Raw genomic sequence first — 57052 nt, 5'->3', positions numbered from 1 at the left:
CCCCGCGCCAGTTGTACCTGCAGGAACTGCTCGGTCTGCGGCAGCCTCGTTATCTGCACATTCCTCTGATCACCCAGCCTGACGGCAACAAGCTCGGCAAGTCCTACCGCTCGCCGCCACTGACCAAAGATCAGGCAACACCCTTATTGCTGCGGGCACTGCGGGCACTCGGGCAAAATCCCGGGACCGAACTGACCTACGGCACGCCCCGGGAAGTGTTGGACTGGGGCATCGCCCACTGGGATGCATCGAAGATCCCGCGCACACTCAACCTGCCCGAAGCGCAACTACAGTGATCAGGCTTGCAGTGGCTCACCCATCCGTTACCATCGCCGCACGTTTTCAGGCACGCGCATAAATAAAGAGAGGCCGGGATGTACATCTATCGCTTGGTCCTGCTCCTGGTAGTGGGGATCTATCTGTTCTCCCCAGCCATCATGGATTGGTGGATCGACGCCACAGGCGCCTGGTATCGCCCTTATCTGCTCTGGCTGATCCTGATCGTCGTGACCTTCATCCTGCAGAGCCAAAAAGATGCCGATGAGCTTTAGCCTGACCCAGATGATCCTGATCAGCGCCGCCTACCTGGCAGTGCTGTTCGGCGTGGCCTGGGTCAGCGAACGGGGCATGATCCCCCGGGCGATCATTCGCCACCCGCTGACGTACACCCTGTCGCTGGGGGTCTACGCCAGTGCATGGGCGTTTTACGGCACGGTTGGCCTGGCCTACCAGTATGGCTATGGCTTTCTGTCGAGTTACCTCGGGGTTTCCGGTGCATTCCTGCTGGCGCCGGTGTTGCTGTACCCAATCCTGAAAATCACCCGCACCTATCAGTTATCGTCACTCGCCGACCTGTTCGCGTTCCGCTTTCGCAGTACCTGGGCGGGCGCGCTGACCACCATCTTCATGTTGATCGGCGTGCTGCCGTTGCTGGCCCTGCAGATTCAAGCGGTGGCCGACTCCATCAGCATTCTCACCGGCGAACCGGTACAGCATCGCGTGGCGCTGAGCTTCTGCGCATTGATTACCCTGTTCACGATTTTCTTCGGCTCACGACACATCGCCACTCGCGAGAAGCATGAGGGCCTGGTGTTTGCGATTGCCTTTGAGTCGGTGATCAAGCTGATCGCCATTGGCGGTGTCGGCCTGTATGCCCTTTATGGTGTATTCGACGGACCCCAACAGCTTGAGCTTTGGTTGCTGCAAAACCAGACCGCCCTCGCCGCCCTGCACACGCCCTTGCAGGAAGGCCCGTGGCGCACGTTGTTGCTGGTGTTCTTCGCGTCGGCGATCGTGATGCCGCACATGTACCACATGACCTTTACCGAAAACCTCAACCCGCGCTCGCTGGTCAGCGCGAGCTGGGGCTTGCCGCTGTTCCTGCTGTTGATGAGTCTGGCGGTGCCGCTGATTCTCTGGGCCGGACTGAAACTGGGTGCCACCACCAATCCTGAATTCTTCACCTTGGGCATCGGCATCGCCGCCAACAGTCCGGCCCTGGCGCTGCTGGCCTATGTCGGAGGGTTGTCGGCCGCCAGCGGCCTGATCATCGTCACCACCCTGGCCCTGTCCGGGATGGCCCTGAACCACCTGGTGCTGCCGCTTTACCAGCCCCCTGCCGAAGGCAACATCTATCGCTGGCTGAAGTGGACCCGCCGCGCCTTGATCGTCGCGATCATCATGGCCGGCTACGGTTTCTACCTGCTGCTGGGGGCCGAGCAGGACCTTGCAAACCTGGGCATCGTCGCGTTCGTCGCCACCCTGCAGTTCCTGCCTGGCGTGTTGTCGGTCCTGTACTGGCCGACCGCCAACCGTCGCGGCTTCATCGCCGGCCTGCTGGCGGGGATATTGGTGTGGCTGATCACCATGCTGTTACCCCTGGTGGGCAACCTTCAGGGTTTCTACATTCCGCTGCTGAACATGATCTACGTGCTGGACGACACCAGTTGGCACATGGCGGCCATCGCATCGCTGGCCGCCAACGTGCTGATGTTCACCCTGATTTCACTGTTCACCAACGCCAGCACCGAAGAGGCCAGCGCCGCCGAAGCCTGCGCGGTCGACAACGTGCGTCGCCCGCAACGCCGGGAACTGCATGCCGCCTCGCCCCAGGAATTCGCCACGCAACTGGCCAAGCCCCTGGGTGCCAAGGCGGCACAGAAGGAAGTCGAACAGGCCCTGCGCGATCTCTATCTGCCGTTCGACGAACGCCGGCCGTATGCCCTGCGCCGCTTGCGGGACCGGATCGAAGCCAACCTCTCCGGCCTGATGGGGCCGAGCGTGGCACAAGACATGGTCGAAACCTTCCTGCCGTACAAGGCTGGCGGCGAAAACTACGTCACCGAAGACATTCATTTCATCGAAAGTCGCCTTGAGGATTATCACTCGCGCCTGACCGGCCTGGCCGCCGAACTCGACGCCCTGCGCCGCTACCACCGCCAGACCCTGCAGGAATTGCCCATGGGCGTTTGCTCCCTGGCCAAGGACCAGGAAATCCTCATGTGGAACAAGGCCATGGAGGAGCTCACCGGCATCGCCGCGCAACGCGTGGTCGGTTCGCGCCTGAGCACCATTACCGAACCGTGGAAGGGCCTGCTGCAAGGTTTCATCAACGTGCCGGACGAGCACTTGCACAAGCAGCACCTGGCTCTCGATGGCCAGACCCGCTGGCTCAACCTGCACAAGGCGGCCATCGATGAACCACTCGCGCCGGGCAACAGCGGGCTGGTACTGCTGGTCGAAGACCTGACCGAAACCCAGATGCTCGAAGACAAACTGGTGCACTCCGAGCGTCTGGCCAGCATCGGCCGTCTCGCAGCGGGCGTGGCCCATGAGATCGGCAACCCGATTACCGGCATTGCCTGCCTGGCTCAGAATCTGCGCGAAGAGCGTGAGGAAGATGGCGAGCTCAAGGAAATCAGCGGCCAGATCATCGAGCAGACCAAACGCGTGTCGCGCATCGTCCAGTCATTGATGAGCTTCGCCCATGCCGGGAGCCATCAGCACAACGATGAAGCCGTCTGTCTGGCCGAGGTGGCCCAGGATGCCATCGGCCTGCTGGCGCTGAACCGACGCAATTTCGAGGTACAGTTCTACAACCTGTGCGATCCCGAGCACTGGGTCGAAGGCGATCCGCAACGACTCGCCCAGGTCCTCATCAATTTGCTCTCAAACGCCCGTGACGCCTCGCCTCCGGGCAGCGCGGTGCGGGTCAAGAGCGAAGCCTACGAACACACGGTCGACCTGATCGTCGAAGACGAAGGCAGTGGCATACCCAAGAACATCATGGACCGACTGTTCGAGCCTTTCTTCACCACCAAGGACCCTGGCGAAGGCACCGGTCTGGGCCTTGCACTGGTCTATTCCATCGTTGAAGAGCATTATGGACAAATCACCATCGACAGCCCGGCTGATGTTCAAAGCCAACGCGGCACCCGTATCAGGGTCACTTTGCCGCGTCATGTCGAAGCGACGTCCGCTGTGAACTGAGACCGTCGAGAGTATCGAATCAATGCCGCACATTTTGATCGTCGAAGACGAAACCATTATCCGCTCCGCCTTGCGCCGCCTGCTGGAACGTAACCAGTACCAGGTCAGCGAAGCCGGTTCAGTGCAGGAAGCACAAGAACGCTTCACTATTCCCACGTTCGACCTGATCGTCAGTGACCTGCGCCTTCCGGGCGCGCCGGGGACTGAACTGATCAAGCTTGGCCAAGGCACTCCGGTGCTGATCATGACCAGCTACGCCAGCCTGCGCTCGGCGGTCGACTCGATGAAGATGGGCGCGGTGGACTACATCGCCAAACCCTTCGACCACGATGAAATGCTCCAGGCCGTTGCACGCATCCTGCGTGACCGGCAATCGGCACCGGCCGGCGGCGAAACGGTAGCGGGCAAAGCTGCCAATGGTGCGGCCAAACCGGGCACCGACAACAGCAATGGCGAAATCGGCATCATTGGCTCATGCCCACCGATGCAGGACCTCTACGGCAAGATTCGCAAAGTCGCACCGACCGACTCCAATGTGCTGATCCAGGGCGAGTCCGGCACCGGCAAGGAATTGGTGGCGCGTGCCCTGCACAACTTGTCCAGGCGCGCCAAGGCACCGATGATCTCGGTGAACTGTGCAGCCATTCCGGAAAGCCTGATCGAGTCCGAACTGTTCGGCCACGAGAAAGGTGCCTTTACCGGTGCAAGCGCCGGGCGTGCCGGCCTGGTGGAAGCTGCGGACGGCGGCACGCTGTTCCTTGACGAAATCGGTGAATTGCCACTCGAAGCCCAGGCTCGTCTGCTGCGCGTGTTGCAGGAAGGCGAGATACGCCGGGTCGGCTCCGTGCAGTCGCAGAAGGTCGACGTGCGCCTGATCGCCGCGACCCACCGCGACCTCAAGAGCCTGGCGAAAATCGGCCAGTTCCGTGAGGACCTGTACTACCGCCTGCACGTGATTGCGCTGAAACTGCCGGCATTGCGCGAACGCGGCGCCGACGTCAACGAAATCGCCAATGCGTTCCTGGCACGCCAAAGTGCGCGCATCAACCGCACCGACCTGAAGTTTGCCCCTGACGCGGAGCAGGCCATCCGTCACTATTCGTGGCCGGGTAACGTGCGCGAGCTGGAAAACGCAGTCGAACGCGCGGTCATCCTAAGCGAGAGCCCGGAGATTTCCGCCGAGCTGCTGGGCATCGACATCGAACTGGGCGATCTTGAAGACGACGAGTTCATCGGCCTGGCGCCGCAACAGGGCAATGGCGCTGCCAGCAGCAGCCATGAGCCGACCGAGGACCTGTCGCTGGAGGACTACTTCCAGCACTTCGTTCTTGAGCATCAGGACCACATGACCGAGACCGAGCTGGCGCGCAAACTGGGGGTCAGTCGCAAATGCCTGTGGGAGCGCCGTCAGCGCCTGGGCATTCCGCGGCGCAAGACCGGGGTGGCCAGCGAGAGCTGAACGTCACCTGAAGGGTGCGCCAGTAACACATGACTTTGTGAAAAAAACTGTTACCGCAGGCTTTTCGCGTAACAGAAGCCGGGGCTTACGGTAACGAAGCCCCGGTTTTTTTTGACCTCAAAAAACCGGCCGCGAGGGTGTAAGCCCTTGTTTTACTGGGGTTCGCAAAAGTTGGCACGCACCCTGCTATATGTTTGGTACAAGAACAATAACAAGCAATGCATAAGACAATAAAAATAAGACGAATCGACTCACGCACAATAAAAACAAGACGGCGAGAGGCGCAGCTAACTGATTCTTTTGGAGAGGCGTTGTATTTGGGGCGTGCCCCACGACCAGGCCGAGAACAACAAAAACTGTCCTAAGACAGAGCCTGAACTGGTTGGATCGCAAGATCACTGCAACACAGCGACCAAAGCAATCCGTTTGCTCTTGGCTCCCGATTGGGAGGGTCATGAAGGAAAAGCTTCATGACGAGGGCACTCAACAAAAACAAAAAGCCCGAAACCAATAACAAAAATAGAGCATGCAACTACTTCTTGGGGAGCTTCGGCTCCCCTTGTAGTTTCCGTCTTCCGGACCTCTTCCTACGGTGTCCTACACCATCCTCTGACTAAATGCTAGAATCCCCGCCCATCATGCGGTCATTCTTCGTTTTGGCCGAACATTCCTTCAAACAGTGCATCCCATGCTGAAGAAGCTGTTCCAGTCATTCCGTTCTCCCAAGCGTATTACGCAACACATCCGCAGCACGCCTGAAGTGCTTAACAGCGGCCAACATTCGCTGCAAAAGGCGCAATTCAGCCGCTACGCGGTGAACATTGTCGAACGCCTGCAGAGCGCCGGTTACCAGGCTTACCTGGTCGGTGGCTGCGTGCGCGACATGCTGCTGGGCATCACGCCCAAAGACTTCGACGTCGCCACCAGCGCCACGCCCGAGCAAGTTCGCGCCGAATTCCGGAATGCGCGCATCATCGGTCGTCGCTTCAAGCTGGTGCACATCCATTTCGGTCGTGAAATCATCGAAGTCGCGACCTTCCGCGCCAATCACCCGCAAAACGACGAGGAAGAAGACAGCAACCAGTCCTCGCGCAACGAGAGCGGACGCATCCTGCGCGATAACGTCTATGGCACCCTGGAGGAGGACGCACAACGTCGCGACTTCACCATCAACGCCCTCTATTACGACCCGGTCAGCGAGCGCATCCTTGATTACGCCAACGGCGTACACGATATCCGCAATCACCTGATCCGCCTGATCGGCGACCCGAAGCAGCGTTACCAGGAAGACCCGGTGCGGATGCTGCGGGCCGTGCGTTTTGCCGCCAAGCTCTATTTCGGCATTGAAAAGCACAGTGCCCAGCCGATCCGTGACCTGGCACCGATGCTGCGCGAGATCCCGTCGGCGCGTCTGTTCGAAGAAGTGCTGAAGTTGTTCCTCTCCGGCCATGCCGCCGACACATTCGAGATGCTGGTCGACCTGCAATTGTTCGATCCGCTGTTCCCGGCGAGCGCCGAGGCACTGGAATACAACCCGACGTACACACACACGCTGATCAGTGAAGCGTTGATCAACACCGATCTGCGCATCAAGCAGAACAAACCGGTGACCCCCGCGTTCCTTTTTGCCGCCTTGCTCTGGCCTGCCCTGCCTGCTCGCGTCTTGCGCCTGCAAGAGCGTGGCATGCCGCCAATCCCGGCGATGCAGGAAGCCGCTCACGAACTGATTGCCGAACAATGCCAGCGCATCGCGATTCCGAAGCGATTCACCCTGCCCATCCGTGAAATCTGGGACATGCAGGAACGCCTGCCGCGACGCAGCGGCAAACGCGCCGACCTGTTGCTGGACAACCCGCGATTCCGCGCCGGTTACGACTTCCTGCTGCTGCGTGAAAGCGCGGGCGAGCAGACCGACGGCCTGGGTGAATGGTGGACCGACTATCAGGATGCCAACGACAGCGAACGTCGCGACATGATCCGCGACCTCGGCGGCAAGGACGATGGCGCCCCCGGGGCTCCCCGCAAACGTCGTCGCAGCACCGGTGCCAAACGCAAACGAGCGGCTGGTGCACCGAGCGCATCGGGCGAGTAGCGCCATGGAACGCATCTACATTGGCATGGGCAGCAACCTGGCTGACCCTGCCGAACAACTGCGCAGCGCACTCGATGCGCTGGCGCGTTTGCCGCAGACCACCCTGGCCGGCGTCTCCGCGTTTTATCAGAGCGACTCACTGCTACCCGGCCAACCGCGCTACACCAATGCGGTGGCCGCCCTCGACAGCTCACTGGCGCCACTGGCGCTGCTGGACGCGTTGCAAACAATCGAAAACGGCCAGGGCCGCGAACGTCTCGAACGCTGGGGCCCGCGCACGCTGGACCTCGACATTCTGCTGTTCGGCGATCGCCTGATCGACGAACCACGCCTCAAGGTGCCCCACTACCACATGCAGGAGCGCGCCTTCGTCCTGTATCCGTTGGCCGAACTGGCGCCGGCAGACCTGCGCCTGCCGGATGGCCGCACATTGGCCGACATGCTCGCCGCCTGCCCGTTCGTCGGACTCGAACGCCTCCCGCACGCCGCCCTGTAGGAGCGAGTTTGCTTTCGATTGCGACAGGCCAGTTAGCTCAGCAGTGACTGACACTCCGAAATCGCGAGCAAGCTCGCTCCTACAGGGGGAGTCTTGTGTTGCCAGTGCTGAAACGCATCAGTCCCCTTCGGTAACACCCCTGTCGTAACAATGCGGTAACACACGTAATTGACTTCCCGAGTTCTCCTCACGACTATAGGCGTCCCGCTGCCGTCAACTCGGCAGTAAAGGGCGCAATCCAGGCCTTAAAAGCACGACAACAGAGCGTGCGCCTGTATTTAACGAAGAATCACGCGCGTTACTCGCAGTAGTTTCCACAGCGCCTGAATGAGGAACTTTTGATGCCAGCCATCACCCTGACCACGCTGCAAGGTCTCAAGCAAAAAGGTGAAAAAATCACCATGCTGACCTGCTATGACGCCACCTTCGCACACGCCTGCAACGAGGCTGGCGTCGAAGTGCTGTTGGTGGGCGACTCCCTCGGCATGGTTCTACAAGGTCATGACAGTACTTTGCCGGTGACCACTGCCGAAATGGCTTACCACGTCGCGGCCGTCAAACGTGGAAACACCGACGCTTTGATCCTCGCCGACCTGCCATTCATGGCTTACGCCACCCTCGAACAAACCATGATCAACAGCGCCACGCTGATGCAGGCGGGTGCGCACATGGTCAAGGTCGAAGGGGCACTGTGGCTGGCGGAATCGATCCGCCTGCTGGCCGAGCGAGGCATTCCGGTCTGTGCACACTTGGGGCTGACTCCGCAGGCGGTGAACCTCCTCGGCGGTTACAAAGTCCAGGGCCGCAGCGAGAATCAGGCGCGGCAGATGCGGGCCGATGCCATTGCCCTGGAGCAGGCCGGCGCCGCCATGCTGTTGCTGGAGTGCGTGCCAAGCGAATTGGCTCAGGAAATCACTCAGGCAGTGAGCATTCCGGTGATCGGCATCGGCGCGGGTAACGGCACCGATGGCCAGGTACTGGTGCTGCACGACATGCTGGGCCTGTCGATCACTGGCCGCGTGCCGAAGTTCGTGAAGAACTTCATGGCCGGCCAGACCAGCATTGCGGCGGCGCTCGACGCTTATGTATCCGAGGTCAAGGCAACGACTTTCCCCGGCACCGAACACGGATTCTCTGCATGAACACCGTAAAAACCCTACGTGAACTGCGGGCAGCCGTAGCTCGCGCCCGCAGTGAAGGCAAGCGCATTGCCCTGGTGCCGACCATGGGCAACCTGCACAGCGGTCACATGGCGCTGATTGCCAAGGCCTCGCAACGGGCAGATTTCGTGGTCGCGAGCATTTTCGTCAACCCACTGCAATTCGGCGCGGGCGAAGACCTCGACAAGTACCCGCGCACACTGGCGGCGGACCAGGAAAAACTCCTCGAAGCCGGTTGCCACCTGTTGTTCGCCCCCGCCGTTGAAGAGATGTACCCCGAGGGCATGGCCGGTCAAACCCGCGTCAGCGTCCCGCAACTGTCCGAAGGCCTGTGCGGTGCGAGTCGTCCTGGCCATTTCGAAGGCGTGGCAACGGTGGTCAGCAAGTTGTTCAACATGGTTCAGCCGGACCTGGCCGTGTTCGGCCAGAAAGACTTCCAGCAACTCGCTGTCATTCGCGCGCTGGTGCATGACTTGAACATGCCGATCCAGATCATCGGCGAGCCGACAGTCCGCGCCGACGATGGCTTGGCGCTGTCGTCGCGCAATGGTTTTCTCAATGAAGAACAGCGCGCGGTTGCCCCGATTGTGTACCGCACGCTGTCCTCGATTGCCGACGCCATCAAACAGGGCGATCGGGATTATCCGGCGTTGATCGCGGCGCAACAGCAGCAGCTCGAGTCCGCCGGCCTGCGCACCGATTACCTGGAAATCCGTCATGCACTGACCTTGCGCCCGGCAACGGCGCAGGACCGCGACCTGGTGATTCTGGTGGCGGCATTCCTGGGCACCACGCGCCTGATCGATAATCTGCACCTGGATCTCGACGCTTCCTGAAAAATGTGGGGCGGGCTTGCTCGCGAAAGCGGTGTGTCAGACACATAAATGCTGGCTGACACACCGCTTTCGCGAGCAAGCCCGCTCCCACACAGGAACCCATCGCCCCCTCGACCTGGGAAACACTCATGCACACCATCATGCTCAAGGCCAAGCTGCATCGCGCCGAAGTCACTCATGCTGTACTCGATTACGAAGGTTCCTGCGCCATTGACGGCGAGTGGCTGGACCTGTCCGGCATCCGAGAATACGAACAGATCCAGATCTACAACGTCGACAACGGCGAGCGCTTCACCACTTACGCGATCCGTGGCGAAGAAGGATCGCGCATCATTTCAGTCAACGGCGCCGCAGCCCACAAGGCCAAGGTCGGCGACCGCGTGATCATCTGCGCCTATGCGCAGTACAGCGAAGCCGAGCTCGCCCACTTCAAGCCGCGCATGCTCTATATGGCCCCAGGCAATGAACTGAGCCACACCAGCAACGCCATCCCCGTCCAGGTCGCCTGAGCCAATTCCCCCGTTTGTCGGACCGTTCCCTATCCCATGTACAAAAAAGTACCGGGAACGGGTCAGACAAAGTCAAGACAGATCGCAGCGCGAGGTTTACTGTAGTCGCCCTGTGCCATGAAATCGTGTCGACGCAGTTTGACCGGGCGCCCACCCATGGCGCTCCGGGACTTTTAGTGTTCAAAAGGCCGTTCAAGTAAAAAGGAAACCCGCAGCGATGGCGTATTACCGTACTCCTCAAGACGTGACCGCACTGCCCGCTTGGCAGGCGCTGAAAGAACACCGCCAAGCCATGCAGGATTTCAGCATGCGCGAGGCCTTTAATGCCGATCCGCAGCGCTTTACTCAATTCACCCTCAGCAGCTGCGGCCTGTTTCTCGACTACTCGAAGAACCTGATCAACGCCCAGACGCGTGACCTCCTGGTCGACCTGGCCAAGGAAGTCGACCTGCAAGGCGCGATCAAGGCGCTGTTCGAAGGCGAGATCGTCAACTCGTCCGAAGGCCGCCCGGCCCTGCACACCGCGCTGCGCCGCCCGGTCGGCGACAAGCTGTCGGTGAACGGCGTCAACGTCATGCCGGAAGTCCACAAGGTGCTGAACCAGATCACCGACCTCGTCGGCCGTATCCACGACGGGTTGTGGCGCGGTTACACGGAAAAGCCGATCACCGACGTGGTCAACATCGGCATCGGCGGGTCCTTCCTCGGCCCGGAGCTGGTATCCGAAGCGCTGCTTTCCTACGCGCAAAAAGGTGTACGCTGCCACTACCTGGCGAACATCGATGGCAGTGAGTTCCATGAGCTGACCATGAAGCTGCGCGCCGAAACCACGCTGTTCATCGTCTCGTCGAAATCCTTCAACACGCTCGAAACGCTGAAAAATGCCCAGGCCGCTCGTGCCTGGTACTTGGCGCAGGGTGGTTCGGAAGCCGAGCTGTACCGTCACTTCATCGCCGTTTCCAGCAACAACGCGGCGGCGGTCGCCTTTGGTATTCGTGAAGAAAACATCTTCCCGATGTGGGACTGGGTCGGCGGGCGTTACTCGCTGTGGTCGGCCATCGGCTTGCCGATCGCCCTGGCCATCGGCATGTCGAACTTCAAGGAGCTGCTGTCCGGTGCCTACACCATGGACCAGCATTTCCAAAGCGCCCCATTCGAACAGAACATGCCGGTGCTGCTGGCCCTGCTCGGCGTCTGGTACGGTAATTTCTGGGGTGCGCAAAGCCACGCGATCCTGCCGTACGATCACTACCTGCGTAACATCACCAAGCACTTGCAACAGCTGGACATGGAATCCAACGGCAAGAGCGTGCGCCAGGACGGGACCTCGGTGTCCACCGATACCGGTCCGGTGATCTGGGGCGGCGTCGGCTGCAACGGCCAGCACGCGTATCACCAGTTGCTGCACCAGGGCACTCAACTGATCCCGGCCGACTTCATTGTGCCGATCGTCAGCTTCAACCCAGTGTCCGATCACCACCAGTGGCTGTACGCCAACTGCCTGTCGCAAAGCCAGGCGTTGATGCTCGGCAAGACCCGCGCCGAGGCCGAGACCGAACTGCGCGACAAGGGCATGGCCGAAGCCGATGTACAGAGACTCGCGCCGCACAAGGTGATCCCGGGCAACCGTCCGAGCAACACTCTGGTGGTCGAACGCATCAGCCCGCGTCGTCTCGGCGCTCTGGTGGCGATGTACGAACACAAGGTCTTCGTGCAAAGCGTGGTCTGGGGCATCAATGCCTTCGATCAGTGGGGCGTGGAGCTGGGCAAGGAACTGGGCAAGGGCGTCTACAACCGCCTGGTCGGCAGCGAAGAAACCGCGGCCGAGGATGCGTCTACCCAGGGCCTGATCAACTACTTCCGCGGTCGTCACCGCGGCTGATCCTTAGCCCCACTGCTATGCCCCCTGTGGGAGTGGGCTTGCCCGCGATAGCGGTGTGTCATTCAGCGTCTATGTTGACTGACACACTGCAATCGCGAGCAAGCCCGCTCCCACAGTCGTTTTCCCTGGTTGTTTTGCTGTGAGTCCGGAATTCGGGCAACCCGGTTGAACCCTTCCCCATCTCGGTCCATCTTTACTCTTGTCGCAAAACAAGAATAAGGAACCGTCATGTTCGATATCAGCACGTTCCCCAAAGCCGATGCCGTCCGCCAGGCTGCACAGTTGAGTCAAGACGACTACAAGCGCCTTTACCGCCAATCGGTCGAACACCCCAGCGACTTCTGGGCCGAGCAAGCCCGGCACTTTCTGGACTGGAGCAAACCCTGGGACACCGTCCAGCGCTACAACCTGAAAACCGGTGAAGCCAGCTGGTTTGCCGGTGGCCAGTTGAACGTCAGCTACAACTGCATCGACCGCCACCTGGCAGAACGCGGCAATCAGGTCGCCATTGCCTGGGAAGGCGACGACCCGGCCGAATCCGCGCAAATCACCTACAAAAAACTCCACCATCACGTGTGCCGCCTCGCCAATGTGCTCAAAAGCCGAGGCGTCAAGAAAGGTGACCGCGTGTGCATCTACATGCCGATGATTCCCGAAGCGGCCTACGCGATGCTCGCCTGCACGCGCATTGGCGCGGTGCATTCGGTGGTGTTTGGCGGGTTTTCTCCCGACTCGGTGCGTGACCGGATTCTCGACGCCGACTGCCGCACCGTGATCACCGCCGATGAAGGCGTGCGCGGCGGCAAGTTCGTTTCACTCAAGGAAAAAGTCGACAAAGCCCTGCTCAGTTGCCCGAATGTCAGCACGGTGATCGTGGTGGAGCGCACCCAGGGCCAGGTGAACTGGGTAGAGGGCCGCGACCTGTGGTATCACCAGGCGCTGCGCGACGTCAGTGATGATTGCGCGCCGGAGCCGATGGATGCCGAAGATCCGCTGTTCATCCTCTACACCTCCGGCAGCACCGGCAAACCCAAAGGCGTGCTGCACACCACCGGCGGTTACCTGCTGCAAGCCGCCATGACCTTCAAGTACGTACTCGACTACCGCGACAAGGAAGTCTTCTGGTGCACCGCCGACGTTGGCTGGGTCACCGGTCACAGTTACATCGTCTACGGTCCACTGGCCAATGGCGCGACCACGCTGATCTTCGAAGGCGTCCCGAGCTACCCGACCAGCTCGCGCTTCTGGCAGGTCATCGACAAACACAAGGTGAACATTTTCTACACGGCTCCGACCGCCCTGCGCTCGCTGATGCGCGAAGGGGCCGAACCGTTGAAGGAAACTTCGCGGGCAAGCCTCAGACTGCTCGGCAGCGTCGGCGAGCCGATCAACCCGGAAGCGTGGGAGTGGTACTTCAATGCTGTCGGCGAACAGCGTTGCCCCATCGTCGATACCTGGTGGCAGACCGAAACCGGCGGCATCATGCTCAGCCCCCTGGTCAGCGCACAACGGATCAAACCCGGCTGCGCCACCCAACCGATGTTCGGCGTGCAACCGGTGTTGCTGGATGAAACCGGTAAGGAGATCAAAGGAGCCGGTAGCGGCGTGCTGGCGATCAAATCCAGTTGGCCGGCGCAGATCCGTAGCGTGTACGGCGACCCGCAGCGAATGGTCGACACCTACTTCAAGCCCTACCCCGGTTACTACTTCACCGGCGACGGTGCACGCCGCGATGAGGACGGCGACTACTGGATCACAGGACGTATCGACGACGTCATCAACGTGTCTGGCCACCGCATCGGCACCGCCGAAGTCGAAAGCGCCCTGGTGCTGCACGACAGCATTGCCGAGGCCGCCGTGGTCGGTTACCCCCACGATGTCAAAGGCCAGGGTATCTATGCGTTCGTTACCCCCATGAACGGTATCCAGCCCAGCGACGAGCTGAAAAGAGAGCTGCTGGCCCACGTCAGCGAGGAAATCGGCAGCTTCGCCAAGCCAGACCTGATCCAGTGGGCGCCGGCTTTGCCGAAAACCCGTTCGGGCAAGATCATGCGACGGATACTGCGCAAGATCGCCTGCAATGAACTGGACAGCCTGGGAGATACGTCGACGCTGGCGGACCCGAGCGTGGTGCAGGATCTGGTCGATAAGCGGCTAAACCAGTAAAAGCACCGCGAGCAAGCTCGCTCCTACAGGGAATCTGCGCACGCCCCCTGTAGGAGCGAGCTTGGCGAAACGTCGCACCGTCGCGATCGCTTCACCTCGGTCTGACGTCAAACTGCTAAACTTCCGCGCCCCATTCCTCCAGCAAGGCGCCCAGCATGTCTTCCTTGAACCAGGCGCTGCGCGCCGCCCTTGATCATCGCCAGGACCTGCTGGCCGAACTGCATCAGCAGGGCACCGACTGCTATCGCCTGTTCCACGGCAGCCAGGAAGGCGCCGGTGGCCTGACCATCGACCGCTACGGTCCGCAATTGCTGGTGCAGAGCTTTCACCAGACGCTGGAACGTGAAGACCTGCTGCACATCCACGCCGTCATCAATCAACATCTGGGGCTCGACACCTTGCTGGTCTACAACGACCGTTCGCGGGGCAATTCGCGGATTGATCGCGAGGACACGGTCTACAAGGCCGATGACGCCGCCCTGCAAGACCTGGTGGGTCATGAATGGGGTCTGAACTATCGGGTACGCGGCCGCCACGCCGGCCAGGACCCGCTGCTGTTTCTCGACCTGCGTAACGCCCGTGGCTGGGTCAAGGACCATAGTCGAAACAAAAGCGTGCTGAACCTGTTCGCCTACACCTGCGGCGTCGGCCTGAGCGCAGCGGCTGGCGGGGCGCGCGAGGTGTGCAACCTGGACTTCGCCGAGGGCAACCTGGCCGTCGGCCGGGAAAACGGCCTGCTCAACCCGGATCTGCCGACCATGCAATTTATCCAGTCCGATTATTTCCCGGCTATCCGCCAACTGGCCGGGCTGCCCGTCAGCCAGCGTCGCGGACAAAAGCTGCCGAGCTACCCACGCCTGGAACAACGCCAATACGACCTCGTATTGCTGGATCCACCGGCCTGGGCCAAGAGTGCATTCGGCACCGTCGACCTGCTGCGCGACTACCAGAGCCTGCTTAAACCTGCCCTGCTGACCACCGCAGAGGATGGCGTGCTGATCTGCTGCAACAACCTGGCAAAAGTCAGCATGGATGACTGGCGCGAACAGGTCTTGCGTTGTGCCGAGAAGGCCGGGCGTCCGGTACGCGAATGGACAGAGATGAAGCCGGCAAGGGATTTTCCGTCGATGGACCAACAGCCCCCTCTGAAAACCCTGATCCTGCAGCTCTGAAACACGTCAGACAAATCTGAAAGTGGTGTGCAGCTCATTTGCTTCGGAACCGCAAACGCGTGCCATACTCCAAGGCACTCCGATTCAGACAGATGAAGCTGCACATGCACAAAGGATTGATTCGCGCCGTCGGCGCCTTGTTGACTGCCCTGGCCCTCTACAGCCTGCTGGGGTTTCTGATTCTGCCGGGCATAGCCTTGCGTGTAGCCAATCAACAATTGGCCAATTATGCGACGACACCCGCCACGCTGCAGCGAATCGAACTCAATCCCTTCAGCCTTGAAGTGACGCTGTGGGGCCTGACCATTGGCGAGCCGGGCAAGGAACAGGTCGGCTTCGAGCGCTTGTACGCCAACCTGCAGCTCGACAGCCTGTGGACCAAGGCGCTACACCTGGCCGACATCGAACTGGACAAACCCAAGACGGAGATTCTTTTTGACAAGGACGGCAAGCTCAACTTGCTGGGCCTGTTCAAGTTGCCGGCGAGTGAGCCAACGCCAGCCAATCCCGACGCCAAGCCCTTTCCATTGCGCATCGAGCGCATCAACCTGGCCGGTGGCGCCGTGCACTTTCTGGACGAACGCCCCAGCGAGCCTATCGAATTCGTCTACGACAAACTGGACTTCGAGCTGAAAAACCTCAGCACCCTGCCCGAAGACAGCGCCGACATGACTCTGGTGGCTGTCGGGCCCAACGGCGGACAGATCGACTGGTCCGGTAACTTCAGCCTGATCCCGATTGCCTCCGAGGGCACGCTGAAAATTACTGACGGCAAGATGAAAGCCTTTTGGCCCTACGTGCGCGACGCCGTGCCGCTGGTGCTCGAAGACGGCGTTGTCAGCCTGAGCACCGACTACAAACTCAATCTGGCCAAGCAAACCGAACTGCTGCTCAGCAACGTCGCGGTCAGTGTGGCGCCGTTTGCCATCAAGGCCCCGGATGGCCGGCAACTGGCAAAACTCGAGCGACTGGATGTCACCGACACCACCGTGGACCTGGCCAGGCAACAAGTGGTGGTCGGCAAGATCCGCAGTCAGAAGCTCGAAACCTGGGCCGCCCTGGAAGCCGATGGCCAACTCGACTGGCAAAAACTGTTCGCCAGCCAACCGTCCAAAGCTGCCGTCAAGGCCAAGGCCGAACCCGCTGACACACCGGCGGCGGCCGACTCGCCGAAGGCGCCGCAAACGCCCGGCAAGCCGTGGCAAGTGTTGTTGAAGGACGTGCAGTTGCGCGACTACCAGGTGCATCTGGCTGATCGAAAGGCGCAACCCGCTGTCGAGCTGGATTTGAAACCGCTGAACCTGGACCTGCAGAACTTCGACAGCCTCAATGGTTCGCCCTTTACCCTCAAGCTCGACGCCGGCGTCGGCAAGCAAGGCAAAGTCAACGCTGAGGGCGAGGTCAACCTGGCGCCGGTGAGCGCCAGACTGAAGGTGCAAACCAAAGACATCGACCTGCGTGTTGCGCAGTCCTACATCAATCCGTTCATCCGCCTCGAACTGCGCAGCGGCATGCTCGGCAGCGATCTGGCGGTCGACCTGAAGAGCACCGAGCCGCTGGCACTCAGCGTCACCGGACGGGCGCAGATCGATCAGTTGCACACCCTCGATACCCTGAAAACCCGCGACTTCCTCAAGTGGCAGCAGGTGGTGGTCGAAGGCTTGAACTACCAGCATGGCGACAGCGTGTCGATCGACCGCATCAACCTGTTCCAGCCCTATGTGCGTTTCATGATCAACGACGACCGTACCACTAACGTCGATGACCTGCTGATTCCACAACCGGCCGATTCCGGCGGCAAAACCGCAGCGGCCAAACCGGCGAGCAAAGACAAACCGCTGGGCATCCACATCGGTGGCATTGCGATCAACGACGGCTCGGCCAACTTCGCCGACTTCAGCCTGACGCCGAATTTCGCCACTGCGGTTCAACAGCTCAACGGCCAGATCGGCACCATCGACAGCCGTCAGGCGAAACCGGCGACCGTAGACGTCAAGGGCAAGGTCGACCGCTACGCCCCGGTGACCATCAAGGGCGCGGTCAATCCGTTTGACCCGATGGCGAGCCTCGACATCGCCACCAGCTTCAAACGCGTAGAACTGACCACGCTGACGCCCTACTCCGGCAAGTTCGCCGGCTACCGCATCCGCAAGGGTCGGCTCAACCTCGACCTGCATTACCTGATCACCAAAGGCCAATTGAAGGCAGAAAACAAAGTGGTGGTCGAGCAGTTGCAGCTCGGTGAAAAGGTCGACAGCCCCGATGCGGTCAGCCTGCCATTGAAGCTGGCGATTGCCTTGCTCAAGGACGTCGACGGCAAGATTTCCATCGAACTGCCGGTGACCGGCGACCTGAACAATCCACAATTCAGCGTCATGCCAATTGTCTGGCAGACCCTGCGCAACCTGATCGTCAAGGCCGCCGCCGCACCGTTCAAGATGATCGGCGGGCTGATCAGTGGCGGTGGTTCCGAGGATCTGGGCACGGTGTCGTTCGCGCCGGGTTCCAGCGACCTGAGCAAGGATGCGGAGGGTTCACTGGTCAAACTGTCCCAGGCCCTGAAGGAACGTCCGGCGCTGCGCCTGGAGATCGAGGGCACGGCGGCCGCCAGCAGCGATGGCCCGCTGATTGCCGAGCAGCGCCTGGAACGCGAATACCAATACAACTACTACAAAATGCTCCAGCGTCGCGGCGACAAGGTGCCGGCGCAGGCGTCGCTGCTGCAAGTCCCGGAGGGCGAGAAAGGCCCGCTGCTCGAAGGCATCTACCGTACCCGCCTGAAAACCCAGCCACCGGCTGAATGGGCCGACCTTGGCAAGGAGGAGCGCACGGCGAAAATGCGCGCCGACGTCATCAAGTTCTGGAGCTCCAGCGACGTGCTGTTGCGCCAGTTGGGCCAGGACCGCGCCAGCAGCATCAAGGACTACCTGGTCGACAAGGGCCAACTGGCAGATGATCGTGTGTACTTCATCGACGCCAGCCTCGGCGAGGCTGAAAGTGACGGTCGGGTAGTGACACCGATGCACCTGGACGCCGAATGAGGGTCCGGGAGGTTCTGTTCGGCCTGACACTGGCATTGGGTACAACCCACGCCTGGGCTGCCGATACCCTGCGTTGCGGCAGCCAGTTGATCAGCGTCGGGGATCGGTCCAGCGAGGTGCTGCAAAAGTGCGGCGAGCCCGTCAGCCGCGATCTTTTGGGTTACAAGCGCAGCGCCAACCGGCGCGAAGAATTCCAGGTCGAGGAATGGACCTACGGGCCCAATGGCGGGATGTATCAGTACCTGCGGTTCGAGGGTAACCGGCTGAGGCAGATCACCAGCAAGCGTGGGAACTGATTGCGCTGAGTACTCGGCTTGACTCACTCATTTGTGGAGCTTGTCGAATCGTCGCACCGCCGCGATAGCGTCGTATCAGGCGCCATCCATGTGGCTGACACACCGTCATCGCGAGCAAGCCCACTCCCACAGTTTTGTTTTTGTGTAGCCAGACAGAACAAGCCCCCTACCCGCCTTTGTGCCCCCCAAAATAGAACAGGCCCCGAGCACGAATGCCCGAGGCCTGTAATGGCCACATCCTTATGGCCGTCGCATGAACTCCAAAGTGGCGGCAGACGTATGACTCGGCCCGTCTACCGCACCTTCTCCCGGTCCAGGCGAGAAGTCTTGCCTTACTCGGCTTTCAGGCCGTCAGCGGAGACCGCTTTGACGCCTTTGATTTTCTTGGCGATGGCCACGGCGGTGGCTTTCTGCGATTCAGTCACAGCAGTAGTGGACGACAGGGAAACCACGCCTTTGTTGGTTTCTACCTTGATGTCAGTACCAGGAATGCCTTTCTCGGTAACCAGGTCAGCTTTGACTTTGGTGGTGATCCAGGTATCGGAAGTGGCTTCCTTGGCTTCGGTAACTTCACCAGCGGCCAGCATCATTGGGGCCTGGGTAGCCTGAGCAGCGAAAGCGGCGTTGGCCATGGTCAGGGTCAGCGCGGTAGCAGCAGCGGAAGCGATTACGAACTTCTTCATACGAGTAACTCCTGTTTTTCTGGAAAATCTGCTGGATGTCTTGTCAGCAGGTTACCCAGTACATTGCGAACGCTGTGCCAGTTTTGAAACAAGAATAAAACCTATATATATCAATCACTTATAAATTTAGTAGATTTTCGAAATCATGCAATTTGCATGACTTGTCATTTATCGACTTGCAAGTTGCCGGTTTTCGCGTGGGCCTAAGGCCATGAATTTGCGAAGGTTTTGCAATTACGCAGGGGGCGCGGTGGAAACGAGCCTATACGGCAAAAAAAACCCGCCTCAGAAGGCGGGTTTCGGTCAGCAGACAGGGATCAATCATGTGCCTGTAGGGCAGCCCGCTGGAGCGTAATCGGCCGTTGCGCTGGTTTTGCACGACCATCCGCTGGTCGCATCACGAGTGAGCGTGATCGTCGCGTTGGCGACAACCGTCGGCGCCCCCTTGAGCGTGCAGACAATCCCGTTGCTTGGCGCTGCCAGGACACTGATAGTGCAGTGCTGCGACGTGGTACTGGCACCGATATCAGTGGTAGACGGCGCCGCCGTGCCCGAATTGAGCTTGTCTTCATAAGCCACTTTCAACGCCGAAATCTCCGCCAACCCCGCCGTCACCTTCGCCCGCGCCTGGTATTTGGAGTACGCCGGAATCGCGAACGTCGCCAGGATCCCGATGATCGCCACAACGATCAGCAGCTCGATAAGGGTAAAACCTTTTTGATTATTCATAGACAGGCTCCATGCATGAGTCGGAATCTCATGATCTGAATGGCCTTCAGCACAGCCCGTGCCAGATCTTTCAACCCCTGCAATGAAGGCCCCCCGCCCAAAACTCGCGATGGGCGCCCCCCGGAATCCGCACTAACTGACACTTTTTGTCACTTCAAAACCACTGGTTTGGCTCGACCGGTTGACTAGGCTATAAGTCATGAATTGTTCGCGTCCGGTACTCCCATGAATGACATCGCTCTAAGCGGCCTGGCCAAGCAATTGGTCCTCGCCGAACTGCTCACTGACAAAAGCGCGCAACAGGCCTATCAACAGGCGCAACGCCAAAAAATCTCGCTGGTCAGCTATCTGGTGCAGAACAAACTGGTCAAGAGCCGCCAGGTGGCCGAGATCGCTTCGGAGCACTTCGGGATGGCCCTGCTCGATCTTCATCGGCTCGACAAGGATTCCCAGCCCAAAGATCTGGTCAGCGAAAAACTGGTGCGCCTGCATCACGTGCTGCCTCTGTGGCGACGTGGCAACAAACTGTTCGTCGGGGTGTCCGACCCGACCAATCATCAGGCCATCAACGATATCCAGTTCAGCACCGGACTCACCACCGAAGCCATCCTGGTCGAGGAAGACAAACTCAGCGACGCCATCGACAAATTCTTCGACAACCACGCCACCGGTCTGGAGGAGATGGCTGACGTCGATCTTGATGGCGTGGACATCGAAGCAATCGACGAACGACAGGACGGCATCGCCGGTCAGGATGCCGACGACGCGCCGGTGGTGCGCTTCGTTCACAAGATGTTGCTCGACGCCATCCGCGGCGGCTCCTCCGACCTGCACTTCGAACCCTACGAAAAAACCTACCGCGTACGGGTGCGCACCGACGGCATGCTGCGCGAAGTGGCCAAGCCGCCGATCCAGTTGGCCAGCCGCATCGCTGCGCGCCTGAAGGTCATGGCCAGTCTCGACATCTCCGAACGGCGCAAGCCCCAGGATGGTCGCATCAAAATGCGCCTTTCCAAGAGCAAGTCCATCGATTTTCGGGTCAACACCCTGCCGACCCTGTGGGGTGAAAAGGTGGTGATCCGGATTCTCGATCCGTCCAGCGCGCAGATGGGCATCGACGCCCTGGGCTATGAGCAGGATCAGAAAGAACTGTACATGGAGGCCCTGAAACAACCGCAGGGGATGATTCTGGTAACCGGGCCCACCGGGTCGGGCAAGACCGTATCCCTTTACACCGGGCTGAACATTCTCAACACCGTGGACATCAACATCTCCACCGCCGAAGACCCGGTGGAAATCAACATGGAAGGGATCAACCAGGTCAACGTCAATGCCAAACAGGGGCTGGGGTTTCCCCAGGCCTTACGCTCTTTCCTGCGGCAGGACCCCGACGTGATCATGGTCGGCGAGATCCGCGACCTGGAAACCGCCGAAATCGCCATCAAGGCCGCCCAGACCGGTCACCTGGTGCTCTCGACCCTGCACACCAACAGCGCGGCCGAAACCCTGACCCGTCTGCACAACATGGGCATCCATGGGTTCAATATCGCCACCTCGGTGAGCCTGATCATCGCCCAGCGCCTGGCGCGCAAGTTGTGCAGCCACTGCAAGAAGCCCCTGGATGTTCCCCGCGAGGCGTTGCTCACGGAGGGCTTCCCCGAGGAACGCATCGGCCAGTTCACGATCTATGAACCGGTCGGTTGCGAGCATTGCAACGCAGGCTACAAGGGACGCGTGGGGATTTATGAGGTGGTGAAGAACACGCCAGCGCTGCAACGATTGATCATGGCCGACGGCAACGCGCTGGAAATTGATATCCAGATGCGCAAGGACGGGTTCAACGACCTGCGCACTTCGGGCCTGATCAAGGCCATGCAGGGCATTACCAGCCTTGAAGAAATCAATCGGGTGACCAAGGACTGATCATGGCGGCCAAGGCAGCAAAAATCAGCGTATATGCCTGGGAAGGCACCGATCGCAAAGGCACGAAAATGTCCGGCGAGCTCAGTGGCCAGAACCCGGCACTGGTCAAGGCTCAACTGCGCAAGCAAGGCATCAACCCCGGCAAGGTGCGCAAGAAGTCTGCCTCGATTCTCAGCTTCGGCAAGCGAATCAAGGCCCAGGACATCGCCCTGTTTACGCGGCAGATGGCGACCATGATGAAAGCCGGCGTGCCGCTGTTGCAGTCGTTCGACATCATCGGCGAAGGCTTCGATAACCCGGCCATGCGCAAGCTGGTGGACGAGGTGAAACAGGAGGTGGCAGCGGGTAACAGCTTCGCCGCCGCCCTGCGCAAGAAGCCGGAGTATTTCGACGAACTCTACTGCAACCTGGTAGACGCCGGTGAACAGGCTGGTGCGTTGGACACCCTGCTTGAGCGGGTCGCCACCTACAAGGAAAAGAGTGAAAGCCTCAAGGCCAAGATCAAGAAAGCCATGACCTACCCGACAGCGGTGGTGGTCGTCGCGATCATCGTCACCGGGATTCTGCTGGTCAAGGTGGTGCCGCAGTTCGAGTCGGTGTTCCAGAATTTTGGTGCTGAGCTGCCGGCGTTCACGGTCATGATCATCGGCCTTTCAAAGGTTTTGCAGGAATGGTGGTGGGTTGTCCTGGGCTTGATGATGGCGACCATCTTCGGCGTGCGTCGAGCGCTGAAAACATCCCAACGCTTTCGCGACACGATGGACACTTGGCTGCTGAAACTGCCATTGATTGGCACTTTGCTGTACAAATCCGCCGTGGCCCGTTTTGCCCGTACGCTGTCGACCACCTTCGCCGCCGGTGTGCCCCTGGTCGAAGCGCTGGATTCGGTGGCCGGCGCGACCGGCAATGTCGTATTCAAGCGTGCGGTGCAGCGGATCAAGCAGGATGTATCGACGGGAATGCAGCTGAATTTTTCCATGCGCACCTCCGGCATTTTTCCCAACATGGCCATTCAGATGACCGCCATTGGCGAAGAGTCCGGCGCCCTTGACGACATGCTCGACAAAGTCGCGAGTTTCTATGAGGCCGAAGTCGACAACATGGTCGATAACCTCACCAGCCTGATGGAACCGTTCATCATGGTGGTCCTGGGTGTTATCGTCGGCGGTTTGGTGGTGGCGATGTACCTGCCCATTTTCCAACTCGGCGCTGCGATCTGACATGCTCTGGAATGAAATTCTCACGATTTACCCGCTGGCATTCGTGGTCATGGCGCTGGTACTGGGCCTGCTGGTTGGCAGTTTTCTCAATGTGGTGGTCTGGCGCCTGCCGAAAATGCTCGCCCGTGAATGGCGATTGCAGGCCCAAGAGATCCTCGGTTTGCCGGATGAAACGCCCCTGCCCACCTACAACCTGCTGCTGCCCCACTCCCAGTGCCCGCGATGCGGGCACCGCATCCGGGCCTGGGAAAACATACCGCTGCTCAGTTATCTGCTCTTGCGCGGACGTTGCTCGCATTGTGCAACGCCGATCGGCAAGCGCTACCCCCTGACCGAACTGGCTTGTGGCCTGCTCTGGGCCTTCGTCGCCTGGCATTTCGGCTTCGGCTGGCAGGCGCTGCTGGTCATGGTGTTGAGCTGGGGTCTGCTGGCCATGAGCTTGATCGACGCCGAGCACCAACTGCTGCCGGACGCACTGGTGCTGCCGCTGCTGTGGCTGGGGCTGATCGTCAACAGCTTCGAGCTGTTCGTGCCGTTGCACGAGGCATTGTGGGGCGCGATCGCTGGCTACACGGCCCTGTGGACGGTGTTCTGGGTGTTCAAGCTGATCACCGGCAAGGACGGCATCGGTCACGGCGATTTCAAGCTGCTGGCCATGCTGGGCGCCTGGGGCGGCTGGCAGATTTTGCCGCTGACGATACTGTTGTCGTCGCTGGTGGGCGCGGTGGTGGGCGTGATCGTGCTCAACCTGCGCAACGCAAAAACATCAACGCCACTGCCCTTCGGACCCTATCTGGCAATTGCCGGCTGGATTGCCTTGCTCTGGGGTGGTCAAATAACCGACTTCTATTGGCAGTTTGTCGGTTTGAAATGAATACCCCTGTGGAAAAACCCTGGATTCTCGGCCTGACCGGCGGCATCGGCAGCGGCAAAAGCGCGGCGGCGCAGCACTTCATCGACCTCGGTGTTCACGTGGTCGATGCTGATCACGCGGCGCGCTGGGTCGTGGAACCGGGTCGTCCGGCGCTGGCGAAAATTGCCGAACATTTCGGTCCCGGCGTACTGCATGCCAACGGACAGCTCGATCGCACGGCGTTGCGCAAGCTGATTTTCGAAGACCCCAACCAGCGCCTGTGGCTTGAAGCGCTGCTACACCCACTGATCGCCGAGGAAATTGCCGAACACCTGGGCAAGGCACAATCGCCTTACGCGATTCTGGTATCGCCCTTGCTGATCGAGTCCGGGCAGTACGCCATGACCCAGCGCGTGCTGGTCATCGATGCGCCCGAACAGCTGCAGATCGAACGCACCCTGCAACGTGACCAGACCAGCGAGCAACAGGTCCAGGCGATCCTCAAGGCGCAATCCAGCCGTCAGGATCGCGTGAGCCATGCCGACGACGTGGTGGTCAACGACCGCGACCTCGCCTGGCTGCACAGCGAGGTCGAGCGCCTGCATCATTTTTACTTAACATTGCGTGGAGGCCAGTCATGAGCCAGACCCCAACCGTCAATTGCCCGACCTGCGGCGCTCCCGTCGAATGGGCACCCGATAGCCAATTCCGGCCGTTCTGCTCGGACCGCTGCAAATTGATCGATCTCGGTGCCTGGGCGTCGGAAGAACACAAGATCCCGGTCGGCCCCGACGCTGAGGACGATCTGTTCAGCGAAGACTTCGAACCCCGTCACTAAGGCCGAAGGTCAGGGCCGCATGAAACCGTAGTCCTGACCGTCATCGAGGTTCTCGGCGAGAAACTGCAACTCGTCCGCCAGGTCCTCGACACTGCGCACCGCCTTGCTCTGCTGAACAACCGCACTGAGCATGGCGCGCAGGCTCAATCCCGGATCAAACCCAACTTCCTGCGCTGCATCCAGACTGTGGCGCAGTTCCTGCCTTGCCCATTCGTAGACACTCATTTCGATGCTCCTGAAGGTTTTGCGCGAGCATGGATTCGTCCGGTTTTTTTGCCTTTGATGTGGATCAAGATTTGGGATCGTCATCCTTCCAGGGCGCCGAAAGGTAGCGAGTGCGGTTGAAGGTCTCCAGCCACTCGGGGCAAAACACCACCAGTGCGCTGATCACCATGCCGTTGATGAACGCCTCGGGAAAAATGATCAACCACAGGTAGCCGACAAAATCTTCGAGCCAGTAGGGCATGGCAAACACGGCGTCAAACCACAGTAACCACAGTGCCAGCAGCAGACATAGCAACGCCGACAGCGCAGCGGCGAAGAAACCGGAAACGAAGATGTACACGAAGAGATTACGCGGCTGCGCCCGTTCCACCAGAAGCGCGCAGCATTCAGTGACCAGCACCGGTAGCACGATCAACAGGGCGCCGTTGACGCCAACGGCAGCGAGGTCCTGTCGTCCGAGCAACACCAGGCCAAGTTGCGCGACCAACCCGCCGACGATCGCCAAAGGCCAATCCAGCAGCAGGGTCACGGCCGTCATGCCGAGGAAATGGTAGGACACACCCGTATCGAAATCGCGCCGCACCAGCCACAGCATGAACAGCGCGAACACGGTGCCAAACAGCAGGTGTTGGCGGCGACGGTCGCTGAACAACTCGACCCAGGGCGCGCGCCAGATGGCCCAGAGAATCACCGGCAGGTAAATCAGCCAGCCAGTCGTCAGGCTTTCGGGTGACAGCAACGGCGCGCCTATCATCGGCCGGCCTTCTCCAGGGCCTCACGCAATTGCTCCGCCGTGGCAAATTCCTGTTGGCCCACCAGTCGCCCCTTTTCGAGCGTCAACCACAGCACCTTATCCACCGCACCGGGATAGCGCGGAGCCACTCGACCGTCCCGGTCAAGCATGATCCGATAGTCATAGCTGCGCATGGCGGGCACCGCGAACATTTTCGCAATCAGTCGGGGCATGCGCTCGATGTCCGCGACAAACACCACGTGGCGCGCTTCCAGGTACCCTTTGGGCTGTCCTTGCAGCGCGGCGTCGACCATCTTGGCCCCATCCATGCTCCGGGCCACCAGCAACGTCTGCGCCTGATCGTCGAGGCTGTAGGCGTGATCGAACTGGTCAAGCAACGTCCAGGGCGCCAACCGGTCGCCGACTTCCAACGCATGGGCCCACAGGGGCAAGAGGCTGAGCAGCAACAACGGCCAACATTTCACGTCTGATCCCTCGTTTGATCGCTTGCGCGCAATGGCCATCAGTCTACACCGCAGGCTCCAACTGCCCAGTGATGTCCTTTGCGGTCAAACGCTTTCAGCTTGTCGCAATTGAACGCTAAGCTTGGGCCTATGGATGACTCAGATTACCTTCGCCTGCTGACCATCGCGGCCGAGCAAGCCAACGCGTTCCTGTCCAATGCCCGCAAATGGGAGCGTGAGCGTTGGGTCTGCCAGCGCCTGCTGCAAGGCTTGAACATCCCCTACCGCGTCGATGAGTTCGCCCCGGCTGGCGAGCCACCGGACGTGCTGTTTCGCGACGCCAACTTCGAAGTGTTTTTCGTGCTCGACGAAGGAAGACGCCTCAACGATGAATGGCGAGACGAGTTGCAACGCCGGCGCACGGCGTTTTCCTTGAGTTCCCTGGTGCGCCGCGAGGCCAAGCCCCGGCGCATTCCGGCCAATGAGTACCTGCAGAGGCTGGCGCCGACGCTGCGCAAGAAAGCCCACAACTACAAGGAACGCGGCATGGACCTGGGCGAACTGGACATCATCGCCTTCACCAGCCTCAAGCGCGAAGTGCTCGACCTCAATAGCCACTTCCCCCCGCCTACCGAGTACCTGCGCCAGGGCTGGCGCTCGCTGTCGCTGGTGGGCCCCACGTTTGCCCGCGTCCTGTTTGCCCATCCGGACGCGCCGGACTTTCTACGCAGCAACCTGGGACGCAGCATCGTGTTCGATGTCGGTATCAGTCTGTGAGCCCCTTGCAGGATTTACTCGCCCATGTGCCCCAGCAGGGCTGCGTTCGCTGGATCGGCGTGCGGCCAGAGCGCCACGCGCCGATGATCGAACTCGACGCGGTAGAGGCACGCCTGGAAGCCGGCCTGACGGGTGATCGCGCCCGCCCGGGTATCCGCAATGCGCGCCAGGTGACATTGATCCAGTCGGAACACCTGGCTGTGATCAGTGCGCTGATGGGCCGTGCGCACGATCAGCCGGTATTGCCTCAGGATTTGCGCCGCAACATCGTCGTCAGTGGCATCAACCTGTTCAGCCTCAAGGGCCGGCGCTTCAGGATCGGCCAGGCGATTTTCGAAACCACCGGCTGGTGCCAGCCATGCGCACGCCTGCAGGACAACCTCGGCCCAGGCACCTTCCAGGCGGTTCGGGGGCATGGCGGAATCACCGCCCGGGTGTTACAAAGTGGAATCATTCGCCTGGACGATGCGGTCACGGTCGAGCCGATACCGGCAAGCGGCTATGCTCCCTTCAATGCGGGCTGAGGTATTGCACCGCAACCGGCATGTAGCTTCTACACATTCAGCAACGTCTACCCCCTGACGAGGCCAATATGACCAGCCGCCTGAACCCTGACGACCAAAAGCATGTCGAAGAGTATCTGCAGTTGTCCCAGCACCAAGTCGAGCGCCGGCCTTTTCGGCCCTGGATGCTCCTGGTGATGGTGTTGGCCGTGACCATCAGCCTGGGCCTGTTGAGCCGCTTTATCAGTTACCTGACGCTATGAGCTGCCTGGCGCTCGCTCGGGTAACCGCACCCGTTTCCTTTAGCCTTGCGAGTTATCCCCATGTCCCATCGTATTGTGATTGTCGGCGGCGGCGCCGGCGGCCTGGAGTTGGCTACCCGTCTGGGTAAGACTCTGGGCAAGCGCGGCACGGCCAGCGTGATGCTGGTCGACGCGAACCTGACCCACATTTGGAAACCGTTGCTGCATGAAGTGGCCGCCGGTTCCCTGAATTCCTCCGAAGATGAACTCAATTATGTAGCCCAGGCAAAATGGAACCACTTCGAGTTCCAGCTGGGGCGCATGAGCGGGCTTGATCGCACGCAGAAAAAAATCCAGCTGGCGGCCACCTACGACGAAGCCGGGCTGGAGCTGGTGCCGGCGCGTGAAGTGCCTTATGACACGCTGGTGATTGCCGTCGGCAGCACCACCAACGATTTTGGCACCCAGGGCGCGGCGCAGCATTGCCTGTTCCTCGATACCCGCAAGCAGGCCGAACGCTTCCACCAGCAACTGCTCAACCATTACCTGCGCGCGCATGCCGGGCAAACCGATGCAGTGCAGCAGATCAGCGTCGCCATCGTCGGCGCCGGTGCCACGGGCGTGGAACTGGCGGCCGAGCTGCATAACGCCGCTCATGAGCTGGCGGCGTACGGCCTGGACCGGATCAAGCCGGAAAACATGCACATCACCCTGATCGAGGCCGGCCCACGAGTGCTGCCAGCGCTGCCGGAACGGATCGGGGGGCCTGTGCACAAGACCCTGGAGAAACTCGGCGTCAACGTCATGACCAATGCCGCCGTCAGTGAGGTGACCGCCGACAGCCTGATCACCGCCGACGGCAATGTGATCAACGCCGGGCTGAAGGTCTGGGCCGCCGGCATTCGTGCGCCGGGTTTCCTCAAGGACATTGATGGCCTGGAAACCAATCGCATCAATCAACTGCAGGTGCTCCCGACCCTGCAGACCACCCGTGACGAAAACATCTTCGCCTTCGGCGACTGCGCGGCCTGCCCTCAGCCGGGTACCGACCGCAATGTCCCGCCGCGTGCCCAGGCGGCGCATCAGCAAGCGTCGTTGTTAGCCAAATCCCTGAAGCTGCGCATCGAAGGTAAATCGCTGCCTGTGTATAAGTACACCGACTACGGCTCGCTGATTTCGCTGTCGCGTTTCTCCGCTGTGGGTAACTTGATGGGCAACCTCACCGGCAGTGTGATGCTCGAGGGCTGGTTGGCGCGGATGTTCTACGTGTCGCTGTACCGCATGCATCAAATGGCGCTGTATGGCGCGTTCCGAACAGCGATGTTGATGCTGGGCAGCAAGATCGGCCGCGGGACGGAGCCGCGCCTGAAGCTGCACTGATTTACACCCTATCCCTGTGGGAGCGAGCAGGCTCGCTCCCACAGTTTTTTCAGTACCAGGCACAGTGTTTCTCAGTGTATCTGCCCCCACCCTTTCGCCCCTTCGCTTACAAACTCCCCCCTTGCGCGACACAGTAGCGATACACCCCGCCTTTTAAATGACCACATCCGAGCAAGGCACCCCGCCCGCTCAGGTGTAGGAGAATTTAAATGACCCGTACCACTAAAAACACTATCGGTCTGCTCGGCGCTGTCTTGGCTGGCGGCATGATGTTGTCAGGCACCACGTTCGCTTCGCAGCCCTTGAGCCAGGGTTATCTTCTGGCGTCGGCCGACCAGGTGGTGAAAACCCCTGAAGGCAAATGTGGCGAAGGCAAGTGCGGCGATGCTTCGATGGCAAAAACCGACACCGACGGCGACGGCAAGGTTTCGCGCGCTGAATTCCAGAAAGTCGCACCAAACTCCAACTTCGACAAAATCGACACCAACCACGACGGTTTCATCGATGAGCAAGAGGCGTACGACAACGTCAAAGCCAACTTCGAAGCCAACGGCAAGAAAATGCCAAAAGGCCTGTTCGAACATTTGAAAGACCGCGACGGCGCCTGAGCCTGAAAACGAAAAAGCCGCGCTTTCTCCCCAGAAAGCGCGGCTTTTTTGTTTACGATTTACACCCGGAAGCGCTGGACCATGCCCTGCAAGGTGTTGGCCAATTTTGACAGCTCGTGGCTGGAGGTGCTGGTCTGATCGGCGCCTGTGGCAGAACGCACCGACAGGTCGCGGATGTTCACCAGGTTACGGTCCACTTCCCGTGCCACTTGTGCCTGCTCTTCGGCGGCGCTGGCGATCACCAGGTTACGCTCGTGGATCTCGTGCACCGACGATGTGATAGCGACCAACGCGTCACCCGCCCGTTCTGCCAGTTCCAGGGTGCTGGCGGCGCGCGAGGCACTGGCGTTCATCGATTCCAGCGCCAGGCTCGAACCGCTGCGCATGCCCTGGACCATTTGTTCGATTTCCAGGGTCGATTGCTGGGTACGATGCGCCAGGGCACGTACTTCATCGGCGACCACAGCAAATCCACGCCCGCTCTCCCCAGCTCGCGCCGCTTCAATGGCCGCGTTGAGCGCCAGCAGATTGGTTTGCTCGGCGATGGCCCGAATGACTTCCAGTACCTTGCCAATGTCTTGGGACTGGTTAGCCAGCGATTGCACCAATTCGCCGGTGTGTTGCACTTCACTGGCCAGGGCACTGATGGCGTTTGCCGTTTCGCTGACCCGTTCCTGCCCCAAATGCGCCGATTCACTCGACTGACGGGTCGCATCAGAGGTCGACACTGCATTGCGCGCCACCTCTTCCACCGCCGTGGTCATTTCATTGACCGCCGTGGCCGCCTGCTCGATCTCGTTGTTCTGCGCTTGCAGACCCTGTGTGCTGTCGAGGGTGACGGCGTTCAGTTCATCCGCCGCCGCGGCCAGTTGCGTGGCCGAACCGCTGATGGCTTGCAGGGTTTCGCGCAGGTTTTGCTGCATGGTTGCCAGGGCCTTGAGCAAGCGACTGACTTCATCGTTGCCATGCGTTGCAATCGGCTGGGTCAGGTCACCCTGGGCGACGCTTTCAGCGGCGCCCAGGGCTTCGCTCAATGGACGCACGATGCTGCGGGTCAACAACATGGCCAGCGCCACGGTCGCCAGCGCCGCGAGGGCAATGAACAAGCTGACAATGGTTCGCGACGTTTCGTAGTGCGCTGCAGACTTCTCGCTTTCCACGACGACCTGCTTGGCAAACAGTTCCGCCAGGTCATTGAGTTGCTTGCCGGAACCATCGACCACGGTCTTCATGTCGACCAGCAGCAATTTGGTCAACTCGTCACGGCGCCCCTGCTCGGCCAAGGTGAAAGACTGGGCAATGCCGGTGCGATAGGCCGCGAACGTGGTTTTGAACTGGTCATACAAGGCCCGGCCTTCAGGAGTGTCGACCAAATGGTCATAGGCCGCAATTTTCTCGCCCAGCTCTTTGTCGCGTGTGTCCATCTGGCCGCGGTAGACCGGGATGTTCTTGGGGTCCTGGTCCAGCGCCATGCGCAGGGAAATGGTGCGGATACGCAGCATCAATTCGCGAATTTCGTCACCGCCGCGAATGCTCGGCAACCATTGCTTTTCCACTGCCACCTCGCTTTCGCGGATGCTGGACATCTGCCCCAGGGCGAAGATACCGAGTAACGCCACCAGCACGGCGATCAAAGCGAACCCCAGAGCCGCCCGAGGAGCGATATTCAACTGACGAAGCAACATGACGAGCGACCTTTTTTCTTGTAATGACCAGGAGTTGGGGGTGTTGTTCGGCAGTCCCCCATTGCCTGTTTATCGGCAACTTGTATGACGACTTAAGTGATCACTTTGTCGCAGGCAAAAAAAATCCCCGTATCTTTCGATACGAGGATTTTTAATATGGTCGGGGTAAGGGGATTCGAACTCCTGACATCCTGCTCCCAAAGCAGGCGCGCTACCGGACTGCGCTATACCCCGGTAAAAAAAAGGCACCTTCAAAAGGCGCCTTCTTCGATCAGCGCTTTTGGCCTCTGATCTTAAGATTCGATTCCAGTGTTACCTGGTTTCAAAAATGGTGGGTCGTGTGGGATTCGAACCTACGACCAATTGGTTAAAAGCCAACTGCTCTACCAACTGAGCTAACGACCCAAATATGGTCGGGGTAAGGGGATTCGAACTCCTGACATCCTGCTCCCAAAGCAGGCGCGCTACCGGACTGCGCTATACCCCGGTTTGAAATTGGCTCCGTGACCAGGACTCGAACCTGGGACCCAATGATTAACAGTCATTTGCTCTACCGACTGAGCTATCACGGAACTGCATATTTCAAGTTACAACTTTACAGCTTGTTTCACCTCTTCGACCCGTTCGCATCGCTGCGTTCGTGTGTCTGAGGCGCGCTATTCTACAATCCTAAGCGCCTCTGTCAACCCCCTAAATTGCTTTCAAGTTAATGATTTGCAACTTAATTCAGATTTCTGCCCAGTGAGCTGAAACCCTTCGAGGTGACCTACTGCGGGGCGCACTTTACAAGCCTTTTCCTTTGAGTTCAACAACCTGACGAAAAAAAGGCCCCGCAATGCAGGGCCTTTTCATTTTTGCTACCAGCGGGAATCAGGCGAAGACAATCTCGTCGTTCTCCACCACCCCTTTGGCGACGTCGCCAGGCATGAAACGCCCCGACAGGATCAACTGCGCCAGCGGGTTTTCGATCCAGCGCTGGATCGCTCGTTTGAGCGGCCGTGCACCGTAGACCGGGTCGTAACCCACCGCAATCAGCTTGTCCATGGCCTCTGGGCTCAGTTCCAACTTCAACTCCCGCTCTGCCAGGCGACTGCGCAGACGACCCAGCTGGATCTCGGTGATGCCCGCGATCTGATCCCGCGCCAACGGCTCAAAGATCACCACTTCATCGACCCGGTTGATGAATTCAGGACGGAAGTGGACGGAAATCGCATCCATCACTGCCGCGCGCTGCGCTTCACGATCACCCACCAGCTCCTGGATCTGTGCCGAGCCCAGGTTGGAGGTCATGACGATCACGGTGTTCTTGAAGTCCACGGTGCGGCCATGGCTGTCGGTCAGACGGCCATCTTCCAGCACCTGCAACAGGATGTTGAACACATCCGGGTGGGCCTTCTCGACCTCATCCAGCAGAATCACCGAATAAGGCTTGCGACGTACCGCTTCGGTCAGGTAACCGCCCTCTTCATAGCCCACGTAGCCCGGTGGCGCACCGATCAGTCGAGCAACGGAGTGCTTCTCCATGAACTCGGACATGTCGATCCGCACCATCGCCTCTTCGGTATCGAAGAGGAATTCGGCCAGCGCCTTGCACAGCTCGGTTTTACCGACACCGGTCGGGCCGAGGAACATGAACGAGCCGCTTGGGCGATTCGGGTCGGAGAGCCCCGCGCGTGAGCGCCGCACCGCATTGGACACCGCGACCACCGCCTCTTCCTGGCCGATGACGCGCTGGTGCAACAGACTTTCCATTTTCATCAGCTTGTCGCGCTCACCTTCGAGCATTTTCGACACCGGAATGCCGGTCCACTTCGACACGACTTCAGCGATCTCTTCCTCGGTGACCTTGCTGCGCAGCAACTGGTTCTCACTGTGACCATGCTGGTCGACCATTTGCAGGCTGCGCTCCAGGTCCGGGATGACCCCGTATTGCAGCTCGGCCATGCGGTTCAGGTCACCTTTGCGCCGGGCCGCTTCCAGTTCCTGGCGGGACTGCTCGATTTTCTGCTGGATCTGCGCGGAGCCCTGGACTTCGGCTTTCTCCGAGTTCCAGATTTCCTCCAGGTCCGAATACTCGCGCTCGTGACGAACGATTTCTTCCTGGAGCTTTTCCAGGCGCTTGATTGCCGCTTCGTCGCTTTCTTTCTTCAGTGCCTGGGACTCCACCTTCAACTGGATCAGCCGGCGTTCAAGACGGTCCAGCACTTCCGGCTTGGAGTCGATTTCCATGCGGATACGGCTCGCCGCTTCGTCGATCAGGTCGATGGCCTTGTCGGGCAACTGACGATCGGTGATGTAGCGATGGCTGAGCTTGGCCGCGGCAATGATCGCGCCGTCGGTAATCGCCACTTTATGGTGAACTTCGTAGCGCTCTTTGAGGCCACGCAGGATGGCGATGGTGTCTTCTTCGCTCGGTTCGTCCACCAGGACTTTCTGGAAGCGCCGCTCGAGGGCCGCATCTTTCTCTATATATTGGCGGTACTCGTTGAGCGTGGTCGCACCGACGCAATGCAGCTCGCCGCGTGCCAGTGCCGGCTTGAGCATGTTGCCGGCATCCATCGAGCCCTCGCCTTTGCCCGCACCCACCATGGTGTGCAGTTCGTCGATGAACAAGATGATCTGCCCTTCCTGCTTGGACAGCTCATTAAGCAGGGATTTGAGGCGCTCCTCGAACTCGCCACGGTACTTGGCACCGGCGATCAATGCCCCCATGTCCAGGGACAACAGGCGCTTGCCCTTGAGGCCGTCCGGCACTTCACCGTTGATGATGCGCTGGGCCAGGCCTTCGGCAATGGCGGTTTTACCCACGCCAGGCTCACCGATCAGCACCGGATTGTTCTTGGTGCGGCGTTGCAGCACCTGGATGGTACGGCGAATCTCGTCATCACGACCAATGACCGGGTCGAGCTTGCCGTCTTCCGCGCGCTTGGTCAGGTCGACGGTGTATTTATCCAGCGCCTGGCGCGATTCTTCGTGGTTGGCATCATTGACTGCTTCACCGCCACGCAGGTTGTTGATGGCATTTTCCAGGGCTTTCTTGCTCACACCCTGGCCAAGCAGCAATTTGCCCAGCTTGCTGTTTTCGTCCATCGCTGCCAGCAGCACCAGCTCGCTGGAGATGAACTGGTCGCCTTTCTGCTGCGCCAGGCGATCAGCCTGGTTGAGCAGGCGCGCCAGATCCTGCGACATGTTCACGTCGCCGGTCGGGTTCTGGATTTTCGGCAGTTGGTCGAGCTCTTTGGTCAGCTCTTTACGCAGGCTATTGACGTCGAAACCGACCTGCATCAGCAGGGGTTTGATCGAACCACCCTGCTGTTCCAGCATGGCCTGCATCAAATGTGCGGGCTCGATGCCGGGATGATCATGGCCGACGGCCAGCGATTGGGCATCGGACAGGGCTAACTGCAATTTACTGGTTAAACGATCTATTCGCATGGTTCACCTTCCTATGGAGCAGGCCGGACCAATAAAACATCCTGAATGAAGAAGCCTGCCAGATACCGTTATAGATGCGGTCGATTCTGGGAGTTTCAAGCGTCCTGATGTTGATGCAGATCAGCCTAGTCTAGCGTTCGAGCCAGACCAGGGAGGCGAACCGACCGGTGCGCGGGTTGCGGCGGTAGGAAAAGAAGCGAGGATCGGTCACGGTGCAGAAACCGCCGCCGTATACAGCGCTGACGCCACGGGTCGCCAGGCGCAGGCGCGCCAGCTCGTAGATGTCAGCCATGAACTTGCCTTCGTTGCGACTGGGGATAAAGGCCTTGGTGGCATGCGGCATTTGATCGACAAAGGTTTGCCGTACTTCCGGGCCGACTTCGAAGGCTTGCGGGCCGATGGCGGGGCCGAGCCAGACCAACACGTTTTCGGGGGCAACGGCCAGGGCGTCGAGTGTCGCTTCCAGCACGCCCGCCGCCAACCCGCGCCAGCCGGCATGGGCCGCCGCAACCCGAGTACCGGCGCGATCGCAGAACAACGCTGGCAGGCAATCGGCCGTCATCGCCGCACAGGCTATGCCAGGGGTTGCCGACCAACTGGCGTCAGCGGTGGCGACCAGGCTGGGATCGGCGTGGGCCACGGCGATGCCGTGGACCTGCTTTAACCAGGCCGGCGCGATGGAAAAGTGATCGGTGAGGCGTCGACGGTTCTCGGCCACGGCTTCAGGCCTGTCCTCGACATGATCGCCAAGGTTAAGACTGTCGAACGGCGCCAGGCTGACGCCGCCCGTGCGGGTGGTCACACAGGCTTTTACCCCGGCAGGCGCTGGCCAGTCGGGAATCAGCCAGTCACTCATCCGACAAACGCCTCGCGATCCTGCTTGAGCAGGGTCAGCAGCCACACGAAGTCTTCCGGCAGAGGCGACTCCCAGCTCATGCGCTCGCCGGTAGTCGGATGCTCCAGCTCCAGGAACCGTGCATGCAGCGCCTGGCGGGGGAAAGTCTTCAATGACTCGACCATGGTCGGGTTCGCGGCCGGAGGAATGCGGAAACGACCACCGTAGGCCGGGTCGCCGACCAACGGGAAGTTAATGTGCGCCATGTGTACGCGAATCTGGTGGGTCCGACCCGTTTCCAGCTTGACCCTCACGTGGGTGTGGGAGCGGAACCGCTCGAGCACCCGGTAGTGGCTGACGGCTTGCTTGCCACCTTCCATCACGGCCATGCGTTGGCGCTGCTGGCCATGACGACCGATGGGCGCGTTGATCTTGCCGCCAGCGGTCACCACGCCGATCACGATGCATTCGTAGATACGGCTGACGCTGCGACTCTGCAGTTGTGCAACGAGCTTTGTCTGCGCCTGAATGGTCTTGGCCACCACCATCAATCCGGTGGTGTCCTTGTCCAGGCGATGCACGATACCGGCGCGCGGGACGTTGATGATGTCCGGCACATGGTGCAGCAAGGCGTTGAGCAAGGTGCCATCAGCATGGCCAGCGGCCGGGTGCACGACCAGGCCTGCGGGCTTGTTGATCACCAGGATGTCGTCATCTTCATAGACGATGTCCAGCTCGATGTCCTGAGCGACCCATTCGCCCTGGGCTTCCTGCTCGGCGGTCAACTCAAGGACGGCGCCACCGTGGACGATGTCTCGCGGGCGGATTACCGCCCCATCCACAGTCAGGCGGCCTTCTTTGATCCAGGCGGAAAGGCGCGAGCGCGAGTGCTCGGCGAAGAGTTGTGCGGCGACTTGATCGAGGCGTTGGCCGCCCAATTCGGACGGCACCTCTGCGCGAAGTTCAATTTTATCGGACATGCTCGGACTGGGCGTCGGCACAGCCTTTGGTTTCGGCTGCGCGCTTGTGGTTAAATACGGCGTCTTTTGCCCCGAGGCTATTCATCGGGGCGCTCATCATAACAGGACGGCCTCGCCCAAGACAGCGGCCGTCATAGGGACGCAAGCCGCCATGCAAGTGAAACACCTGCTGCTGATCGCCATCCTCGCATTGACCGCTGCTTGCTCATCGAAGGAAGTCGTAGACGAAAACCTCAGTGAAGTCGAGCTGTACCAGCAGGCTCAGCATGACCTGGACAACAACAGCTACACCGCTGCAACAGCCAAGCTGAAGGCGCTGGAGTCGCGTTATCCGTTCGGTCGTTATGCCGATCAGGCTCAACTCGAGCTGATCTATGCCAACTACAAGAACACTGAGCCAGAGGCTGCAAAATCAGCCGCCGAACGCTTCATTCGACTGCACCCGCAGCATCCCAACGTCGACTACGCCTACTACCTCAAAGGCCTGACCTCGTTCGACCAGGACGTCGGTCTTCTGTCGCGGTTCCTGCCGCTGGACATGACCAAGCGCGACCCGGGCGCTGCCCGCGACTCCTATAACGAGTTCGCCCAGCTGACCAGCCGTTTCCCGAACAGCCGTTACTCGCCTGATGCCAAGCAGCGCATGATCTACCTGCGCAACCTGCTGGCCGCCTACGAGATTCACGTGGCCGACTACTACCTGACCCGTCAGGCCTACGTCGCTGCCGCCAACCGTGGCCGTTACGTGGTGGAGAACTTCCAGGAAACCCCATCGGTCGGCGACGGCCTGGCGGTGATGACCGAAGCCTACCAGCGCCTTCACCTGGATGAACTGGCTGCCACCAGCCTGGAAACCCTGAAGCTCAACTACCCGAACCATCCAAGCCTGGTGGACGGTCAGTTCGTACCGTCCATGGACGAAGCCGACAACCGTTCGTGGCTGAGCAAGGCGACTCTGGGCCTGATCGAGTCCCGTCCACCGCTGCCGCCGGGAGAAACCCGCGCCAACCAGGACGTGCAGAAGCAGTTCCAGGACGCCAAGGATGCGATTCCGAACGAGCTCAAGCCTAAAGATGAAAATGGCGACGTGATCGAAGAAGAAGAGCATGACGCGGCTGGCAACAACGAAGACCGCTCGTGGTTCAGCTACATGACCTTCGGCGTGTTCGACTAAGACCTGCGCGCAATACCGAAAAGGAGCCCTCGCCGGCTCCTTTTTTATTGTCTGTCGAGCGCTGAGGCTGTGCGCTGCCCATGTCCTTGGCTAAACTGCTGAATCTCTCGTCATAAAGCAGCTCATCATGCTTCGTTTATTGTTCTGGATCGCCCTGATTGCCGCTGCGGTATGGTTCTGGCGCAAGTTCAAGGGACCGACCGGCGTGCCAAAGTCCTCCGCCGAACTGGAAGCCGCACCGATGGTTCGCTGCGCCCACTGTGGTGTGCACCTGCCACGCGACCGCGCGCTGAATCTTCAACAACAGTGGTATTGCAGCCAGGCTCACCTTGAGCAAGGCCCGGGCTCCAGTGAGCGCTGAGGCTTCCAGCCCCGATAGCAAACAAGCCCAGCGACTGCTGCGCCTTTACCATCTCTACCGCTTGAGCATCGGCATCACGCTGGTGCTGCTGATTTCCAGCAACCTGGATAATCAGCTGCTGACCTCAACGAATGACAACCTGCTTCGCAATGGCAGCTGGTTGTACCTGGTGCTGAACATTCTGCTGGTCGTGTTCCTCGAGAACATCCGCCGCCCTGCTCAGCTTTTCAGCCTGGCACTGGTCGATGTCCTGCTGCTGTGCAGCCTGTTCTATGCCGCTGGCGGTGTCGCCAGCGCCTTCGGCAACCTGCTGGTGGTCACCGTGGCGATCGGTAACGCCCTGCTGCGGGGCCGCTTGGGCTTGCTGATAGCCGCTGTAGCCGCACTGGGCATTGTCGGACAGAGCTTCCTTCTGGGGCTCAGCCAACCCGCCAGCCCCAATGATTACTTGCAAGCCGCCACACTGGGCGCGCTGTGCTTTGCCGCGGCCCTGCTCGTGCAAGCGATGATGCAACGCGTGGAGGTGAGCGAGACCCTCGCTGAAAAGCGCGCCAGTGAAGTCGTGGAGCTTGAGGCTCTCAACGCGTTGATCTTACAGCGCATGCGCACCGGCATTCTGGTGCTCGATGATCAGCGACACGTGCAACTGGCCAACCACAGCGCCTTGGCCCTTTTGGGTCAAGACACGCTTGAAGGTCAATTGATCGACGACTGCTCCCCCACCCTGATCGAGCGCTTACACCTGTGGCAGAGCAACCCGACCCTGCGTCCCCAAAGCGTGAAAGTCGCCGGCAGCGGTCTGGAACTGCAACCGAGCTTCATTGCCCTGGACCAGAGCGCGAACCGCCAGACCCTGGTGTTTCTTGAGGACCTCGCGCACATCACCCAGCACGCGCAACAGCTCAAGCTCGTCGCCCTTGGGCGCCTGACCGCAGGGATCGCCCACGAGATACGCAACCCCTTGGGTGCCATCAGTCACGCCGCCCAGCTCTTGCAGGAATCGGAGGAACTCAACGGCGCGGATCGGCGTCTGACCCAGATCATCCAAGATCACTCCCAGCGCATGAACCGGATTATCGAAAACGTCCTGCAACTGTCACGCCGCCAGCAGACCGTGCCGCAACGGCTCGACCTGAAGCCGTGGCTGGAACGGTTCGTGGCCGAAAGCCGCGAGGGTGCGCTCGATAACCAGCAGATTCACCTGCGCATCGCAGAGGGTGATTTCAATACCCTGATGGACCCGAACCAACTCACCCAGATACTCGACAATCTGGTACGCAACGCCTGGCGCCACAGCGCTCAGCAGCACGAGCAGGCACAGGTCTGGCTCGATCTGTTCATCGATGCCGACACCCAACTGCCGATCATCGAGGTGCTGGACGACGGAGCCGGCGTGACCACCGAACAACAGGTCCATCTGTTCGAGCCGTTCTATACCACCAGCGCTCAAGGCACGGGGCTTGGGCTCTATCTGTCCCGTGAGCTGTGCGAAAGCAACCAGGCCCGCCTAGACTTCAAATCACGCCAAGGCGGCGGTTGCTTTCGCATCACCTTTGCTCACGGACGGAAACAAAGTTGAATATGAGCCCACAGCAAAAAGTCCTGATCGTCGACGATGAACCGGATATCCGCGAGCTGCTGGAAATCACCCTGGGACGCATGAAGCTTGACACTTTCAGTGCTCGCAACCTGGGTGAGGCGCAAGCGTTGCTCAAGCGCGAGACCTTCGACCTGTGTCTTACAGACATGCGCCTGCCGGACGGCACGGGCCTGGACCTGGTGCAACACATTCAGCGACGCTACCCGCAACTGCCAGTGGCCATGATCACCGCCTACGGCAACCTGGAGACGGCGATCAACGCGCTCAAGGCCGGGGCGTTCGATTTTTTGACCAAACCGGTGGATCTCTCCCGTCTACGCGAGCTGGTCAGCAGCGCGCTGCGCATGCCCGCACCAAGCAGCAGCGTCGATCGCCGCCTGCTGGGCGACTCACTGCCCATGCGCAGTTTGCGCAAACAGATCGACAAACTGGCGCGCAGCCAGGCACCGGTCTACATCAGCGGGGAGTCCGGCAGCGGCAAGGAGCTGGTGGCACGGCTGATCCACGAGCAAGGCGCGCGAGCCAATCAGCCGTTTGTCCCGGTTAACTGTGGGGCGATCCCGTCGGAGCTGGTGGAAAGCGAGTTCTTTGGCCATCGCAAAGGCAGCTTCAGCGGCGCCATTGAAGACAAACCCGGACTGTTCCAGGCGGCCCATGGCGGCACGCTGTTCCTCGATGAAGTGGCGGATCTGCCACTGTCGATGCAAGTCAAACTGCTGAGGGCGATTCAGGAAAAGGCTGTGCGCAGCGTAGGCGGCCAACAGGAAACCGTGGTCGATGTGCGTATCCTCTGCGCCACCCATAAAGACCTCGATGCCGAAGTGGCCGCTGGACGCTTCCGCCAGGACTTGTACTACCGGCTCAACGTCATCGAACTCAGGGTGCCGCCGTTACGCGAGCGCCGCGACGATATCGAATCGCTGGCCGGGCATGTTCTCAAGCGCCTCGCCGCAGTGACCGGCCAACCTGTGGCCAAACTCCATCCGAAGGCCCTCGACGCGCTCAAGGGCTATCGCTTTCCGGGCAACGTGCGGGAACTGGAAAATGTGCTCGAACGGGCGCATACCCTGTGCGAAAACAAACAGATCGAAACCGCAGACCTGCGCTTGGTCGAGGGCAACAGCAGCGCAGAAAACGGCGTGCCGGATCTGACCCAGATCGACAACCTGGAAGACTATCTGGAAAACGTCGAGCGCAAACTCATCCTCCAGGCCCTGGAGCAAACCCGCTGGAACCGCACGGCGGCGGCGCAGCGATTGAATCTGTCATTTCGGTCGATGCGTTACCGGTTGAAAAAACTCGGGTTGGATTGAAATTCGCTCCTACAGGAGGAGCTAGCTTGCTCGCGATGAATGCCCGAGCACCGCGGGCATTCAGACAGCCCGCGTCATCGTTAACGACCATCGCGAGCAAGCTCGCTCCTACAGACGTCTGTGTTCCCCTGTGGAGCGAGCTTGCTCGCGATGAGTAACCGGGCACCGCGGCATTCAGACAGCCCGCGTCATCGTTAACGACCATCGCGAGCAAGCTCGCTCCTACAGACGTCTGTGTTCCCCTGTGGAGCGAGCTTGCTCGCGATGAGTAACCGGGCACCGCGGCATTCAGACAGCCCGCGTCATCGTTGACGACCATCGCGAGCCTGCTCGCTCCTACAGAGGTCTGTGTTCCCCTGTAGGAGCGAGCTTGCTCGCGATGAATGCCCGGGCAACGCGGGCATTCAGACAGCCCGCGTCATCGTTAACGACCATCGCGAGCAAGCTCGCTCCTACAGACGTCTGTGTTCCCCTGTAGGAGCGAGCTTGCTCGCGATGAATGCCCGGGCACTACGGGCACTCGCTCCTACAGTCGTCCGATAGGGGCATAGGGGGCTGGATCGATGATGGGGGTGCGGCCCAGCATCACATCGGCGAACAACTGGCACGAAGCAGGCGCCAGCACGAGGCCGTTGCGGTAGTGCCCACAGTTGAGCCATAACCCGTCAAAACCCGGCACTGGGCCAATGTAGGGAATGCCCTCCGGCGAGCCCGGTCGCAATCCGGCCCAGTGCCCGACCACTTCTGCATCCGCCAGCGCCGGAATCAATTCCACGGCCGTTGCCTTCAGGCTCTCCAGCGCCGACTCGGTCGGCGTCTTGTCGTAACCTTCGTGCTCCAGCGTGCTACCGACCAGGATGTGCCCATCCCGACGCGGAATGGCGTAGCGGCGTTTGGCCAGGACCATGCTTGGCAGGAAGTCAGCCGCACACTTGTAGAGAATCATCTGACCTTTGACCGGCTCCACGGGAAGTTCCAGCCCCAGGCCCTTGAGCAAGTCACCGCTCCAGGCACCAGCGGTCAGGACCACCTGATCGCCGTGAACATCACCCTTCGACGTCTGCACACCAACGACCTTATCGCCTTCACGAATGAATCCGCCGACTTCACATTGTTCGTGGATCGTCACGTTCGGCAGCGCCTGCAAGGCTGCCTTGAGCGATTTGACCAGCCGCGGGTTGCGCACGTTGGCCACATCGGCCATGTAGATGGCCCGGGAAAATCCAGCGCCCAATACCGGGACGGCATCGTGCACAGCCGAGATATCCACAGCCCGTAACGGTCGACCTTCCCGCTCGGCCCATTCGAGGGCCAGGGCTTCATCTTCCAGGTCCAACCAGTACAGCCCAGTGACGTGTACCTCCGGGTCCACTCCGGTGGTGGCAAACAGCCGCTCACCCAGTTGTGGATAAAAATCCTGCGACCAATGCGCCAGTGCAGTGACCGCCGGGCTGTAACGCCATGGGTACAGCGGCGAAACAATGCCACCACCGGCCCAGGACGCCTCTTGCCCGACACTCGCTCGATCCAGCAGCACAACGCTGTGCACTTCGGAGGCGAGATTGAACGCCGTCATCAGGCCAATCACACCGCCGCCGACGATCACTACTTGCTGTTGCATGGTCATGTTTCGATCCAAACGTTAGATAGACAGAGGGCACACAAAGCGCCCGAACGATGAAACTCAGCGGCCCCAGCAATCCTTCGTGGTCAGCCCGGACGCTGCGTTAACCATGCTTCTGACGCCGGTGTTGGTGATGGTGAAATCGCCGCACTTGTCAGTGGCCATGGCGCTGCCGGCCTTGCGGGTGGCGGTCAGCAGGAACGTCTGGTCCGTCAGGGTCGGGGTGATGGTGTAGAAATCGTTGCCGGTGCTCAAACCAGTGGCACCGGTGTAGACGCTGGTGGTGTTCTTTGAATAAAAACGCTCAAGCAGTTGCGCCTGCTCGGACAGCAAACCGGTCACTTCTGCCCGCCGTCCTTTTTTCACGTATTCGGTAAGGCTCGGGTAGCCAATGGTGATGACGATACCAATGATCGCAATCACGATCATGATTTCGATCAGGGTAAAACCTCGGTTGGATCTGCGCATGCCTGAACTCTCACTCACTGAATTTGCCGCCACATGATGCGACGGCTACCGCCGCCGGCCTTCTCCACCAACGTAGTGGGTGTTCCACTGGAGTCGTTCACGACCTTGCGCGCTCCGCCGTTGACGATGGCATTCAACATCGGCATCCCCCCGGAGAACACCACCCCGCTGGATATCATGTCCGCACTGTCGACTACCCCGTCGCCATTGGTGTCGAGCACGGCGTAGTTGAGCATCTTACCGCTGAACGCATCCAGTTCGATCAGCTTGCCGGTTCCGAAACTGGCGCAGGGGTCCGTGGTATCGACCGCCGCCGTGGTGAAGACGATCCGCCCCAGCACCAAAGCGGCCTGGTTGATGACCCGCTCGCCGGTCAAAAGGTTGTTGTAGACCAAGGGCAGATACCAGCCCTTTTTCCCCGGATAAATCACTTCGTTCTGACTGGTGGTGACGAACTGTCCCGAACTTCCCGAAAACACGCCCGTGATCGACTGGGCCTGCAAACTGGACGTAGTGATCTGGCCAGAACCACCGTCCGCATCCCACACCGCATAAAACGCCTGAAGATCCTTGTTGGTCTTGTCCACGGCCTCGTTGAATTTGCCGGTGCCAAAAAACACCACCTTGCCGCCCAACGAGTTATCGGCCAGCAACGGCTGCGCCGTGATCGGCTGAGTAGTACCGCCCGCCGCCGTGAACAAAGGCTTGCCGGAAAACGCCACGCCCCAACTGTCAGGGCTGACACTGCTCAAATCGAATTTCCACAACTGCCCTTCCAGGTCACCGCCGTAAGCGGCCTGCACCACATTCTGGGAGTTGACCTTGAGTTTCACCGAGGAGAGGCCGTTATTGGTGTCGCTCGGGTCGACGACGATCTTCCTGATCAGCGAGCCATCGCGAATATCCACCACATACAGCGCTGCTACACCGGAGTTACTGCCATAACCGTTGGCAATGAACGCCGCCCATCGACCATCGGCCAAGCGTGCCACGTCCGGGCGCGCATAGGCATAACCCAGATCATTGAAAGTGTTTGCGGTATTGGCTGTAGCCGGCGCACTGAGCTCCCACAGCGCCTTGATCGCGTTACCCGCCGACGCATCAAACAGCTGCAATGCGTAAAACGTCTTACCGCCCGCGCCTGTGCCCCCCAGTGCCAGGGTTTTCCAGGCGCCGGCCAGTTGCGCGTCGAATACGCCGACCTGTCCGTCGACCAGAAACTTGTGGCTCACACCGTTGATATAGGTGGTGTCAGCGATGTAACGCAGAGATGGCAACACACTGGAAGGCATATAGGCATAACGCCGGGCGCCGTTACCTGCATTGATCACACTGACAAAACCGTCGTTGCCATTGACCACCAGGTTGCTGTTCATGTTGCTGGCTTTGGTTGCCAGATAGTTGCTGTAGCTGGTGTCGTTCGCCAGGTCGGACGCGGTTTGTTCCGTGGGCGATGCCAGCACCAGGGGCGAGTTGATAATGTCACCGAGCAGAACGGTACGGGTTTTCAACCCGGTCTTGTTGGTGCCTTTGCTCCATTCCACCAGATCGCTGCCCGTGATGCCGGTGGGCAGGCCTTGGCTCAGTACCGTCTGCTGCGCCGGAGCGAAATTGGCGAAAGCCAGAGCCACAGGGGCGTTGCTGGCGCTGTTCCAGGACTGATAAGTCGGCGCGGTGGCGCCGGGCACGATGGCGGTGTCGGTGGTCCAGAGCACCGAAGAGGTGTTCACCGAACCGGTAGCACTGAAACCATAGGATTTAATCGTGCCACGCCAATCCTTGGGGTCGTAGCTGGTTTGATAGTAAGCAGATCCGACCCCGACAATGGCGCTGCTGGTAGTGCCGCTGCCTCCGGAACCGGCTTTGGAGGTGATATCGCTCAGCGCCGAGGCCAATGCCGTACTGAGCCCGGCACTGTCGGTTGCCTGATAATACTTACCCTGCCCGTAGCTCGCGGCATCCGACAACATCTGGTTCGCAGCGGTGAAACCCACGGTGTAGGTGTTCATGTTCTGTTTGGGAAAATCCACCGCATTCCAGCTTTTGCCGGCGGCGTCGGTGCCAGTGCTGCGCATGTCGATGTCGAAAGCGAACTTGGCAATGTCGTCCAGGTACAGGGTGTCGCCCTCGCCGTCTCCATTGAGATTGTCGCCATCGTTCGCGCTGTTGCCGTCCCAGTTTGGCAGGCGGCTGCCCCCAAGCGGATCATTGGTCGCAAAGGTGCGGTCGTAAGTCGGCAAACCATCGGTGATCACCACGCCATAGTTTTTCTGGCAGCGATACTGGATCGGGCTGGTGTAGGTCGTGGGCGTCGAGTTGTAGTACGGCGCCATGCCGCGCATGTAGCGGGTGATCTCGTAGTAGGTTTCCGCCAACGGGGTATTGGCGATCGCGCTCAAACCATTGATCGAATTGATCAACGCGTTGTAGTTGGCGTCTGCCTGCGCTTGGGTGACGCTGCCACTGACAGGGGACAGGTCGCTGATGCCGCGGGCGATGAATCCACCGGGGCCTGGGTTGCCGCTGGCGGGAGGGTTGAACGTCGACAGGCCGATCCGCAGCGAACGGTTGTTGCTGACGAGGCTGGTCGAGACATCCTGCGCAACGCTGATCCGGTAATCATTGGGAATGGCACCGGTGGTGTAGTCCCGGTTCGCCCCGTTGGCCTGTGAAACCAGGTAAGACAGGTAGTTCGCCGTGTAACGGGTATTCTGATTCCCCACCGGGTCCGGCAGCTTCAGGCAAATTGACCCCAGCCCCAAGAGTCCTCGATAGAAGCCGAACCAGTTGCCGTTGGTCGAACAACCGCCACGGTTGAGGCTCGATAAAGCAATGTTGGTATCGCTCATGTCCAGGTTCTGGCCGCCAAAACACGAAAAACTGGAATTGCAGTTCGCAATTTGGGGACGGTTCGCCGTCGGATCAAAACCTGGCGCCCAAATGATGTTGTTCATGCTGCCCGAATCATCGATGAGCAACATCACGTTGGGCGGTACTGCCGCTGCACTCAGCAAAGGTGAGTCCGAAGGCGTGAACGCGTACACCGGGGCCGACAGGTACGCTCCCACCGCAACGCCACACAGCCACTGCCGCCACTTGTGCACGCGCGAGTCAGTACTTGGCATAAATGCTCTCCACCACGCTGCGCACGTTGTTGCCCACGATGGCCACTGCCGTGATGCGGTAGAGCGTCGCAGAGGTGTTGCTCGGCACGTTCACCGCGTTCAGCGAGGCGCCGATGTTTTGTACCCCATAGAAACCGTTGGCCACACCGACCCAGGTTACGCCCGACGTCGCGTTTACCCCGGCGGTGGTGAGCGTTGCCGATTCGGCAGGCGGTGCACATTGGGTGGTGCCGCTGCACACCGGCAGGGTGAAGGTGCTCATCTGCACCACACTTTCACCGATACGCAGCACGGCTTCGGCGTTCTGGAACGACTGGTTGCGCAAGGTCACACTGCTGGCCATCTTTTCCTGAAGCGTGGCGTTCTGCATCGACGAAATGCCGATCAGCGTCAGCAGTAAGAGGAATACCAAGCTGACCAGCAACGCCATGCCGCGTTGACCGCCAGGGTTCATGGATTGAACATTCATCAGTCGCCCCGTCATGGCAATCGGTTGCGCAGGGCCGCAACCACGCTGAAGGTCTGGTCGCGCACCTGTCGGTTGGGATCCGTGAGGGTCAACGTCAGGCGCACACTGCGGATCCGAGCCGCGTCCGAAGGGTTGCTGCTATAACTCGACGCGGCACCTTCGGATGCCGAACTGGCCATGCCGAAACTGACGTTGAAGGCGCTGACATTGTCGACCAGCACGGCCTGGGCGGGCGCACTCGGTATTCCGGAACCGACCCCCATGGTGAGCTGGTTGTTCTTGAGGCTGTAGATCAGGCGCCGGATGGGAAACGCCAATTGCCCCAAGGCGGGCGTTCGCGCTTCCGAGTACGCCGTGGACGTGTTTCGACAGTCGGACACCACCGTCCAGGTCGGCGTACCTCCACCGTTTCCGACATCGGCCGTCACCAGGGTCAGCCTGAGATTGGCGTTGTCCCAACTGATCGGGTTGGCCTGATTCGCACTGAAGCCAGCCCCCGAGCTGGCATCGGTGATGGTGGCCACGCAACCGAACATCCCCACCATTCGGATTTCCTGGATCATCTTGCTCAGCACGAAACGCGCATCTTCCTGCATGTTGGCAGCGGCGTTTTGGCTGACGTAAGTGTTCTTGGCCGCGATGAATACCTGCGCCACCCCGAGCACCACCACCAGGCTCAGCACCAGGGCGATCAGCAATTCGATCAGGCTGAAACCACGACTGTGCCCCCGGTTCATGGCGTCACCACCGGATCGACGGCGGCGCGACTGGTCAGCACAAGGCTGCGGCGGGAGTCGGCAGCCTTGGCGGCCCGCGAGTCGTCCCAGGTGATGGTGATGGTGTACACCCGTTGGTTCAGCGTGACAGTGCCGGTGGCCGTGCTGCCGAGGAAATTGCGGATGTTGGAGGCGAAGTCGTACAGGTCCTGGTCCCGCGCAACACTGGGATTGCCCGAGGTCGGAGGCGTTACGGTGTAGTCGGCGCCGGAATTGGCTCGAATGCGGTCCAGCATGTCATAGGCGATGAAACTCGCCTGGCTGGTCATCCGCGAGCTGTCGGTGTACTTCAGTGCATTGAGCTGAAATGCCGCCGCGCCCAGCAACCCGACACTCAAAATCAACAAGGCGACCAGTACTTCGATCAGCGTGGTGCCTTCCTGTGCACGCTTGCTCCATTCCCTCATCCGCAACTTCCGCCCAATAGAATTCGTCCGTTCAAACACACTGTCAGCGTCCTGCTTTGCGCCCCCAGTACATAGTTGATCACCACCGCCGTGGAAGGTGCCGAGAGACCGCCCAGATTGTTGAAGTCGATGGCGGTCACTCCTGAGGTTAGCGTCAGAGTGGCGCCACTGCTCATCGCAGGAACAACCCGCAATACATTGGCCGGATTGCCAGTACCGTCATAAATCGACAGTTCTCCCGTCCAGGTGGTGCCGCCCGCCGTCGGTCGCACGCGTGTGGTGATCCCCCGATCAATGGCCTCCAGCCTGGCGTAATTCAAACCGCGTTGCAGATCGCCCATCTCGGTATCGGCCCGGGTGCCTTGTATCGAACGGGTAAACATTGGCACTGCCAGAGTGATCAGCACCAGGAAAACAGCGAGTGCGACCAGCAACTCGATCAGCGTGAAACCTTTTGAACGATGATCCATCGATGCCCTCCGTTGCCGTCGGCTATACCTGTAACACGCTAGAACATTCGACCGACAGGGGTACGGTTGTTTTGCCATTACTCGCGCAAGGATCGCGCGCGCCACCCCGCTCCAGGGAGGGAGATACCATGCACCAGCAAGGTTTCAGCCTGATCGAACTGCTTATGGGACTGACGATTGTCGGGATTGTTCTGTATTGGGTCAGCCCGGCGATGGCCGTGTTCACTGAGTCGATACAGCGCAAGGAAGCCGCCAGTTCGCTGATCAGCGGCATCCGTCATGCCCGCACGCTGGCGATGACACGAAGTCAGGCCGTGGTGATCCATGGCATCGACGGAGATTGGGGCCAAGGCTGGCGCGTCATTCTCGATGTGAGCGGCAAAGGCGCGGATGACCGTGACAACCCGCTGATCTCAGAGCACGCGAATGGCAACAAACTGGCGATTGTCGGGAATGAAATGGTGACGAGCTACATACGCTTCAGTAGCTTGGGAATGCCGCTGATGACTCATCGCAGCTTTCAAAATGGAACGTTGCATTTTTGCGATGCTCGCAAACCGATCAGTCAGCTACAAGTCGTAGTGTCCCGCTCCGGCCGCGCCAGCCTGCGCAACCAAAAGGCCGAGCAGGCTCTATGCGAACGGTGAATCAGGTCAGCGAGCGAACCCGCAGCTCTTTGGGCATCGAGAACGTGATGTTCTCCTCGCGCCCGGCCAGCTCATCGGCGCCGGTGGCACCCCAGGCCTGCAATTGCTGGATCACGCCGCGCACCAGGACTTCCGGAGCGGAAGCACCGGCGGTGATGCCAATACGTTCGACGCCATCGAACCAGCTCTTTTGCAGGTCTTCGGCACCGTCGATCAGGTACGCCGGGGTGGCCATGCGCTCAGCCAGTTCACGCAGCCGGTTGGAGTTGGAGCTGTTCGGGCTACCGACCACCAACACCACATCACATTCGTCGGCCAGGGTCTTCACCGCATCCTGACGGTTTTGCGTGGCGTAGCAGATGTCGTCCTTGCGCGGGCCACCGATGGCCGGAAAGCGAGTACGCAGGGCATCAATGACACGGCTGGTATCGTCCATGGACAAGGTGGTCTGAGTGACAAACGCCAGTTTTTCCGGGTTGTTCACCTGCAATGCGGCGACGTCTTTCTCGTCTTCCACCAGGTAAATCGCCCCACCATTGCTGCCATCGTACTGGCCCATGGTGCCTTCGACTTCCGGGTGGCCGGCATGGCCAATCAGGATGCATTCACGACCGTCGCGGCTGTAGCGCGCAACCTCGATGTGCACCTTGGTCACCAACGGACAGGTGGCATCGAACACCTTGAGGCCACGCCCGGCGGCTTCGGTTCGCACGGCCTGGGATACGCCATGGGCACTGAAGATCACGATGACGTCGTCCGGCACCTGATCCAGTTCTTCGACGAAGATTGCGCCGCGAGCACGCAGGTCTTCGACCACGAATTTGTTGTGGACCACTTCATGGCGCACATAGATCGGCGGACCGAAGACTTCCAGGGCGCGGTTGACGATTTCGATCGCCCGATCCACTCCGGCGCAGAAGCCACGGGGGTTGGCGAGTTTGATTTGCATGGTGTGCCTCGTGTGTCGCTTACAACGCCGTGACGGAAATGATTTCCACGTCAAAGGTCAATGTCTTGCCGGCCAGCGGATGGTTGAAGTCGATGGTCACTTGCTCGTCATCGAAGACTTTCACCACGCCAGGCAGTTCAGTATTGGCCGCATCGTTGAAGATCACCAGCAATCCCGGCGACAGCTCCATGTCCTTGAACTGCGAGCGCGGGATGACCTGGACGTTTTGCGGGTTAGGCTGGCCAAAGGCGTTTTCCGGCTGAATGGTCAGCGTGCGTTTGTCGCCGGCCTTGAAGCCAAACAGCGCGGCCTCGAAACCTGGCAGCAGGTTGCCATCACCGACCTTGAAGGTCGCCGGTGCCTTGTCGAAAGTGCTGTCGACCGTGTCGCCGTTCTCCAGGTTCAGTGCAAAGTGCAAAGTGACTTCGGTGTGCTCTCGGATGCGTTGTTCAGCCAATACCTGTTCAGTCATGAACGGCTTCTCCAGTTTTTTTGGATTTGAACATGTCCAGCGCCAGCATCACCGCGCCCACAGTGATTGCACTGTCAGCGAAATTGAACGCCGGGAAATACCAGCGGTTCTGCCAATGCACCAGGATGAAATCGATCACATGGCCCAGGGCGATGCGGTCATACAGGTTGCCCAGCGCGCCACCCAGCACCAACGCCAGGGCGACCGCCAGCCAGGTTTCGTTACGCCCCAGGCGCTTGAGCCACACCACCAGTACCGCGCTGACGGCCACGGCGATCAGCGCGAACAACCAGCGCTGCCAGCCGGAGCTGTCAGCCAGGAAGCTGAACGCGGCGCCGGTGTTGTAGGCCAGGGTCCAACTGAAGTAATCGGGGATCACCACGATTTGCTGGTACATCTTCAGCGAGCCCTCGAAGTAGAACTTGCTGGCCTGGTCGATGACCAGGACCAGCAAACTCAGCCAGAGCCAACCCAGCCGTCCAAAACGACCAACGCCATTAGGCATAGTGACGAACCTCGCCAGCACCGCTGATGTTGTCCACGCAGCGGCCGCAGATTTCCGGATGTTCCGGATTCACGCCGACATCTTCACGGCAGTGCCAGCAACGGGCGCATTTGGCGTGAGCCGACTTGACGATCTTCAGCTTCAGGCCGCTCACTTCAGTGACCACGGCATCGGCCGGTGCCTGCGCCAATGGCGCAACGCTGGCGGTGGAGGTGATCAGCACGAAGCGCAGTTCGTTGCTCAGCTTGGCCAGGTCGGCACTCAGTGCGTCTTCGGCGAACAGCGTCACTTCGGCTTGCAGGTTGCCACCGACGGCCTTGGCGGCACGCTGGATTTCCATTTCCTTGTTGACCGCGACCTTGACCGCCATGACCCGGTCCCAGTACGCACGATCCAGCTCGAAGCCTTCCGGCAGTTCGGTCAGGCCTTCGTACCAGGTGTTGAGCATCACCGATTCGTTACGCTCGCCCGGCAGGTACTGCCACAGCTCGTCGGCGGTGAACGCCAGGATCGGTGCGATCCAGCGCACCAGCGCTTCGCTGATGTGGAACAGCGCAGTCTGGCACGAACGCCGAGCCTTGCTGTCGGCGCCGGTGGTGTACTGGCGATCCTTGATGATGTCGAGATAGAAACCACCCAACTCCTGCACGCAGAAGTTGTGGATCTTGGAGTAGACGTTCCAGAAGCGGTATTCGCCGTAATGCTCTTGCAGCTCGCGCTGCAGCAGCAGGGTGCGATCCACCGCCCAACGGTCCAGGGCCAGCATTTCTTCAGCGGGCAGCAGGTCGGTGGCCGGGTTGAAACCGGTCAGGTTGGAGAGCAGGAAGCGGGCCGTGTTACGGATACGCCGGTAGGCGTCCGCACTGCGTTGCAGGATCTGCTCGGACACCGCCATCTCACCGGAGTAGTCAGTCGAGGCGACCCACAGACGCATGATGTCGGCGCCCAGGGTGTCGTTGACTTTTTGTGGTGCGATCACGTTGCCCAGCGATTTGGACATCTTGCGGCCAGACTCGTCGACAGTGAAGCCGTGGGTCAGCAGCTCGCGGTATGGCGCGTGGTTGTCGATGGCGCAACCGGTCAGCAAGGATGAGTGGAACCAGCCGCGGTGCTGGTCCGAACCTTCCAGATACAGATCGGCACGCGGGCCGTTTTCGTGGCCCATTGGGTGCGAACCGCGCAGAACGTGCCAGTGCGTGGTGCCCGAATCGAACCAGACGTCCAGGGTGTCGCTGATCTTGTCGTACTGCGGCGCTTCATCACCCAACAGTTCGGCGGCGTCCAGTTTGAACCAGGCCTCGATGCCTTCGACTTCGACGCGTTTGGCCACTTCTTCCATCAGCTCGACGGTACGTGGGTGCAGCTCGCCGCTTTCCTTGTTGAGGAAAAACGGGATCGGCACGCCCCAGTTACGTTGGCGAGAGATGCACCAGTCCGGACGGTTGGCGATCATCGAGTGCAGGCGCGCCTGGCCCCAGGCCGGCACGAACTTGGTGTCTTCGATGGCCTTGAGCGAACGCTGGCGCAGGGTCTCGCCAGTGGCTGGCTGCTTGTCCATGCCGATGAACCACTGCGCGGTGGCGCGGTAGATCAGCGGGGTCTTGTGGCGCCAGCAGTGCATGTAGCTGTGTTCGATGACAGCGGTGTGCATCAGCGCATCGACTTCGGTCAGTTTGTCGACGATGGCCGGGTTGGCCTTCCAGATGAACTGGCCGCCGAAAAACTCCAGCGACGGCACGTATACGCCGTTGCTTTGCACCGGGTTGAGGATGTCATCGTTGACCATGCCGTACTTCTTGCAGGTCACGAAGTCGTCCACGCCGTAGGCAGGAGCGGAGTGAACCACGCCGGTGCCGGCGCCCAGCTCGACGTAGTCGGCCAGGTAGACCGGCGACAGACGGTCGTAAAACGGGTGACGGAAGTTGATCAGTTCCAGCGCCGAGCCCGGTGCAGTGGCCAGTACCGAGCCTTCGACGCCGTAGCGCGACAGGCACGCCTCGACCAACTCTTCGGCCAACACCAGCAGCTTGCTGCCGATATCGACCAGGGCGTAGGTGAATTCCGGGTGGACGTTCAGCGCCTGGTTGGCCGGGATGGTCCACGGGGTGGTGGTCCAGATCACGATGGCAGTCGGCTTGGCCAGCGACGGCAGGCCGAACGCGGCAGCCAGTTTGCCTTCGTCGGCAATCGGGAATGCCACGTCGATGGTCGAGGACTTCTTGTTCTCGTACTCGACTTCCGCTTCGGCCAGTGCCGAACCGCAGTCGAAGCACCAGTTCACCGGCTTGAGGCCCTTGAACACGAAACCGCCCTTGACGATTTCGGCCAGGGCACGGATTTCACCGGCCTCGTTCTTGAAGTCCATGGTCTTGTAGGGGTTGGCAAAGTCGCCCAACACGCCCAGACGGATGAATTCGGATTTCTGCCCTTCGATCTGCTCGGTGGCATAGGCACGGCACAGTTCGCGGGTCTTGTCCGCGCCCAGGTTCTTGCCGTGGGTCACTTCGACCTTGTGCTCGATCGGCAGGCCGTGGCAGTCCCAGCCCGGAATGTACGGCGCATCGAAGCCCGACAGGGTCTTGGAGCGGATGATCATATCCTTGAGGATTTTGTTCAGCGCATGACCGATGTGAATCGTGCCGTTGGCGTACGGAGGACCGTCGTGAAGGACGAACTTCGGACGATCCTTGCCAATCTCGCGCAACTTTCCGTACAGGCCAATGCTGTCCCAGCGCTGCAGAATCTGCGGTTCGCGCTGAGGCAGGCCGGCCTTCATTGGGAAGGCGGTGTCCGGAAGGTTTAACGTGGCTTTATAGTCGGTCATTTAAGGCTCTTCATTAGCGATGGGCGCTAGGTGCGGCTAGTGCACGGGCGGCGGCGACATCCGCGTTGATCGCCGTTTTCAACGCCTCCAGAGAGGCGAAACGCTGCTCTTCACGCAGCTTGTGGTGGAAAACCACCGTCAGACGCCGGTCATACAGATCGCCGGCAAAATCCAGAAGATGGACTTCGAGATGGGCTTTGCCATCTCCCTGGACCGTGGGCCGTACGCCAATATTGGCGACGCCTGGCCAGGTCTTGCCGTCGATGTCGACATTGACCAGATACACCCCGGTCAGCGGCACTCGACGACGTTTGAGTTGAATGTTGGCAGTGGGCGTACCCAGTTGGCGCGCCAGTTTCTGTCCGTGCAATACCCTTCCGGTAATCTGGAATGGACGCCCGAGCAGGCGCTCGGCCAAGGCGAAGTCAGCGGCCGCCAGGGCATTACGCACCTGGGTACTGCTGACGCGAATGCCATCGAGCTCGACGGTTTGCGCGGCTTCGACGGTAAAGCCTTGCATGACACCAGCCTGTTGCAGGAACTCGAAATCGCCGACCCGGTCACAGCCGAAGCGAAAGTCGTCACCGACTTCAAGATGCTTTACGCCCAGGCCGTCGACCAGAATGGTATCGATGAATTCGCTGGCACTGAGCTTGCTCAGGCGCTGATTGAACGCCAGGCACAGTACGCGATCGACGCCCTCGCCCGCCATCAACTGCAGCTTGTCGCGCAATCGGGCCAGGCGCGCCGGCGCGGTGTCAGGAGCGAAGAACTCTCGCGGCTGCGGCTCGAAAATCACCACGCAGCTGGGTACGCCCAACTCGCGCGCACGCTCACGAAGTCTCGCCAGGATTGCCTGGTGACCACGGTGAACACCGTCAAAGTTGCCAATAGTGGCGACACAGCCCCGATGCTGGGGGCGCAGGTTTTGAAGGCCTCGAACCAGCTGCATAACGCGCTTCTTGCTCATAAAGTGGTCGATTATAACCACACCCGGCGGCCGACGACAGGCAGCACCGTAACCCAAAGTGATCGAGCCGACAAAACCGCCGGCCCGCCGATGATTTTCAAGGCAAAGTCTTCAGCTCAACGCCTTGCGATTGAAGTCGCGTAAACGGAAGCCCATTAACAGCAACATGCCGAAATACGAAACCACACCCGCCGCGACCAACCCGCCCAGGCGCAGGAAACGCTCGAGCATGTGCCCCTGATCCCACGCCGGCAGGAAGTGCATCCCGGCCAGCAATACCCCAGACATCACCAGCACGGCGATTACCAGCTTGGCGCCAAACTTCGCCCACCCCGGTTGCGGTTGGTACATCTGCTGCTTGCGCAGTTGGTAAAACAGCAACCCGGCATTGAGACAGGCACCCGCACTGATGGCCAGGGCCAGACCAGCATGGGCCAGCGGACCGATCAACATCAGGTTGAACAACTGCGTAACAATCAGCGTGAAAATCGCGATTTTCACCGGCGTGCGGATGTTCTGTTGCGCGTAAAAGCCCGGCGCCAGCACTTTGATCACGATAATACCGAGCAAACCGACCGAGTAGGCAATCAGCGCTCGCTGCGTCATGGCCGCATCGAAGGCACTGAACTGGCCGTACTGAAACAGCGAAACCGTCAGCGGCTCAGCCAGGATCCCCAATGCCAGGGCACAAGGCAGCACCAGCACAAAGCACAGGCGCAGGCCCCAGTCGAGTATGCGCGAATATTCGGTCCGGTCCTGACTCGCGTAGGTCTTGGCCAGGGTCGGCAGCAGAATCGTGCCCAAGGCCACGCCCAGCACGCCGGACGGCAATTCCATCAGACGGTCGGCGTAATACATCCATGACACGGAACCGGCCACCAGGAACGAGGCAAAAATCGTATTGATGATCAGTGAAATCTGGCTGACCGACACCCCGAGAATCGCCGGCAGCATCTGCTTCATGACCCGCCACACGCCACTGTCACGCAGATTCAGGCGCGGCAGCACCAGCATGCCGATCTTTTTCAGTGCCGGCAGTTGATACAACAGTTGCGCCAGGCCGCCGGCCAGCACCGCCCAGCCCAGGGCCATGACCGGCGGATCGAAATACGGCGTCAGGAACACCGCGAAGATGATCATGCTGACATTGAGCAGGGTCGGCACGAAGGCCGGCACCGAGAAACGGTTGTAGGTATTGAGGATGGCGCCTGCCAGTGAAGACAGGGAGATCAGCAATATATAAGGAAAGGTCACGCGCAGAAGACTGGAAGTGAGCTCGAATTTTTCCGGCGTGTCGGTAAAACCTGGCGCGGTCACCCAGATCACCCAGGGCGCGGCGAGCATGCCCAGCGCGGTCACCAGCGCCAGCACCAGCGTCAGCAGCCCGGATACGTAGGCAATGAAAGTGCGCGTTGCCTCCTCGCCTTTCTGGTTTTTGTATTCGGCGAGAATCGGCACAAACGCTTGGGAGAACGCTCCCTCAGCGAAGATTCGGCGTAACAGATTGGGCAGCTTGAACGCGATAAAGAAAGCATCCGTTGCCATCCCCGCACCGAAGGCGCGCGCGATGAGGGTGTCGCGTACGAACCCCAGAACTCGGGAAAGCATCGTGATAGAGCTGACGGCCGCCAATGATTTGAGCAGATTCATTAAAAGAGTTCGCGCCTGTCGATAAACAGCAGGCGAACAATGCGCCTACTTGTGCGATACTCCGCGCCGCAACAGCACAGAGCCAAAGCTCGCGAGTTTACAGGTCAAACGCCGGAAAGAAATCTCCCGCCTCTTTATACCTACCACTTAGCGGAACGTCTCAACCGCCCTTGACAAGACTTCAACTCATCGGCATGATTCGCGGCCTATTTTGTTTGCTATTTCCTAAAAAGTCTTTCGAGGAGCTCGACGGTGGCCAACTCACCTTCCGCCAAAAAACGTGCTAAACAGGCTGAGAAGCGTCGCAGCCACAACGCCAGCCTGCGTTCCATGGTTCGTACCTACATCAAGAATGTAGTTAAAGCCATCGACGCAAAAGACGCTGCAAAAGCTCAAGCCGCTTACACCCTGGCTGTGCCAGTTATCGACCGCATGGCCGATAAAGGCATCATCCACAAAAACAAGGCTGCTCGCCATAAGAGCCGCCTGAATGGCCACGTAAAGGCCCTGAACGTCGCCGCTGCTGCCTAAGCGACG

General features: G+C 60.0%; 53 protein-coding genes and 4 tRNA genes (1 of these 57 only partly in view). 31 read left to right on the top strand and 26 right to left on the bottom strand.

The window, feature by feature from the left end; genetic code table 11:
* The 14 genes from gluQRS to AB4N64_RS29090 all read left to right on the top strand — a co-directional run.
* On the top strand, positions 1 to 296 hold the 3' end of the coding sequence (gene gluQRS, locus AB4N64_RS29155) for a tRNA glutamyl-Q(34) synthetase GluQRS (protein ID WP_460120828.1). It extends 592 nt beyond the left edge of the window; the window shows 296 of its 888 coding nt (coding positions 593-888); the start codon falls outside the window, past its left edge; it ends in the stop codon at positions 294 to 296.
* A gap of 78 nt (positions 297 to 374) precedes the next feature.
* Positions 375 to 551 (top strand): hypothetical protein, encoded by a 177-nt coding sequence (locus AB4N64_RS29150; RefSeq protein ID WP_003176118.1) that lies wholly within the window; start codon positions 375 to 377, stop codon positions 549 to 551.
* Positions 535 to 3489, top strand: a complete 2955-nt coding sequence (locus AB4N64_RS29145; RefSeq protein ID WP_460120827.1) for a sensor histidine kinase — start codon at positions 535 to 537, stop codon at positions 3487 to 3489. Before AB4N64_RS29150 ends, AB4N64_RS29145 begins: the two co-directional genes overlap by 17 nt.
* A 22-nt stretch (positions 3490 to 3511) precedes the next feature.
* Positions 3512 to 4948, top strand: a complete 1437-nt coding sequence (locus tag AB4N64_RS29140) for a sigma-54-dependent transcriptional regulator (RefSeq protein WP_460120825.1) — start codon at positions 3512 to 3514, stop codon at positions 4946 to 4948.
* 688 nt (positions 4949 to 5636) lie between these two features.
* Positions 5637 to 7040 carry a polynucleotide adenylyltransferase PcnB gene (locus AB4N64_RS29135; RefSeq protein ID WP_460120823.1) on the top strand — a complete coding sequence of 468 codons (1404 nt, stop codon included), beginning with the start codon at positions 5637 to 5639 and terminating at the stop codon, positions 7038 to 7040.
* Positions 7041 to 7044: 4 nt separating this feature from the next.
* Positions 7045 to 7536, top strand: a complete 492-nt coding sequence (gene folK, locus AB4N64_RS29130; protein WP_460120821.1) for a 2-amino-4-hydroxy-6-hydroxymethyldihydropteridine diphosphokinase — start codon at positions 7045 to 7047, stop codon at positions 7534 to 7536.
* A 341-nt stretch (positions 7537 to 7877) separates the two neighbouring features.
* Complete coding sequence (gene panB, locus AB4N64_RS29125) at positions 7878 to 8678, top strand: 3-methyl-2-oxobutanoate hydroxymethyltransferase (RefSeq protein ID WP_460120819.1); 801 nt, start codon at positions 7878 to 7880, stop codon at positions 8676 to 8678.
* A complete protein-coding gene (panC, locus tag AB4N64_RS29120; protein ID WP_460120816.1) occupies positions 8675 to 9532 on the top strand; it encodes a pantoate--beta-alanine ligase in 858 nt (285 codons plus the stop codon). Before panB ends, panC begins: the two co-directional genes overlap by 4 nt.
* Before the next feature lie 128 nt (positions 9533 to 9660).
* Positions 9661 to 10041, top strand: coding sequence for an aspartate 1-decarboxylase (panD, locus tag AB4N64_RS29115; RefSeq protein ID WP_460120814.1), 381 nt, complete (start codon positions 9661 to 9663; stop codon positions 10039 to 10041).
* A 217-nt stretch (positions 10042 to 10258) separates the two neighbouring features.
* Positions 10259 to 11923: a glucose-6-phosphate isomerase gene (pgi, locus tag AB4N64_RS29110; protein WP_460120812.1), complete on the top strand. Its 1665-nt coding sequence runs from the start codon at positions 10259 to 10261 to the stop codon at positions 11921 to 11923.
* 228 nt (positions 11924 to 12151) lie between these two features.
* Positions 12152 to 14089, top strand: a complete 1938-nt coding sequence (gene acs, locus AB4N64_RS29105; RefSeq protein WP_460120810.1) for an acetate--CoA ligase — start codon at positions 12152 to 12154, stop codon at positions 14087 to 14089.
* A 155-nt stretch (positions 14090 to 14244) separates the two neighbouring features.
* Positions 14245 to 15261 (top strand): class I SAM-dependent rRNA methyltransferase, encoded by a 1017-nt coding sequence (locus AB4N64_RS29100; RefSeq protein ID WP_460120808.1) that lies wholly within the window; start codon positions 14245 to 14247, stop codon positions 15259 to 15261.
* 92 nt (positions 15262 to 15353) lie between these two features.
* Positions 15354 to 18302 carry a DUF748 domain-containing protein gene (locus tag AB4N64_RS29095; RefSeq protein WP_460120806.1) on the top strand — a complete coding sequence of 983 codons (2949 nt, stop codon included), beginning with the start codon at positions 15354 to 15356 and terminating at the stop codon, positions 18300 to 18302.
* Complete coding sequence (locus AB4N64_RS29090; protein WP_460120804.1) at positions 18299 to 18598, top strand: DUF2845 domain-containing protein; 300 nt, start codon at positions 18299 to 18301, stop codon at positions 18596 to 18598. The genes AB4N64_RS29095 and AB4N64_RS29090 overlap by 4 nt, the downstream gene beginning before the upstream one ends.
* Before the next feature lie 332 nt (positions 18599 to 18930).
* On the opposite strand, the gene AB4N64_RS29085 is transcribed toward AB4N64_RS29090, so the two are convergent.
* Positions 18931 to 19281, bottom strand: a complete 351-nt coding sequence (locus AB4N64_RS29085; RefSeq protein ID WP_460120802.1) for a BON domain-containing protein — start codon at positions 19279 to 19281, stop codon at positions 18931 to 18933.
* 321 nt (positions 19282 to 19602) lie between these two features.
* Positions 19603 to 20010 carry a pilin gene (locus AB4N64_RS29080; RefSeq protein ID WP_460120800.1) on the bottom strand — a complete coding sequence of 136 codons (408 nt, stop codon included), beginning with the start codon at positions 20008 to 20010 and terminating at the stop codon, positions 19603 to 19605.
* A 225-nt stretch (positions 20011 to 20235) separates the two neighbouring features.
* On the opposite strand from AB4N64_RS29080, the gene pilB reads away from it, so the two are divergent.
* Genes pilB through yacG form a run of 5 tightly spaced genes read left to right on the top strand, consistent with a single transcriptional unit; the run spans position 20236 to position 24844 of the window.
* Positions 20236 to 21933, top strand: coding sequence for a type IV-A pilus assembly ATPase PilB (gene pilB, locus AB4N64_RS29075; protein WP_460120798.1), 1698 nt, complete (start codon positions 20236 to 20238; stop codon positions 21931 to 21933).
* Positions 21934 to 21935: 2 nt separating this feature from the next.
* Positions 21936 to 23153 (top strand): type II secretion system F family protein, encoded by a 1218-nt coding sequence (locus AB4N64_RS29070; RefSeq protein WP_460120796.1) that lies wholly within the window; start codon positions 21936 to 21938, stop codon positions 23151 to 23153.
* Between the two features lies 1 nt (position 23154).
* The gene (locus AB4N64_RS29065; protein ID WP_460120794.1) at positions 23155 to 24027 is read left to right on the top strand and encodes a prepilin peptidase; all 873 of its coding nucleotides are present in this window, start codon (positions 23155 to 23157) and stop codon (positions 24025 to 24027) included.
* Positions 24024 to 24647 carry a dephospho-CoA kinase gene (coaE, locus tag AB4N64_RS29060; RefSeq protein ID WP_460120792.1) on the top strand — a complete coding sequence of 208 codons (624 nt, stop codon included), beginning with the start codon at positions 24024 to 24026 and terminating at the stop codon, positions 24645 to 24647. Before AB4N64_RS29065 ends, coaE begins: the two co-directional genes overlap by 4 nt.
* Positions 24644 to 24844, top strand: coding sequence for a DNA gyrase inhibitor YacG (gene yacG, locus AB4N64_RS29055; RefSeq protein ID WP_460120790.1), 201 nt, complete (start codon positions 24644 to 24646; stop codon positions 24842 to 24844). The genes coaE and yacG overlap by 4 nt, the downstream gene beginning before the upstream one ends.
* Positions 24845 to 24853: 9 nt before the next feature.
* On the opposite strand, the gene AB4N64_RS29050 is transcribed toward yacG, so the two are convergent.
* The 3 genes from AB4N64_RS29050 to AB4N64_RS29040 form a co-directional block, all read right to left on the bottom strand.
* Positions 24854 to 25069, bottom strand: coding sequence for a hypothetical protein (locus tag AB4N64_RS29050; RefSeq protein ID WP_460120788.1), 216 nt, complete (start codon positions 25067 to 25069; stop codon positions 24854 to 24856).
* Positions 25070 to 25133: 64 nt separating this feature from the next.
* On the bottom strand, positions 25134 to 25823 hold the full coding sequence (locus AB4N64_RS29045) for an energy-coupling factor ABC transporter permease (RefSeq protein WP_460120787.1): 690 nt from the start codon (positions 25821 to 25823) through the stop codon (positions 25134 to 25136).
* Positions 25820 to 26287 carry an FAD/FMN-containing dehydrogenase gene (locus AB4N64_RS29040; RefSeq protein ID WP_460120785.1) on the bottom strand — a complete coding sequence of 156 codons (468 nt, stop codon included), beginning with the start codon at positions 26285 to 26287 and terminating at the stop codon, positions 25820 to 25822. The genes AB4N64_RS29045 and AB4N64_RS29040 overlap by 4 nt, the downstream gene beginning before the upstream one ends.
* Positions 26288 to 26416: 129 nt before the next feature.
* Between AB4N64_RS29040 and AB4N64_RS29035 the strand changes: the two genes are divergently transcribed.
* The 5 genes from AB4N64_RS29035 to AB4N64_RS29015 all read left to right on the top strand — a co-directional run bounded on the left by AB4N64_RS29035 (position 26417) and on the right by AB4N64_RS29015 (position 29776).
* Positions 26417 to 27043 (top strand): DUF1780 domain-containing protein, encoded by a 627-nt coding sequence (locus tag AB4N64_RS29035; RefSeq protein WP_460120784.1) that lies wholly within the window; start codon positions 26417 to 26419, stop codon positions 27041 to 27043.
* Positions 27040 to 27567 (top strand): MOSC domain-containing protein, encoded by a 528-nt coding sequence (locus AB4N64_RS29030; protein WP_460120783.1) that lies wholly within the window; start codon positions 27040 to 27042, stop codon positions 27565 to 27567. The genes AB4N64_RS29035 and AB4N64_RS29030 overlap by 4 nt, the downstream gene beginning before the upstream one ends.
* Positions 27568 to 27635: 68 nt before the next feature.
* Positions 27636 to 27809 (top strand): DUF3094 domain-containing protein, encoded by a 174-nt coding sequence (locus AB4N64_RS29025; protein WP_460120781.1) that lies wholly within the window; start codon positions 27636 to 27638, stop codon positions 27807 to 27809.
* Between the two features lie 60 nt (positions 27810 to 27869).
* Entirely contained in the window at positions 27870 to 29168 is a 1299-nt protein-coding gene (locus AB4N64_RS29020) for an NAD(P)/FAD-dependent oxidoreductase (RefSeq protein ID WP_460120779.1), read from the top strand.
* Positions 29169 to 29377: 209 nt separating this feature from the next.
* A complete protein-coding gene (locus AB4N64_RS29015; protein WP_460120777.1) occupies positions 29378 to 29776 on the top strand; it encodes an HvfA family oxazolone/thioamide-modified RiPP metallophore in 399 nt (132 codons plus the stop codon).
* A 59-nt stretch (positions 29777 to 29835) separates the two neighbouring features.
* Here the strand turns inward: AB4N64_RS29015 and AB4N64_RS29010 are convergent, their stop codons facing one another.
* The 8 genes from AB4N64_RS29010 to rluD form a co-directional block, all read right to left on the bottom strand.
* Entirely contained in the window at positions 29836 to 31461 is a 1626-nt protein-coding gene (locus AB4N64_RS29010) for a methyl-accepting chemotaxis protein (RefSeq protein WP_460120775.1), read from the bottom strand.
* 157 nt (positions 31462 to 31618) lie between these two features.
* Positions 31619 to 31695: transfer RNA gene (locus AB4N64_RS29005), tRNA-Pro, on the bottom strand.
* Between the two features lie 95 nt (positions 31696 to 31790).
* Positions 31791 to 31866: transfer RNA gene (locus AB4N64_RS29000), tRNA-Lys, on the bottom strand.
* A 5-nt stretch (positions 31867 to 31871) separates the two neighbouring features.
* Positions 31872 to 31948, bottom strand: a tRNA-Pro gene (locus tag AB4N64_RS28995).
* Between the two features lie 9 nt (positions 31949 to 31957).
* Positions 31958 to 32033: transfer RNA gene (locus AB4N64_RS28990), tRNA-Asn, on the bottom strand.
* Between the two features lie 298 nt (positions 32034 to 32331).
* Complete coding sequence (gene clpB, locus AB4N64_RS28985) at positions 32332 to 34896, bottom strand: ATP-dependent chaperone ClpB (protein ID WP_460120774.1); 2565 nt, start codon at positions 34894 to 34896, stop codon at positions 32332 to 32334.
* Between the two features lie 130 nt (positions 34897 to 35026).
* Positions 35027 to 35752, bottom strand: a complete 726-nt coding sequence (gene pgeF, locus AB4N64_RS28980; protein ID WP_460120773.1) for a peptidoglycan editing factor PgeF — start codon at positions 35750 to 35752, stop codon at positions 35027 to 35029.
* A complete protein-coding gene (gene rluD / locus AB4N64_RS28975) occupies positions 35749 to 36711 on the bottom strand; it encodes a 23S rRNA pseudouridine(1911/1915/1917) synthase RluD (protein WP_460120771.1) in 963 nt (320 codons plus the stop codon). The genes pgeF and rluD overlap by 4 nt, the downstream gene beginning before the upstream one ends.
* A gap of 151 nt (positions 36712 to 36862) precedes the next feature.
* Here rluD and AB4N64_RS28970 point away from each other — a divergent pair, with 151 nt between their 5' ends.
* From AB4N64_RS28970 to AB4N64_RS28955, 4 genes are all read left to right on the top strand, one after another.
* Complete coding sequence (locus AB4N64_RS28970) at positions 36863 to 37885, top strand: outer membrane protein assembly factor BamD (protein WP_460120769.1); 1023 nt, start codon at positions 36863 to 36865, stop codon at positions 37883 to 37885.
* A 127-nt stretch (positions 37886 to 38012) separates the two neighbouring features.
* Entirely contained in the window at positions 38013 to 38246 is a 234-nt protein-coding gene (locus AB4N64_RS28965; protein ID WP_460120767.1) for a PP0621 family protein, read from the top strand.
* On the top strand, positions 38236 to 39825 hold the full coding sequence (locus AB4N64_RS28960) for a sensor histidine kinase (protein ID WP_460120765.1): 1590 nt from the start codon (positions 38236 to 38238) through the stop codon (positions 39823 to 39825). The genes AB4N64_RS28965 and AB4N64_RS28960 overlap by 11 nt, the downstream gene beginning before the upstream one ends.
* A gap of 2 nt (positions 39826 to 39827) precedes the next feature.
* Positions 39828 to 41159, top strand: a complete 1332-nt coding sequence (locus tag AB4N64_RS28955) for a sigma-54-dependent transcriptional regulator (protein ID WP_460120763.1) — start codon at positions 39828 to 39830, stop codon at positions 41157 to 41159.
* Between the two features lie 526 nt (positions 41160 to 41685).
* Here AB4N64_RS28955 and thiO read toward each other — a convergent pair.
* The 7 genes from thiO to AB4N64_RS28920 are packed head-to-tail and all read right to left on the bottom strand — an operon-like array spanning position 41686 to position 48498.
* Entirely contained in the window at positions 41686 to 42786 is a 1101-nt protein-coding gene (gene thiO / locus AB4N64_RS28950) for a glycine oxidase ThiO (RefSeq protein ID WP_460120761.1), read from the bottom strand.
* Positions 42787 to 42843: 57 nt separating this feature from the next.
* Positions 42844 to 43251 (bottom strand): type IV pilin protein, encoded by a 408-nt coding sequence (locus AB4N64_RS28945; protein ID WP_460120759.1) that lies wholly within the window; start codon positions 43249 to 43251, stop codon positions 42844 to 42846.
* A 14-nt stretch (positions 43252 to 43265) separates the two neighbouring features.
* A complete protein-coding gene (locus AB4N64_RS28940; protein ID WP_460120757.1) occupies positions 43266 to 46376 on the bottom strand; it encodes a pilus assembly protein in 3111 nt (1036 codons plus the stop codon).
* The gene (locus AB4N64_RS28935) at positions 46363 to 46845 is read right to left on the bottom strand and encodes a pilus assembly PilX family protein (RefSeq protein WP_460120755.1); all 483 of its coding nucleotides are present in this window, start codon (positions 46843 to 46845) and stop codon (positions 46363 to 46365) included. The genes AB4N64_RS28940 and AB4N64_RS28935 overlap by 14 nt, the downstream gene beginning before the upstream one ends.
* 11 nt (positions 46846 to 46856) lie before the next feature.
* On the bottom strand, positions 46857 to 47582 hold the full coding sequence (locus tag AB4N64_RS28930; protein ID WP_460120753.1) for a PilW family protein: 726 nt from the start codon (positions 47580 to 47582) through the stop codon (positions 46857 to 46859).
* A complete protein-coding gene (pilV, locus tag AB4N64_RS28925; protein ID WP_460120751.1) occupies positions 47579 to 48028 on the bottom strand; it encodes a type IV pilus modification protein PilV in 450 nt (149 codons plus the stop codon). Before pilV ends, AB4N64_RS28930 begins: the two co-directional genes overlap by 4 nt.
* Positions 48025 to 48498 carry a GspH/FimT family pseudopilin gene (locus AB4N64_RS28920; RefSeq protein ID WP_460120749.1) on the bottom strand — a complete coding sequence of 158 codons (474 nt, stop codon included), beginning with the start codon at positions 48496 to 48498 and terminating at the stop codon, positions 48025 to 48027. The genes pilV and AB4N64_RS28920 overlap by 4 nt, the downstream gene beginning before the upstream one ends.
* A 128-nt stretch (positions 48499 to 48626) precedes the next feature.
* Between AB4N64_RS28920 and AB4N64_RS28915 the strand changes: the two genes are divergently transcribed.
* Positions 48627 to 49145, top strand: a complete 519-nt coding sequence (locus AB4N64_RS28915; protein ID WP_460120748.1) for a GspH/FimT family pseudopilin — start codon at positions 48627 to 48629, stop codon at positions 49143 to 49145.
* Between the two features lies 1 nt (position 49146).
* On the opposite strand, the gene ispH is transcribed toward AB4N64_RS28915, so the two are convergent.
* Genes ispH through ribF form a run of 5 tightly spaced genes read right to left on the bottom strand, consistent with a single transcriptional unit; the run spans position 49147 to position 54847 of the window.
* Positions 49147 to 50094 carry a 4-hydroxy-3-methylbut-2-enyl diphosphate reductase gene (gene ispH, locus AB4N64_RS28910; RefSeq protein WP_460120746.1) on the bottom strand — a complete coding sequence of 316 codons (948 nt, stop codon included), beginning with the start codon at positions 50092 to 50094 and terminating at the stop codon, positions 49147 to 49149.
* A 19-nt stretch (positions 50095 to 50113) separates the two neighbouring features.
* The gene (gene fkpB, locus AB4N64_RS28905) at positions 50114 to 50551 is read right to left on the bottom strand and encodes an FKBP-type peptidyl-prolyl cis-trans isomerase (protein ID WP_460126891.1); all 438 of its coding nucleotides are present in this window, start codon (positions 50549 to 50551) and stop codon (positions 50114 to 50116) included.
* Positions 50552 to 50558: 7 nt separating this feature from the next.
* Positions 50559 to 51071 carry a signal peptidase II gene (gene lspA, locus AB4N64_RS28900; RefSeq protein WP_460120744.1) on the bottom strand — a complete coding sequence of 171 codons (513 nt, stop codon included), beginning with the start codon at positions 51069 to 51071 and terminating at the stop codon, positions 50559 to 50561.
* Positions 51064 to 53895 (bottom strand): isoleucine--tRNA ligase, encoded by a 2832-nt coding sequence (gene ileS, locus AB4N64_RS28895; RefSeq protein WP_460120742.1) that lies wholly within the window; start codon positions 53893 to 53895, stop codon positions 51064 to 51066. Before ileS ends, lspA begins: the two co-directional genes overlap by 8 nt.
* A 13-nt stretch (positions 53896 to 53908) precedes the next feature.
* On the bottom strand, positions 53909 to 54847 hold the full coding sequence (gene ribF, locus AB4N64_RS28890; RefSeq protein ID WP_460120740.1) for a bifunctional riboflavin kinase/FAD synthetase: 939 nt from the start codon (positions 54845 to 54847) through the stop codon (positions 53909 to 53911).
* Between ribF and AB4N64_RS28885 the strand changes: the two genes are divergently transcribed.
* The gene (locus tag AB4N64_RS28885; protein WP_460126901.1) at positions 54755 to 55009 is read left to right on the top strand and encodes a hypothetical protein; all 255 of its coding nucleotides are present in this window, start codon (positions 54755 to 54757) and stop codon (positions 55007 to 55009) included. The two genes, ribF and AB4N64_RS28885, sit on opposite strands and share 93 nt — an antisense overlap.
* Here AB4N64_RS28885 and murJ read toward each other — a convergent pair.
* On the bottom strand, positions 54977 to 56515 hold the full coding sequence (gene murJ, locus AB4N64_RS28880) for a murein biosynthesis integral membrane protein MurJ (RefSeq protein WP_460120739.1): 1539 nt from the start codon (positions 56513 to 56515) through the stop codon (positions 54977 to 54979). The two genes, AB4N64_RS28885 and murJ, sit on opposite strands and share 33 nt — an antisense overlap.
* A gap of 252 nt (positions 56516 to 56767) precedes the next feature.
* Here murJ and rpsT point away from each other — a divergent pair, with 252 nt between their 5' ends.
* Positions 56768 to 57046: a 30S ribosomal protein S20 gene (gene rpsT / locus AB4N64_RS28875; RefSeq protein ID WP_368555431.1), complete on the top strand. Its 279-nt coding sequence runs from the start codon at positions 56768 to 56770 to the stop codon at positions 57044 to 57046.
* Positions 57047 to 57052: the final 6 nt, after the last annotated feature.

The sequence above is a fragment of the Pseudomonas sp. S2_C03 genome, from assembly GCF_054668405.1.
The sequence above is the reverse complement of the archived record's forward strand: the minus strand, read 5'-3'. Positions and strand labels throughout refer to the sequence as shown.

What these genes read in the sequence shown, in the direction of transcription:
- AB4N64_RS29015 (WP_460120777.1), top strand. Translation starts at nt 29,378, where the DNA reads ATGACCCGTACCACTAAAAACACTATCGGTCTGCTCGGCGCTGTCTTG.
- lspA (WP_460120744.1), bottom strand. Translation starts at nt 51,071, where the DNA reads ATGCCTAATGGCGTTGGTCGTTTTGGACGGCTGGGTTGGCTCTGGCTG.
- AB4N64_RS29050 (WP_460120788.1), bottom strand. Translation starts at nt 25,069, where the DNA reads ATGAGTGTCTACGAATGGGCAAGGCAGGAACTGCGCCACAGTCTGGAT.
- pgeF (WP_460120773.1), bottom strand. Translation starts at nt 35,752, where the DNA reads ATGAGTGACTGGCTGATTCCCGACTGGCCAGCGCCTGCCGGGGTAAAA.
- AB4N64_RS29045 (WP_460120787.1), bottom strand. Translation starts at nt 25,823, where the DNA reads ATGATAGGCGCGCCGTTGCTGTCACCCGAAAGCCTGACGACTGGCTGG.
- ileS (WP_460120742.1), bottom strand. Translation starts at nt 53,895, where the DNA reads ATGACCGACTATAAAGCCACGTTAAACCTTCCGGACACCGCCTTCCCA.
- AB4N64_RS29100 (WP_460120808.1), top strand. Translation starts at nt 14,245, where the DNA reads ATGTCTTCCTTGAACCAGGCGCTGCGCGCCGCCCTTGATCATCGCCAG.
- AB4N64_RS29035 (WP_460120784.1), top strand. Translation starts at nt 26,417, where the DNA reads ATGGATGACTCAGATTACCTTCGCCTGCTGACCATCGCGGCCGAGCAA.
- pgi (WP_460120812.1), top strand. Translation starts at nt 10,259, where the DNA reads ATGGCGTATTACCGTACTCCTCAAGACGTGACCGCACTGCCCGCTTGG.
- AB4N64_RS29080 (WP_460120800.1), bottom strand. Translation starts at nt 20,010, where the DNA reads ATGAATAATCAAAAAGGTTTTACCCTTATCGAGCTGCTGATCGTTGTG.
- pilV (WP_460120751.1), bottom strand. Translation starts at nt 48,028, where the DNA reads ATGAGGGAATGGAGCAAGCGTGCACAGGAAGGCACCACGCTGATCGAA.
- thiO (WP_460120761.1), bottom strand. Translation starts at nt 42,786, where the DNA reads ATGACCATGCAACAGCAAGTAGTGATCGTCGGCGGCGGTGTGATTGGC.
- ribF (WP_460120740.1), bottom strand. Translation starts at nt 54,847, where the DNA reads ATGCAGCTGGTTCGAGGCCTTCAAAACCTGCGCCCCCAGCATCGGGGC.
- pilB (WP_460120798.1), top strand. Translation starts at nt 20,236, where the DNA reads ATGAATGACATCGCTCTAAGCGGCCTGGCCAAGCAATTGGTCCTCGCC.
- AB4N64_RS28915 (WP_460120748.1), top strand. Translation starts at nt 48,627, where the DNA reads ATGCACCAGCAAGGTTTCAGCCTGATCGAACTGCTTATGGGACTGACG.
- AB4N64_RS29085 (WP_460120802.1), bottom strand. Translation starts at nt 19,281, where the DNA reads ATGAAGAAGTTCGTAATCGCTTCCGCTGCTGCTACCGCGCTGACCCTG.
- acs (WP_460120810.1), top strand. Translation starts at nt 12,152, where the DNA reads ATGTTCGATATCAGCACGTTCCCCAAAGCCGATGCCGTCCGCCAGGCT.
- AB4N64_RS29090 (WP_460120804.1), top strand. Translation starts at nt 18,299, where the DNA reads ATGAGGGTCCGGGAGGTTCTGTTCGGCCTGACACTGGCATTGGGTACA.
- AB4N64_RS29150 (WP_003176118.1), top strand. Translation starts at nt 375, where the DNA reads ATGTACATCTATCGCTTGGTCCTGCTCCTGGTAGTGGGGATCTATCTG.
- ispH (WP_460120746.1), bottom strand. Translation starts at nt 50,094, where the DNA reads ATGCAAATCAAACTCGCCAACCCCCGTGGCTTCTGCGCCGGAGTGGAT.
- AB4N64_RS29140 (WP_460120825.1), top strand. Translation starts at nt 3,512, where the DNA reads ATGCCGCACATTTTGATCGTCGAAGACGAAACCATTATCCGCTCCGCC.
- panC (WP_460120816.1), top strand. Translation starts at nt 8,675, where the DNA reads ATGAACACCGTAAAAACCCTACGTGAACTGCGGGCAGCCGTAGCTCGC.
- AB4N64_RS28955 (WP_460120763.1), top strand. Translation starts at nt 39,828, where the DNA reads ATGAGCCCACAGCAAAAAGTCCTGATCGTCGACGATGAACCGGATATC.
- AB4N64_RS28930 (WP_460120753.1), bottom strand. Translation starts at nt 47,582, where the DNA reads ATGAACCGGGGGCACAGTCGTGGTTTCAGCCTGATCGAATTGCTGATC.
- AB4N64_RS29145 (WP_460120827.1), top strand. Translation starts at nt 535, where the DNA reads ATGCCGATGAGCTTTAGCCTGACCCAGATGATCCTGATCAGCGCCGCC.
- rluD (WP_460120771.1), bottom strand. Translation starts at nt 36,711, where the DNA reads ATGTCCGATAAAATTGAACTTCGCGCAGAGGTGCCGTCCGAATTGGGC.
- AB4N64_RS28940 (WP_460120757.1), bottom strand. Translation starts at nt 46,376, where the DNA reads ATGCCAAGTACTGACTCGCGCGTGCACAAGTGGCGGCAGTGGCTGTGT.
- AB4N64_RS29065 (WP_460120794.1), top strand. Translation starts at nt 23,155, where the DNA reads ATGCTCTGGAATGAAATTCTCACGATTTACCCGCTGGCATTCGTGGTC.
- AB4N64_RS29070 (WP_460120796.1), top strand. Translation starts at nt 21,936, where the DNA reads ATGGCGGCCAAGGCAGCAAAAATCAGCGTATATGCCTGGGAAGGCACC.
- AB4N64_RS28970 (WP_460120769.1), top strand. Translation starts at nt 36,863, where the DNA reads ATGCAAGTGAAACACCTGCTGCTGATCGCCATCCTCGCATTGACCGCT.
- AB4N64_RS28920 (WP_460120749.1), bottom strand. Translation starts at nt 48,498, where the DNA reads ATGGATCATCGTTCAAAAGGTTTCACGCTGATCGAGTTGCTGGTCGCA.
- coaE (WP_460120792.1), top strand. Translation starts at nt 24,024, where the DNA reads ATGAATACCCCTGTGGAAAAACCCTGGATTCTCGGCCTGACCGGCGGC.
- yacG (WP_460120790.1), top strand. Translation starts at nt 24,644, where the DNA reads ATGAGCCAGACCCCAACCGTCAATTGCCCGACCTGCGGCGCTCCCGTC.
- AB4N64_RS29025 (WP_460120781.1), top strand. Translation starts at nt 27,636, where the DNA reads ATGACCAGCCGCCTGAACCCTGACGACCAAAAGCATGTCGAAGAGTAT.
- murJ (WP_460120739.1), bottom strand. Translation starts at nt 56,515, where the DNA reads ATGAATCTGCTCAAATCATTGGCGGCCGTCAGCTCTATCACGATGCTT.
- clpB (WP_460120774.1), bottom strand. Translation starts at nt 34,896, where the DNA reads ATGCGAATAGATCGTTTAACCAGTAAATTGCAGTTAGCCCTGTCCGAT.
- AB4N64_RS29020 (WP_460120779.1), top strand. Translation starts at nt 27,870, where the DNA reads ATGTCCCATCGTATTGTGATTGTCGGCGGCGGCGCCGGCGGCCTGGAG.
- AB4N64_RS28935 (WP_460120755.1), bottom strand. Translation starts at nt 46,845, where the DNA reads ATGAATGTTCAATCCATGAACCCTGGCGGTCAACGCGGCATGGCGTTG.
- AB4N64_RS28965 (WP_460120767.1), top strand. Translation starts at nt 38,013, where the DNA reads ATGCTTCGTTTATTGTTCTGGATCGCCCTGATTGCCGCTGCGGTATGG.
- AB4N64_RS29135 (WP_460120823.1), top strand. Translation starts at nt 5,637, where the DNA reads ATGCTGAAGAAGCTGTTCCAGTCATTCCGTTCTCCCAAGCGTATTACG.
- panD (WP_460120814.1), top strand. Translation starts at nt 9,661, where the DNA reads ATGCACACCATCATGCTCAAGGCCAAGCTGCATCGCGCCGAAGTCACT.
- AB4N64_RS29095 (WP_460120806.1), top strand. Translation starts at nt 15,354, where the DNA reads ATGAAGCTGCACATGCACAAAGGATTGATTCGCGCCGTCGGCGCCTTG.
- folK (WP_460120821.1), top strand. Translation starts at nt 7,045, where the DNA reads ATGGAACGCATCTACATTGGCATGGGCAGCAACCTGGCTGACCCTGCC.
- AB4N64_RS28945 (WP_460120759.1), bottom strand. Translation starts at nt 43,251, where the DNA reads ATGCGCAGATCCAACCGAGGTTTTACCCTGATCGAAATCATGATCGTG.
- panB (WP_460120819.1), top strand. Translation starts at nt 7,878, where the DNA reads ATGCCAGCCATCACCCTGACCACGCTGCAAGGTCTCAAGCAAAAAGGT.
- AB4N64_RS29010 (WP_460120775.1), bottom strand. Translation starts at nt 31,461, where the DNA reads ATGTTGCTTCGTCAGTTGAATATCGCTCCTCGGGCGGCTCTGGGGTTC.